At 62.8% G+C, this 57,671-nt stretch carries 51 protein-coding genes (1 of these 51 running past the window's edge); 22 read left to right on the forward strand and 29 right to left on the reverse strand.

All coding sequences use genetic code 11. The features are described 5' to 3' along the window. A partial coding sequence (locus tag PQR54_RS37130; RefSeq protein ID WP_408254786.1) for an MFS transporter occupies positions 1–507 on the reverse strand: 507 nt, incomplete at its 3' end. Between the two features lie 319 nt (positions 508–826). Beyond that, positions 827–1,501: an antibiotic biosynthesis monooxygenase family protein gene (locus tag PQR54_RS37135; RefSeq protein WP_408254789.1), complete on the reverse strand. Its 675-nt coding sequence runs from the start codon at positions 1,499–1,501 to the stop codon at positions 827–829. Positions 1,502–1,736: 235 nt separating this feature from the next. On the opposite strand from PQR54_RS37135, the gene PQR54_RS37140 reads away from it, so the two are divergent. Then, positions 1,737–2,939 (forward strand): LysR family transcriptional regulator, encoded by a 1,203-nt coding sequence (locus PQR54_RS37140; protein WP_408254792.1) that lies wholly within the window; start codon positions 1,737–1,739, stop codon positions 2,937–2,939. A gap of 54 nt (positions 2,940–2,993) precedes the next feature. Here PQR54_RS37140 and mug read toward each other — a convergent pair whose 3' ends face one another. Continuing rightward, a complete protein-coding gene (gene mug / locus PQR54_RS37145) occupies positions 2,994–3,560 on the reverse strand; it encodes a G/U mismatch-specific DNA glycosylase (RefSeq protein ID WP_408254795.1) in 567 nt (188 codons plus the stop codon). 55 nt (positions 3,561–3,615) lie between these two features. After that, positions 3,616–4,644, reverse strand: coding sequence for a GlxA family transcriptional regulator (locus PQR54_RS37150; protein ID WP_408254797.1), 1,029 nt, complete (start codon positions 4,642–4,644; stop codon positions 3,616–3,618). Between the two features lie 544 nt (positions 4,645–5,188). Between PQR54_RS37150 and PQR54_RS37155 the strand changes: the two genes are divergently transcribed. Together PQR54_RS37155 and ilvB are read left to right on the forward strand one after the other, a co-directional pair. Next, the gene (locus PQR54_RS37155) at positions 5,189–8,020 is read left to right on the forward strand and encodes a 2-oxoglutarate dehydrogenase E1 component (protein ID WP_408254800.1); all 2,832 of its coding nucleotides are present in this window, start codon (positions 5,189–5,191) and stop codon (positions 8,018–8,020) included. Positions 8,021–8,334: 314 nt separating this feature from the next. Continuing rightward, on the forward strand, positions 8,335–10,200 hold the full coding sequence (gene ilvB / locus PQR54_RS37160) for a biosynthetic-type acetolactate synthase large subunit (RefSeq protein ID WP_408254803.1): 1,866 nt from the start codon (positions 8,335–8,337) through the stop codon (positions 10,198–10,200). Between the two features lie 40 nt (positions 10,201–10,240). Here the strand turns inward: ilvB and bamA are convergent, their stop codons facing one another. Next, a complete protein-coding gene (gene bamA / locus PQR54_RS37165; protein ID WP_408254805.1) occupies positions 10,241–12,550 on the reverse strand; it encodes an outer membrane protein assembly factor BamA in 2,310 nt (769 codons plus the stop codon). 323 nt (positions 12,551–12,873) lie between these two features. Between bamA and PQR54_RS37170 the strand changes: the two genes are divergently transcribed. The 3 genes from PQR54_RS37170 to PQR54_RS37180 all read left to right on the forward strand — a co-directional run bounded on the left by PQR54_RS37170 (position 12,874) and on the right by PQR54_RS37180 (position 15,930). Further along, positions 12,874–13,065 carry a hypothetical protein gene (locus PQR54_RS37170; RefSeq protein WP_408254807.1) on the forward strand — a complete coding sequence of 64 codons (192 nt, stop codon included), beginning with the start codon at positions 12,874–12,876 and terminating at the stop codon, positions 13,063–13,065. Continuing rightward, positions 13,058–13,462 (forward strand): hypothetical protein, encoded by a 405-nt coding sequence (locus PQR54_RS37175; protein WP_408254810.1) that lies wholly within the window; start codon positions 13,058–13,060, stop codon positions 13,460–13,462. The genes PQR54_RS37170 and PQR54_RS37175 overlap by 8 nt, the downstream gene beginning before the upstream one ends. 182 nt (positions 13,463–13,644) lie before the next feature. Further along, a complete protein-coding gene (locus tag PQR54_RS37180; RefSeq protein ID WP_408254812.1) occupies positions 13,645–15,930 on the forward strand; it encodes an LPS-assembly protein LptD in 2,286 nt (761 codons plus the stop codon). A gap of 42 nt (positions 15,931–15,972) precedes the next feature. Here the strand turns inward: PQR54_RS37180 and PQR54_RS37185 are convergent, their stop codons facing one another. The 3 genes from PQR54_RS37185 to PQR54_RS37195 form a co-directional block, all read right to left on the reverse strand. Further along, complete coding sequence (locus PQR54_RS37185; RefSeq protein WP_408254815.1) at positions 15,973–17,553, reverse strand: PqiB family protein; 1,581 nt, start codon at positions 17,551–17,553, stop codon at positions 15,973–15,975. Positions 17,554–17,716: 163 nt separating this feature from the next. Further along, positions 17,717–18,670 carry a DUF2950 domain-containing protein gene (locus PQR54_RS37190; RefSeq protein WP_408254818.1) on the reverse strand — a complete coding sequence of 318 codons (954 nt, stop codon included), beginning with the start codon at positions 18,668–18,670 and terminating at the stop codon, positions 17,717–17,719. 22 nt (positions 18,671–18,692) lie between these two features. After that, positions 18,693–20,099: a DUF3300 domain-containing protein gene (locus PQR54_RS37195; protein ID WP_408254820.1), complete on the reverse strand. Its 1,407-nt coding sequence runs from the start codon at positions 20,097–20,099 to the stop codon at positions 18,693–18,695. A 773-nt stretch (positions 20,100–20,872) separates the two neighbouring features. On the opposite strand from PQR54_RS37195, the gene PQR54_RS37200 reads away from it, so the two are divergent. After that, positions 20,873–21,007 (forward strand): hypothetical protein, encoded by a 135-nt coding sequence (locus PQR54_RS37200; RefSeq protein ID WP_408254823.1) that lies wholly within the window; start codon positions 20,873–20,875, stop codon positions 21,005–21,007. On the opposite strand, the gene PQR54_RS37205 is transcribed toward PQR54_RS37200, so the two are convergent. Then, positions 21,004–21,495, reverse strand: a complete 492-nt coding sequence (locus PQR54_RS37205; protein WP_408254826.1) for a RidA family protein — start codon at positions 21,493–21,495, stop codon at positions 21,004–21,006. The genes PQR54_RS37200 and PQR54_RS37205 overlap by 4 nt on opposite strands. Before the next feature lie 222 nt (positions 21,496–21,717). Here PQR54_RS37205 and PQR54_RS37210 point away from each other — a divergent pair, with 222 nt between their 5' ends. After that, entirely contained in the window at positions 21,718–22,047 is a 330-nt protein-coding gene (locus tag PQR54_RS37210) for a hypothetical protein (protein ID WP_408254828.1), read from the forward strand. A gap of 15 nt (positions 22,048–22,062) precedes the next feature. Here the strand turns inward: PQR54_RS37210 and PQR54_RS37215 are convergent, their stop codons facing one another. From PQR54_RS37215 to PQR54_RS37230, 4 genes are all read right to left on the reverse strand, one after another. Then, positions 22,063–23,205 (reverse strand): aminoacyl--tRNA ligase-related protein, encoded by a 1,143-nt coding sequence (locus tag PQR54_RS37215; protein WP_408254830.1) that lies wholly within the window; start codon positions 23,203–23,205, stop codon positions 22,063–22,065. Between the two features lie 388 nt (positions 23,206–23,593). Further along, on the reverse strand, positions 23,594–24,364 hold the full coding sequence (locus PQR54_RS37220) for an aldolase (RefSeq protein WP_408254832.1): 771 nt from the start codon (positions 24,362–24,364) through the stop codon (positions 23,594–23,596). A 60-nt stretch (positions 24,365–24,424) separates the two neighbouring features. Further along, positions 24,425–25,588 (reverse strand): M20 aminoacylase family protein, encoded by a 1,164-nt coding sequence (locus PQR54_RS37225; RefSeq protein WP_408254834.1) that lies wholly within the window; start codon positions 25,586–25,588, stop codon positions 24,425–24,427. A 21-nt stretch (positions 25,589–25,609) separates the two neighbouring features. Further along, a complete protein-coding gene (locus tag PQR54_RS37230; RefSeq protein ID WP_408254836.1) occupies positions 25,610–26,875 on the reverse strand; it encodes a diaminopropionate ammonia-lyase in 1,266 nt (421 codons plus the stop codon). A gap of 180 nt (positions 26,876–27,055) precedes the next feature. Here PQR54_RS37230 and PQR54_RS37235 point away from each other — a divergent pair, with 180 nt between their 5' ends. Continuing rightward, positions 27,056–27,532 carry an Lrp/AsnC family transcriptional regulator gene (locus PQR54_RS37235; protein ID WP_408254839.1) on the forward strand — a complete coding sequence of 159 codons (477 nt, stop codon included), beginning with the start codon at positions 27,056–27,058 and terminating at the stop codon, positions 27,530–27,532. A 9-nt stretch (positions 27,533–27,541) separates the two neighbouring features. On the opposite strand, the gene PQR54_RS37240 is transcribed toward PQR54_RS37235, so the two are convergent. After that, positions 27,542–28,651, reverse strand: coding sequence for a branched-chain amino acid ABC transporter substrate-binding protein (locus PQR54_RS37240; protein WP_408254936.1), 1,110 nt, complete (start codon positions 28,649–28,651; stop codon positions 27,542–27,544). Positions 28,652–28,897: 246 nt separating this feature from the next. Beyond that, complete coding sequence (locus tag PQR54_RS37245; protein WP_408254840.1) at positions 28,898–30,232, reverse strand: aminotransferase-like domain-containing protein; 1,335 nt, start codon at positions 30,230–30,232, stop codon at positions 28,898–28,900. Between the two features lie 162 nt (positions 30,233–30,394). Here PQR54_RS37245 and PQR54_RS37250 point away from each other — a divergent pair, with 162 nt between their 5' ends. The 3 genes from PQR54_RS37250 (at position 30,395) to PQR54_RS37260 (ending at position 33,518) form a co-directional block, all read left to right on the forward strand. Continuing rightward, a complete protein-coding gene (locus tag PQR54_RS37250; RefSeq protein WP_408254842.1) occupies positions 30,395–31,012 on the forward strand; it encodes a DJ-1/PfpI family protein in 618 nt (205 codons plus the stop codon). Positions 31,013–31,575: 563 nt separating this feature from the next. Next, complete coding sequence (locus tag PQR54_RS37255; protein ID WP_408254844.1) at positions 31,576–32,691, forward strand: glycosyltransferase family 4 protein; 1,116 nt, start codon at positions 31,576–31,578, stop codon at positions 32,689–32,691. Beyond that, positions 32,688–33,518, forward strand: a complete 831-nt coding sequence (locus PQR54_RS37260) for a polysaccharide deacetylase family protein (RefSeq protein WP_408254847.1) — start codon at positions 32,688–32,690, stop codon at positions 33,516–33,518. The genes PQR54_RS37255 and PQR54_RS37260 overlap by 4 nt, the downstream gene beginning before the upstream one ends. Positions 33,519–33,598: 80 nt before the next feature. Here PQR54_RS37260 and PQR54_RS37265 read toward each other — a convergent pair whose 3' ends face one another. The 7 genes from PQR54_RS37265 to PQR54_RS37295 all read right to left on the reverse strand — a co-directional run bounded on the left by PQR54_RS37265 (position 33,599) and on the right by PQR54_RS37295 (position 41,480). Next, positions 33,599–35,152, reverse strand: coding sequence for a phospholipase D family protein (locus PQR54_RS37265; protein ID WP_408254849.1), 1,554 nt, complete (start codon positions 35,150–35,152; stop codon positions 33,599–33,601). A 113-nt stretch (positions 35,153–35,265) separates the two neighbouring features. Then, positions 35,266–36,213 (reverse strand): TauD/TfdA dioxygenase family protein, encoded by a 948-nt coding sequence (locus PQR54_RS37270; protein WP_408254852.1) that lies wholly within the window; start codon positions 36,211–36,213, stop codon positions 35,266–35,268. A 69-nt stretch (positions 36,214–36,282) separates the two neighbouring features. Continuing rightward, complete coding sequence (locus tag PQR54_RS37275) at positions 36,283–37,656, reverse strand: LLM class flavin-dependent oxidoreductase (RefSeq protein ID WP_408254854.1); 1,374 nt, start codon at positions 37,654–37,656, stop codon at positions 36,283–36,285. 46 nt (positions 37,657–37,702) lie between these two features. Beyond that, on the reverse strand, positions 37,703–38,578 hold the full coding sequence (locus PQR54_RS37280) for an ABC transporter ATP-binding protein (protein WP_408254855.1): 876 nt from the start codon (positions 38,576–38,578) through the stop codon (positions 37,703–37,705). Positions 38,579–38,612: 34 nt separating this feature from the next. Then, positions 38,613–39,488: an ABC transporter permease gene (locus PQR54_RS37285; RefSeq protein WP_408254858.1), complete on the reverse strand. Its 876-nt coding sequence runs from the start codon at positions 39,486–39,488 to the stop codon at positions 38,613–38,615. 45 nt (positions 39,489–39,533) lie between these two features. Further along, on the reverse strand, positions 39,534–40,394 hold the full coding sequence (locus PQR54_RS37290; protein ID WP_408254860.1) for an ABC transporter permease: 861 nt from the start codon (positions 40,392–40,394) through the stop codon (positions 39,534–39,536). Between the two features lie 18 nt (positions 40,395–40,412). Continuing rightward, positions 40,413–41,480 (reverse strand): ABC transporter substrate-binding protein, encoded by a 1,068-nt coding sequence (locus tag PQR54_RS37295; protein ID WP_408254862.1) that lies wholly within the window; start codon positions 41,478–41,480, stop codon positions 40,413–40,415. 305 nt (positions 41,481–41,785) lie between these two features. Between PQR54_RS37295 and PQR54_RS37300 the strand changes: the two genes are divergently transcribed. The 9 genes from PQR54_RS37300 to PQR54_RS37340 all read left to right on the forward strand — a co-directional run bounded on the left by PQR54_RS37300 (position 41,786) and on the right by PQR54_RS37340 (position 51,498). Further along, positions 41,786–43,279, forward strand: a complete 1,494-nt coding sequence (locus PQR54_RS37300) for an MFS transporter (protein WP_408254865.1) — start codon at positions 41,786–41,788, stop codon at positions 43,277–43,279. Continuing rightward, on the forward strand, positions 43,279–44,559 hold the full coding sequence (soxC, locus tag PQR54_RS37305; RefSeq protein ID WP_408254868.1) for a sulfite dehydrogenase: 1,281 nt from the start codon (positions 43,279–43,281) through the stop codon (positions 44,557–44,559). Before PQR54_RS37300 ends, soxC begins: the two co-directional genes overlap by 1 nt. After that, complete coding sequence (locus tag PQR54_RS37310) at positions 44,552–45,130, forward strand: c-type cytochrome (RefSeq protein WP_408254871.1); 579 nt, start codon at positions 44,552–44,554, stop codon at positions 45,128–45,130. Before soxC ends, PQR54_RS37310 begins: the two co-directional genes overlap by 8 nt. 184 nt (positions 45,131–45,314) lie before the next feature. Continuing rightward, the gene (locus tag PQR54_RS37315; protein ID WP_408254874.1) at positions 45,315–46,223 is read left to right on the forward strand and encodes a TauD/TfdA dioxygenase family protein; all 909 of its coding nucleotides are present in this window, start codon (positions 45,315–45,317) and stop codon (positions 46,221–46,223) included. Positions 46,224–46,271: 48 nt separating this feature from the next. After that, positions 46,272–47,324 carry an ABC transporter substrate-binding protein gene (locus PQR54_RS37320; protein WP_408254876.1) on the forward strand — a complete coding sequence of 351 codons (1,053 nt, stop codon included), beginning with the start codon at positions 46,272–46,274 and terminating at the stop codon, positions 47,322–47,324. Between the two features lie 70 nt (positions 47,325–47,394). Continuing rightward, a complete protein-coding gene (locus PQR54_RS37325) occupies positions 47,395–48,225 on the forward strand; it encodes an ABC transporter ATP-binding protein (RefSeq protein WP_408254879.1) in 831 nt (276 codons plus the stop codon). Beyond that, a complete protein-coding gene (locus tag PQR54_RS37330) occupies positions 48,222–49,100 on the forward strand; it encodes an ABC transporter permease (protein ID WP_408254882.1) in 879 nt (292 codons plus the stop codon). Before PQR54_RS37325 ends, PQR54_RS37330 begins: the two co-directional genes overlap by 4 nt. Before the next feature lie 314 nt (positions 49,101–49,414). Then, a complete protein-coding gene (locus PQR54_RS37335; protein ID WP_408254884.1) occupies positions 49,415–50,821 on the forward strand; it encodes a selenium-binding protein SBP56-related protein in 1,407 nt (468 codons plus the stop codon). Continuing rightward, entirely contained in the window at positions 50,818–51,498 is a 681-nt protein-coding gene (locus PQR54_RS37340; RefSeq protein ID WP_408254886.1) for a hypothetical protein, read from the forward strand. Before PQR54_RS37335 ends, PQR54_RS37340 begins: the two co-directional genes overlap by 4 nt. Positions 51,499–51,505: 7 nt before the next feature. Here the strand turns inward: PQR54_RS37340 and PQR54_RS37345 are convergent, their stop codons facing one another. After that, on the reverse strand, positions 51,506–51,886 hold the full coding sequence (locus PQR54_RS37345; RefSeq protein ID WP_408254888.1) for a DUF1090 domain-containing protein: 381 nt from the start codon (positions 51,884–51,886) through the stop codon (positions 51,506–51,508). A gap of 215 nt (positions 51,887–52,101) precedes the next feature. Next, on the reverse strand, positions 52,102–52,551 hold the full coding sequence (locus PQR54_RS37350) for an ester cyclase (protein WP_408254891.1): 450 nt from the start codon (positions 52,549–52,551) through the stop codon (positions 52,102–52,104). A gap of 386 nt (positions 52,552–52,937) precedes the next feature. On the opposite strand from PQR54_RS37350, the gene PQR54_RS37355 reads away from it, so the two are divergent. After that, positions 52,938–53,441 (forward strand): DUF3455 domain-containing protein, encoded by a 504-nt coding sequence (locus tag PQR54_RS37355; protein ID WP_408254894.1) that lies wholly within the window; start codon positions 52,938–52,940, stop codon positions 53,439–53,441. Positions 53,442–53,543: 102 nt separating this feature from the next. Here the strand turns inward: PQR54_RS37355 and PQR54_RS37360 are convergent, their stop codons facing one another. The 5 genes from PQR54_RS37360 to PQR54_RS37380 form a co-directional block, all read right to left on the reverse strand. Further along, positions 53,544–54,905 carry a cytochrome c gene (locus PQR54_RS37360; protein WP_408254897.1) on the reverse strand — a complete coding sequence of 454 codons (1,362 nt, stop codon included), beginning with the start codon at positions 54,903–54,905 and terminating at the stop codon, positions 53,544–53,546. 2 nt (positions 54,906–54,907) lie between these two features. Continuing rightward, positions 54,908–56,680 (reverse strand): GMC family oxidoreductase, encoded by a 1,773-nt coding sequence (locus tag PQR54_RS37365; RefSeq protein ID WP_408254900.1) that lies wholly within the window; start codon positions 56,678–56,680, stop codon positions 54,908–54,910. 78 nt (positions 56,681–56,758) lie between these two features. Beyond that, positions 56,759–57,430, reverse strand: a complete 672-nt coding sequence (locus tag PQR54_RS37370) for a gluconate 2-dehydrogenase subunit 3 family protein (RefSeq protein WP_408254902.1) — start codon at positions 57,428–57,430, stop codon at positions 56,759–56,761. A gap of 46 nt (positions 57,431–57,476) precedes the next feature. Beyond that, complete coding sequence (locus PQR54_RS37375; protein WP_408254904.1) at positions 57,477–57,653, reverse strand: hypothetical protein; 177 nt, start codon at positions 57,651–57,653, stop codon at positions 57,477–57,479. 17 nt (positions 57,654–57,670) lie between these two features. After that, position 57,671, reverse strand: partial view of a hypothetical protein gene (locus PQR54_RS37380; RefSeq protein WP_166799220.1) — a 1-nt sliver only. The gene runs 158 nt beyond the window's last position; just 1 of its 159 coding nucleotides falls inside the window; its start codon lies off the right edge, out of view — the gene reads right to left on this strand; only part of the stop codon is in view: it crosses the right edge, with 1 base visible at position 57,671.

Genomic DNA, 57,671 nt, shown 5'->3' on the forward strand with positions numbered 1-57,671 from the left:
AAGCCCGTATAACTTGACCTTCGGGGGCAGGTAACGCAGCGCCACGATGATGAGCATCGGCGGCAGACATCCGCCTGCGACGCCCTGCAGCGCGCGCAATACATAGAGCGTCAGCAGGTTAGGCGCAAACGGGCAGAGGAATCCAAGGACCATCACGGCCAGCACGGCGCCGATCGTGAAGCGCTTGAGCGTGAACGTCACGCCGAACCACGGCGCGAATACCATCGTGGCCACGTTCGTCGCCTCGAAGAGGGCGGTGAGCCACGTCCCGTCGTCACGTCCGATCGAGAACGCGCCGCGAATATCCGCGAGCGCCACCGCGGTGACCTGTTCGTTCAATATGGCCAGCAGTGACGCCAGCAACATGCCGAGCAGGCCGATTGCGACGCGCAGTGGCAGAGTCGCTTCGGTCGGCGTTTGCTGTACTGGAGCCGCTGAGACCGGCGCCGACGACGGCGCGAGCTTCACTTCTCCTGTTCCAGTTATCGGTGCGTTGACGGTGTTCATAAAGGTCCGGCTACCCGTATTTAATGCGGCATTTCGTGGGGAAATCTCCGTGTCGCGCCCAGCGCTTGCAAAGCATTGCTGTCGCGCATTGGGTAGATGGAATTCTAGGAGTAGGCTCGGCTTTCTAAAAGCCGACACAGGTCGCGTATCAGGCCATTTCGTGCGCAAATCTGGCCAACGTCACTGTCGTTATGAAGACGAGGACAACGCGCTCACCCCAGGCAATGAACCTGCTCTTCAGGCAGAACAGCTTTTCATCAACCTGGGGCGGCGCGAACTCGGCTCATTACGGGGATGCCGATATCGCGCTACAGCCGGCTCACGCCTTGGGCTGCACCTCTGCGAAGTATTGAGGCGCCTCGCGGCGATCGAACATTCCGTACTCCCGGACAATGCGGATGTGCCGCAGGCGCACAGACTTCGGCAGGGTGGTATTGCGCTCGAAGGCTTCAGCAGCCGCGAGGTCTTTCCACGTCGCTACCGCGATGACGTCGCCGGGTGTCAACAAGGCATCGAACGCGTCCCACGCGACGAGGCAGGGGGCCTTCGTATCGAGTCCGAGCACCTCTGCAACCGCCTCCGCACCCGCCTGTTTGACCCAGTCCGGCGCGTATTGCGCGTCGAGTAGCGTGACCGCCTTGCCGAGTCCCGTTTCGGTTGCATCGAGGCGTTGCTCGACCAACGTCTGCCCGGCCGGAACGCGTGTATCCGCGACGGTCTGGCCGATGCGCAGGCGATAGTCGGCAAACACGCGATCGCGCGCCGCCTGCTGCACCTTGTGATGGTTCGTCGTCACTCGCCAGCGTATCAGCGACTTCTCATCGCGCCAGCTCGATAGCGAGAGCAGCCATCCCTGGCGTGTCAAACTCGCGTAGCGGGTATTGTCGACGAAACCGTCGATCGCTTCGAGTTCCGGGCGCAGCATCTTGGCCATGCCGAGATAAGCGTCGAATTGTTCGGATAACGGATTGACTTCGAGCATTGCAGAAAACATGGATTCCTTGGTCTGGTTGGGGACGCCTGGTCAGGTGGCAGGACATGGAATCGCAGCGATGCAGTCGATTCATCAGCATGTGACTGTCGCGCGATGGGTGAACTGATTGTCGGAGATGCAAAGAGCTTCTTGAAGCCTCAGTAGGCCGCGTATTGGGCCATTCCATGCGCGAATTCTGCCAGCCCGGTCACGGATAACCAGCCGCCGCGCCGATCCGGAAAGAGTCATTTTCCGTTTGCTCATCAAAGCCACTGCCACTGAGATCGAATATCGCAAAGACCGTTTCGTTTGCTGGTTTAAGGAGTTAGAAATCGGCCATTTGTGGTCTTCTTCGAGTCAAGCGCGCAATGAGAGCGTCGCCATGCAAGGCATGGCGCTTAATATCGCGGCATCTTCCTGGCGTCCGATGACGCGACGCCCCCGTGACAAGGGCGCAGGTCTACCGGCAAGTTGCAAACACATTGAAGTTGGAATCAAGATGGACAGATTACGCGAGATGGAGGTGTTCGTAGCCATCGTCGACGGAGGCAGTTTCACTAGCGCGTCGGACAAACTGGGCATGTCCGCTCCCGCGGTGTCGCGGGCGCTCACCTCGCTCGAAGCCCGTTTGGGTGCGCAACTGCTTGCGCGAACAACCCGTTCAGTCCGGCCGACCGAGGCGGGTATGTCGTACCTCGATGCCTGCCGTAAGGTGTTGGATGCCGTCACGGACGCCGAAGCCGAGGTCGCGGCGTGTCAGGACAATCCGGTAGGCACGCTGACCATTTCCGCGCCGGTGCTGTTTGGCCAGCGCTTCATCGCGCCGTTAATCGATGCGTATGCCCAGCGTTATCCGGACGTCAGCATTAACGCGGTGTATGTCGATCGCACCACGCGACTTCTCGAGGAGGGCGTGGATGTCGCCATCCGGATCGGCCACCTGGGCGATTCGTCGATCTATGCCATTCCGTTGGGCTTTGTACGGCGTCGAACCTACGCGGCTCCGGCTTATCTCGCGGCGCATGGGGAACCCGCTCATCCGAGGGAGCTTGGCGATCACCACTGCGTGTCCCTCACGGGCGTGACGAATCCTCTCGAATGGACGTTTTATGAAAACGGCTCGCGGCTATCGGTCCGGGTTCAGCCGCGAATGATCGTCAACCTGGCGCCCGCGGCCGTGATGGCCGCCGTCGATCGCGTGGGAATCACACAACTGTTCTCCTACCAGGCGGCCCCCGAGGTGCTCAATGGAACGCTGCTCCCGGTCTTGACGGCATTCGAACCCGAGTCGACGCCTGTCAACTTGCTGCATGTGGAGCGGCGCGGCGCAAGCGGTAAGATTCGGGCCTTCGTGGAGTTCGTGACCGAGACGTTGCGCAGAAACGTGCATCTTCAACAACACATGGAGAGCGCGATGGCTGTGAATGAGACTTCAGGAAATTTGCGTTCGGTGAAATAGAGGGGGCCGAGGGCCCGGGTCTTTTTATGCGAGCTCGTCGATACTTCTAGTCGTTCAGTCGGACCCAGTCGACCCAGCGGGCGCGACGGCAAGACGAAGTTCGCGGTAAGCAGTCACCAGCGCATCGAGGCTGAATGACCGGTTCAGGCCGCTGGGATTGGGCAGCACCCATGCGCGTGCGCCGCCGAATGTGGCGGGTTGCAATCCCCACTGGATATCGCGGCTGCCCGACATTGCACTGAGCGCCATCTTGCCGAGGAAGGCCACGCATTGCGGCGCATAGCCTTCAATCTTCCGCTCGAATTCCGTCGCGGCCGCTTTGAATTCCCATGGGGACAGCTGGTCCGCTCGCGCGGTCGGACGCGACACCACCGTTGTGAGACCACAACCGTGCTGAAGAAGCGTGTAGTCGTCGTTGGGTCCGATCTGTTCGGGAGTAAAACCCGCCAGATGAATGACCCGCCAGAACCGATTGCCTCGGCCTGCAAAATGGCGGCCGGTCGACGCCGCTTGCACGCCCGGATTGATACCGCAAAATACGACGGATAAACCCCGCTCAAGGAGATCAGGAAGAGATTGGGGCAAACCGGCGCGAGTCACGGATGGTGTCAGTGTGTTCATTACATGAAGTACATTCGAGGCGCCGCGTGGCAGCCAATCTGCGCAGATCCGCGATCTAGTCGACCATTTCCAGTTCCGCTGTTTCGACTTGCTCTTCCACTTCGGTCGATGTCCACTGCGGCTTACCCGCCGCACCACGGAATCGCTGGCGATACTGTCTGGGCGTAACGTTGAGCCGCCGGAAGAAAGTGGCTCGCATATGCGTGGCGCTGTGAAAACCACAATTGAACGCCACGGTCTTCAAAGGCGCATCGGTTTCTTCGAGCAATTTCCTTGCGGTGTCGACGCGAACCTGTTCGACGAACGCCGAGGGCGTCACCTTCGCATACTTCGCGAATAAGCGCGAGAAAGTACGGCGGCTGACCGACACGGCGCTCGCAAGCTGTTCGATCGACAGCGCGTCGGTGATGTGTTCGGTCACGTAGCGGAGCACCTTGCCGACGATCGGATCCTGGTCCTTCCGCACACCCACGTAAGGACTGTATTGAGATTGTCCGCCTTCGCGCTGGATGTAGACCACCAGACGTTTCGCAACCCGCACCGCCAGTTCGTGTCCCCAGTCTTCGGCTACGAGCGAAAGACACAGGTCGATGCCGGCCGTCACACCGGCGGAGGTAAAGAGGCGTCCATCACGGATGAAGATCCGGTCGGGCTGCACTAACGCCTGCGGAAACTCGTCGGCGAGGCGGCTTGCATCCGCCCAGTGCGTCGTCACTTCCTTGCCGTCGAGCAGGCCGGCGTGCGCGAGCACGAATGCGCCGTTGCAGACGGAACCGAACCGGCTTGCGCCGCCCGCCTGGTTTTGCAGCCACTTCAGAAACCCGGGCCGCGGCTGAACATTGGGCAAGCGCGGTCCGCCTGCCACCAGCAGCAAGTCGAATGGCGTGTCGAAGTCCATATAGCCATGGGGAACCGTGAGTTGCATCCCGTTGGAGCAGGTCACGGTGCCGGCCTCGTTTCCTACGAGAACGACCTCGTATTTCTGGTGCTCGGGCAAAAACGTGTTTGCTTCCGCGAATACGTCCAGCGGGCCAGCGACATCCAGCGCCTGCACATCATCGAATACAACAATGGCGACTTTCATGGCGTGACCCTCGTTCCTTGTTGCCGGCGTTCAAGCCCGCGTCCCTTAAGCGGGCCGGTCGGCCCACCGTTCGCGATTCCGCGCGCGTCCGGTGGAGCGGTCTGCCCGCCGGTTCGCGACACAGGTGTCTCTTCGCTGCAGTCACTATAGGGGCGAAGCGCCACGGGATAAATGCGCTACCCCGAAAATCACTTATTACACCAGGTGGGGGTATCCAAACCGGGAATGCTGCTAGCGAGGCGCGTGGACACGCTCGTTGGCCGTCGTGCGTAGCGCCACCGGCTACGTGGCCCAAATCTCGCCTCCATTGGCCAGCGAAAGCGCTAACGATGCACACAGTCGCTGCGCCGACTACCTATGCTTGTTTTCATCAATGCGGCTGGGAACGAAAAGCCCGGGCGCACCAGAGAATCTGTCGCCGGCGACATGCACGTCCGTCCCTAGCCCCTGGTTGCGCGCCGGACTGGCCACGATGAGGCTACAGCCGCCTCACATATGTCACGGTCGAAGTTCAGACCTGACGCGAATGGAGGACAGATTCATCATGTTGATGGAAAAAATTCAAAGCTCTTTCCTGTTCGGGGGCAACGCGCCCTACGTCGAGGAGCAATACGAACTCTACCTGGCCGACCCGGCATCGGTCGCGGATGAGTGGCGCGCGTATTTCGATGCGTTGCGCGAAACCCCCGCTATCGACGGCAGCGATCGCGATGACGAGCCGCACGCGCCGGTCGTTTCCACCTTCGTCGATCTGGCCAGGCGCTCGCGCGCCACGCAGATCACGCTCGACGACGGCCTGGCGATCGCCAGAAAACAGGTGGCCGTGCAGTCGCTGATTGCCGCGTATCGCATGATCGGCACCCGCAAGGCGAAACTGGACCCGCTGCTGTGGACGCCGCCGAAGGCTTCGATCGAACTCACGCCAGCGTTCTACGGCCTGTCGGCAGCGGACATGTCCACGCGATTCAGCACCGCCGACACGTTTCTTTTCGACGAAGACGCCACGCTGCAGGATATCGTCGCGGCACTCGAACAGACTTACACGGGCACACTCGGCGCCGAGTTCATGCATCTGACCGATGCCGGCGAACGCCGCTGGTGGCAGATGCAACTCGAGTCGACCCGCGCGAGACCTTCGTTTTCGGTGGCGGAGAAAAACCGCTTTCTCGAACGTCTGACGGCTGCAGAAGGACTGGAGAAGTACCTGCACACGCGCTATGTCGGGCAAAAGCGCTTCTCGCTGGAAGGCGGCGAATCGTTGATCGTGTTGCTGGACGAACTCGTTCGCTATGGCGCATCGAAGAAGGTCGACACGGTAGTGATGGGTATGGCGCACCGTGGGCGTTTGAATGTGCTGGTGAACATTGTCGGCAAGCCTTTGCGCGCGCTCTTCGACGAGTTCGAGGGCAAGAGCGGCGACCCTCTGCCGGCCGGCGACGTCAAGTATCACAAGGGCTACAGCAGCGTCACGCAGACGGACGATGGGCCCGTCGATGTCGTGCTCGCATTCAATCCGTCGCACCTGGAAATCGTCAACCCGGTCGTGCAGGGCATGGCTCGCGCCAAAGGGGACGCCTCGGATGAGGGCGACGGCAGCGACGTGCTGCCTGTCGAAATTCACGGCGATGCGGCAATGTCCGGGCAAGGCGTCGTGATGGAGACGTTGAGCCTGTCGTACACGCGCGGACACGGCACGGGCGGAACCGTCCACGTGGTCGTCAACAATCAGATCGGCTTTACGACTTCGGATCCGCGCGATACGCGCTCGTCGTTCTACACCACCGACATCGCGAAGATGATCGAGGCGCCGGTTCTGCACGTCAATGGCGACGACCCGGAAGCGGTGGCCATGGCGGTGCGCCTTGCGCTCGACTATCGCACAACTTTCAGGCGCAGCGTGGTGATCGATCTCGTCTGTTTCCGCAGGCACGGGCATCAGGAACAGGACACGCCCGCCATCACGCAGCCTCTCATGTACCGTGCGATTGCCAGCCACCCCGGCGTGAGGACCGTGTATGCCCAACAATTGATCAAGGAAGGCGTGGTGACGCCGGATCAGGCCAAGAATTACTTCGAAGCGCAGCGCGAAAGCTTCGAGCACGCGAGAGAGAGCAACGCGGTCGAGGCAGCCGTCCAGCCGGACGAAATACCCGCATGGCCGAAGTTTCTCGAGGACTACGCCGGCCCGGTCCAGTATGGCCCTCCGTTGCCCGAGCAGGTGCGTGCGCTGGCCCAGCAGGTCTCGACTGTTCCGGACGGCTATGAGTTGCATCCGCTGGTCGGCAAGATGATTGCCGCACGCCGCGAGATGGCCGCGGGAAACAAGCCGCTCGATTGGGGCATGGGCGAGCACATGGCATTCGCCTCGTTGCTGGGCGTGGGGATCGATGTCCGCCTGAGCGGGCAGGATAGCGCGCGGGGCACCTTCAATCACCGTCACGCCGTTCTGCACAACCAGACGCGCACGAGCCGGTCGGAGGGCGTCTACGTTCCGCTGGAGCATATCGGCGAGGGGCAAGGCCGGTTTACCGTGACGAACTCCATTCTGTCGGAGGCGGCCGTGCTGGCCTTTGAGTATGGCTACTCGACGGTGAATCGCAATGCGCTCGTCGTGTGGGAAGCGCAGTTCGGGGACTTCGCGAATGGTGCGCAGGTCGTGATCGATCAGTTCATCGCAGCGGGCGCCGCGAAGTGGGGGCAACTCAGCGGCTTGACGCTGTTCCTGCCGCACGGACAGGACGGGCAGGGACCGGAACACGCGTCGGCGAGGCTCGAGCGATATCTGCAACTCTGCGCGCAGGACAACATGCGAGTAGTCCAACCGACCACGCCCGCGCAACTGTTCCACTTGCTGAGGATGCAAGCGGCTGTCTTCGATCGCCGGCCGCTCGTCGTGATGACGCCCAAGTCGCTGTTGCGTCATCCGGAAGCCGTTAGCACGCTCGACGACCTGGCCACGAGTGCGTTCCGAGAGATCCTGGTGGATACGCAGGCCGAGGCGTCGCGGGCGTCGAGTGTGGAGCGCGTGATCGTGTCTTCAGGCAAGGTCTATTTCGATCTGCTGGAACAGCGCCGCACGTCGGGTGTTGCCGACACGCCGCTCATCCGCGTCGAACAGTTGTATCCGTTTCCGTCCCGGCAGCTCGCCGCGGAGTTCGCGCGCTATCCGAACCTGAAAACGGTGGTCTGGTGTCAGGAGGAGTCGCGCAACCAGGGCGCATGGAGCTTCGTCGAACCGCAGTTGCGCGAGATCGTGCCTTCTGCCGCGCAACTGCGGTATGCGGGGCCGGCGGCTTCCGCGTCGACTGCGCCCGGTTATCACGCGGTCCACGCGGCGAGGCAGGCAGCGCTGATTTCGAGCGCATTCGCGGACTGACAACGCATGCATAGTGCGGTGATGCCGGTGCATCACCGCAATGGCTGAAATCCGGCCTATCCTGGCCCGTAAACAAGCTCTTTTACGGGTGTGCGCAGCCTCGATCGTTGTCAGAATGAACAAAGCCGTTTCTCACGATACTTCCAGACGCACATCAAAAAAGTGCTGGATGGGCTGCGCTTTGTACGGAGAACCCGTCGGAGCAATCGCCCATAAGCTGGTAAGGAACATACGCTGTTCTCGAGTTGGAAGGGAAATCGTCCTTAGATTTTGGCCGCTGATGTACTCAGCGCCCGTTTCCATGCGAGCCAGCCATGACCCAAAACCCAAACGTTGCTTTAGACGCTCTTCTGAAACCGCCGGCTGCCGGCGAATTGATGTCGGGCGCCGACATCATCCTGCGCGTGCTCAGCGAACAGGGCGTCGATACCGTATTCGGCTATAGCGGCGGCGCAATTCTGCCGACGTACGACGCCGTGTTTCGCTTCAACGAAATGCACGCGCAAACGCCCGAGCGCCAGATCAAACTCGTCGTGCCCGCCAATGAACAGGCCGCCGGCTTCATGGCCGCCGGTTACGCGCGCGCGAGCGGAAAGGTCGGTGTCTTCATGGTGACGTCGGGCCCCGGCGCGACGAACGCGGTGACGCCGATCGCCGACTGCAACGGTGATTCGATCCCCGTCGTCCTCATATGCGGGCAGGTGCCTCGTGCCATGATCGGCACGGATGCTTTCCAGGAAGCGCCGGTCTTCAACATCATGTCGGCGTGCGCGAAGCAGGTGTTTCTGGTGACCGACCCGGCAAAGCTCGAACAGACGCTGCGGACCGCATTCGAAGTCGCGCGCACCGGCCGCCCAGGTCCGGTCGTCGTGGATGTGCCCAAGGACATCCAGAACTGGACCGGTACTTACCAGGGGCAGGGTACGTTGCAATTCAGAGGCTATTCCGACCGCCTTCGAATGGTGGCAAAAGGCGCTCGTCTCGACGAGGACAAGCGCACCGGCTTCTTCGATCTACTGGCGCAAAGCAAACGGCCGCTGCTGTATGCCGGCGGCGGCATTATCACGGCCGGCGCGACCGCTGAGCTGCGTCAGTTTGCCGAGCGCTTCGGAATCCCCGTGGTGACCACGTTGATGGGTCTCGGCGCGATCTCCGTGAAACATGAACTGGGCCTCGGCATGCTCGGCATGCACGGCGCTGCATGTGCGAACTACGCGGTGGAAGATTGTGACTTCCTGATCGCGGTGGGCGCCCGCTTCGACGACCGGGTCGCCGGTGGCCGCCCTGACGCATTCGCGCCCAGAGCGCGGCATGTCGCGCATATCGACATCGACGAAGCGGAAATCAACAAGGTGAAACGGGCGCGCTGGACGCACGTAGGCGACGCGAAGGATACCTTGCTGTCCCTGATGAAACACGGCCCCGCCGCGCAACCGCCTTTGGACTGGCTCGATCGTATCAAGGAACTGAAGCGGGTCTACGGTATGAACTACGACCGGAATAGTCCGGCAATTCAGCCGCAATTCGTCGTCGAAAAGCTCAGTGACCTGACCGGCGGGCGAGCAATCGTCACCACGGGCGTCGGCCAGCATCAGATGTGGGCTGCGCAATTTTTCGACTTCGTCGAGCCGCGCAGCTTCCTGACTTCGGGCAGCATGGGGACCATGGGTTTCGGGCTGCCCGCGGCTATCGGTGCTCAACTGGCGCGGCCGGACGCGCTTGTGATCGATGTCGATGGCGACGGCAGCATCCGCATGAATATTGGCGACCTGGAGACGGCCACCACTTATGGCGTGCCGGTCAAAGTCCTGCTGCTGAACAATCTCGGCGACGGGATGATCCGGCAATGGCAGCGTCTCTTTTACGAGGGCCGCTTGTGCGTGAGCGACAAGTCGCTGCATCGCAAGGATTTTGTCATGGCGGCACAGGCCGACGGGTTCGAGTTTGCGCGTCGCGTTGCAACCCTGAGCGAACTCGAGGACCAGCTTAAGGCCTTCATCGAATTCGACGGACCGGCTTTTCTCGAAGTGATGGTCGACGAGAACGCCGATGTGTTTCCGATGGTGGGGCCGGGGCAAAGCTACGCGAATATGGTCACCGGGCCGTTCATTCCGTCCCGGGCCGAGCCGGAAGCCGGAGGGAAGGGCACAGAGCGTCAGGCGGCCGCGGATATGTTCTAACGTTGCTTCGCGTGTGATTCTTGCGATCTTCCGCGCCCGCTCAGAACGACGTGCCAATCTGAAACTGGAACTTCTGATACTTGTCAGTCGCATGTTTGACGACTGGAAAGCCGAGCGACAGCTTGAGCGGGCCGATCGGCGAAATCCATTCGAGACCCGCGCCATAGCTGTAACGCAAGCCGTTGGCGCCAGTGCTGTTGCCTTCGTCGCCCCAGACGTTGCCGGCGTCGAGGAAGGTGAATACACGCAGCGTGCGGTCCCAGCCGCTGCCCGGCAGCGGGAACGTCATCTCGACGTTGGCCACCACCATCCGCGAGCCGCCGATCGGGTCGCCGGTCGTCTTGTCGGTCGGCCCGAGCGAGCCGGCCTCGTAGCCGCGCACCGAGCCGATACCGCCCGCGTAGTAGTTCTTGAAGATCGGATAGGCCTTGCCGGCAAAACCATTACCGTAACCGCCTTGCAGATTCAGGCCGAGAATGAAGCCGCGCGCGAACGAATAGTAGTACTGTGCCTGCACGTCCGCCTTGTAGTACTCGGTGCCGCCGGCGGGCGTGCCCACTTCGCCGTTGGTCTGGATAAAGTAGCCGCGGCTCGGCACGAGCGCGCTGTCGCGATTGTCGCGAGCCCAGCCTGTCGTCAGCGGCACGTTGTTCACCACGCGGCCAAATTCGGAGACGTAATCCAGATAGCTTTGCGGTGTGGAGGAATCCGTGTTCAGGCGGTTCTGTTCGAGCCCGACGCCAAAATAAACCGTGTCCGCTTCGGAAAACGGAATGCCGAATTTCAGGTCCGCGCCCATCGTGATGATGCGGAAACTCGTGTCCGTGTAGTTGTAGAGCGGATAGCTGGTGCGGTAGTACACGTCGGTGATCCGCTTGATGCCGTCCACCGTGAAATACGGATCGGTTTGCGTCACCGTCAGCGTGCGATAGGTCTTCGCGGTGTTCACGTTCACGGCGAGGCTCGTGCCCGAACCGAATACGTTGTCCTGCGAGACTCCGGCCGAGAGCACCACTTTGTCCGTCGATGAGAAGCCCGCGCCCAATGTAATCGCACCGGTGGGTTTCTCGCTCACTTTGACGTCCACGTCGACCTGGTCGGGCGAGCCTTCCACCGGCACGGTGCTGACGTCGACGTCGGTGAAATAGCCGAGCCGGTTGACGCGGTCTTTCGAAAGCGTGAGACGGTTCGAATCGAACCACGAACTTTCGAGCTGGCGCATTTCGCGTCGCACCACTTCATCACGTGTGCGCGTGTTGCCGATCACGTTGATATGGCGCACATAGACGCGGCGGCTCGGGTCCACCTGCAGTGTCAGATCCACTCTATGGCGCTGCTGGTCGATCTTCGGCACCGCATTCACGGTGGCGAACGCGTAGCCATATTCACCCAGCTTGTCGACGATGGCCTTGGTGGTGGCCTGCAGTTTCTCGGCGGAGAAACGCTCGCCGGCTTTGATATTCACGAGCTTTTTCAGTTCGGCTTCGCGATCGAGCAGGTTGCCCGCGAGTCCGATCGACGCAATCGTGTACGGCGCGCCTTCATGCAGGGTGACCGTGAGATACATCTCCTTCTTGTCCGGCGTCAGCGATACCTGAGTCGACTCGATACTGAACTCCAGATAGCCGCGATTCAGGTAATACGAGCGCACGTGCTCCAGATCGCCGGTCAGTTTGTCTTTCGCGTACAGGTCGTTCTTGGTGTACCACGAGAACCAGTTCGGCGTGGACAACTGCATCTCGTCGCGCAACGTGTCGGTGCTGAACGCCTGATTGCCGATGAAGTTGATCTGGCGGATCTTCGCGCTCGGACCTTCGGCGACCGAGAACAGCACGGCCACCCGATTGCGGTCGATCGGCGTGATCGTGGTGGTGACTTCGGCGGCGTAGTAGCCGCGCGTCAGGTATTGGCGCTTGAGTTCCTGTTCGGCCTTGTCGACCAGCGCCTTGTCGTAATAGCGGCCTTGCGACAGTCCGACCGAACTGAGCGCCTTGGTCAGGTTTTCCTTATCGAACTCGTGAATGCCCGCGAAATCGATCGTGCCGACCGCCGGACGCTCCTGCACATACACGATGACGGTATCGCCCTCCGTCGAGATCCGTACTTCGTTGAAGAAGCCCGTGGCATAGAGCGCGCGGATCGATTCGGAGGCCTTGTCGTCGCTGAAGGTGCTGCCTTGTTTGATCGGCAGATAGGCGAACAGCGTGCCGGGCTCGACGCGTTTCAATCCCTCGATACGAATGTCCTGCACCACGAAAGGTTGCGCAGCGTGGGCGGATCCGCTGGTCAGCGTGATACCGGCGAGCGAGAGCGCACCGGCTAGACGGCTCGTTAACACTTGAAGGTTCATCTTGGGTTTCCGTCCCGATGCATCGCACGATAGAGTGGAAGAGCGCGATGCATTCGAAACGACGTGCCTTGGCTCTGGAAAGCGCGAAGTATAGGGACGCGCGAGCCGTCGATCGTTACTGAAAACTTTCCGTACATTAGGGTTGCTAACGTGCGCAACGTGCTCGTTGGGCAGGCGTGTGCGGTTTGCGGGCGGTGCGTCGAAATAAAGCGTTACAGAACCCAACGAAGCGTAGGGGGCGTGTAACCCAGCAGCCGGCGTGCGCTGCTATCGTCAACTGGTCGATTCCGCTACCTGCGAAACGCGTCTCTGGAGAAGCGATCATGATTGAATACTTTTCACCCGCAGTTCTGGCGGCGGTCCTGCGTGTCAGCTCGACGCCGGTCTTTTCGATCCATCTGGCGCTGGCCTCGCTGCTCGCTCCGCGCGAGGCGTCCGGCAGCGCGCCGGCCACGACGGACGGCACGGCCGTGAGCCGTGCAACGGCCCGGCGGGAGGGCGCGAGCCGTGTCTGATGCGTCGACCTTCATGCTCAATTCGATTACCGACATGCAATTGACGGCGGACGGCCAGTATCTGCTGATTCACGGTAATCAACCTACGGCGGCGTTGCATCGGTCGGTGCTCAACGACCTGCTGGTCGCGTTGCCCAATGCGATCGAGCACGCCGACCGTGTGATTCATAACGATCAGGAGATGGGTTTCGCGCTGCACTGCCAGGGCTGGGAAGTCGGCCGGCTCAACGGTATGGAGATGGTGGTGATCCGCTTCCGGCTTTCCGGCAGCGCGGGCTTGTCGTTTTCGTTGCCGGCCGGGCAGATTCCTTATCTGCTGCAGGCGCTCGGCGGCGCGGCGGGCGTGAATGCGGCCGGCGCAAGCGAGCCCCACTCGAACGACATGACGCTTCAGTAAAGCCCGCTCGATCCCCTCGGTCCGCTCGATCCACTCGCGCATGACGCGGCTCAAACGGGCGCTTGCCCGGCTTCCTCTTCACTGCGCCGCATTGCTGCGTCCTCTATCCTTTCCGGGCATTACCTGATTTGATACTACGCCGTGTTTTTCAGCGTCTGCGTTTGCGGCCGCTCGTTCCTCTCGTGCTCTGCGCAGCGGGATGCGCGCCCCTTGCCGGTCACGCGCAACTGGCCGGCACCGCGGCAGCGCCCGAATCGCTCGACGGCATCTGGGGGCTGCGCCTCGCGCCGCAATTGAGCGAGCAACCCTTGCGGCCGGGCGACCGACCCGCCACCTTGGCGATGGCCGATTCGATGACCACCACGACCAGCACGGATGTCGCGTTGCAAGGACATGCGCAGTTGCGGCGGCCGGCGTCGGTCGTCGCGGGCGACGCGCTCTATTACGACGTCGACCGCGACAAGGCCGATGCTTATGGCCACGTGCACCTCGTCGACAACGGCAACGTGTTCGACGGCCCGGACGCGCACTTCTACGTGGAAGCGAACGAAGGCTATATCAGCGTACCGAAGTACCGGTTTTATCTCAGCGGCGGATGGGGCAGCGCCGAGCGCGCGGATGTGGTCGATAACGAACGCACCGTCGTTCATCACGGCACGTACAGCACGTGTCAATGCGAGTCGGCGCCGGCGTGGTATCTGAAGGCATCCGAATTCGATATCGACAGCGGCAATGATGAAGGCATCGCCCACAACGGCGTGCTGTTTTTTCAGGGCCTGCCGCTGCTGGCTAGCCCGTGGCTGTCGTTTCCATTGTCGGGTGCCCGCCGCAGCGGTTTCCTGCCGCCGACGTTTTCGGTGAGTTCCACCAACGGCGTCGACGTCGCATTGCCGTACTACTTCAATCTCGCGCCGAACTACGATCTCACGCTCACGCCGCGCATCATGTCGCGCCGAGGCGAGATGCTGACGGCGGATTACCGCTATATCCAGCCGAACAATTCGGGAACGATGTCGCTCGCGTGGCTGCCGCACGATGCGATTACCGGAACGCAACGCTACTCGATTGCGTTGAATCAGAACTGGAACCTCGGTTCAGGCCTGAGCGCCTATGTGAACTACAACCGCGTGTCGGACTCGACGGTATCGACGGATCTGGCCTCGGGCGTGGCGTTTCCGACCGGCTCCACCACGCTGTATCAGCAGGAGGCGGGCCTCAACTATACGAATGGGCCGTGGAGCGTGCTGGCTCGCGAGCAGCGCTGGCAGACTTTCTCGAGCGACTCGACGTATAACCGCGAACCGCAGGTCAACGTGCGATATGCGCGCTATAACGTGGGCGGCTTCGACTTCGGGGCGGAAGCCGACGCGACGCGCTTCACGATCTCGTCTTCGGATATGACGCAAGGCAACCGCTTCGTGTTCAACCCTTACGTCAGCTATCCGATCGAACGCCCAGGCTGGTTCATCACGCCGAAGCTCGCGTGGCATTTCGCCGCCTACGATCTGACTTCGATCGGGACGGACGTGCCCGCCGGCGAGCCGAAATCGTTCAGCGTGAACGTGCCCACCTTCAGCCTCGATTCGGGCATGCGGTTCGAGCGCAGCGTGCGGCTCTTCGGACAATCGTACATACAGACACTCGAACCGCGGCTCTTCTACGTGTACACGCCGTATCGCAACCAGGCGTTCGCGCCGCTGTTCGATACGGCGACGGCCGATTTCGGGCTCACGGAACTGTTCATGCCTAACAGCTTCGTCGGCAACGACCGGGTGTCGGACGCCAATCGCGTCACCGCCGCACTGACCACGCGTTTTATCGATCCTGCCAGTGGCGACGAGCGCGCCCGCTTCATCCTCGCGGAGCAGTACGACTTCCGCACGCCGCGCGTGACCCTGGAAACCGGCGATGCGCTCAGCACGGTCGCTCGCACCGGTGTGATCGCGGGGGCGTCGTACAAGGTAGGCCCGGATTTCACGACCGAACAGGCGGTGGAGTACAGCCAGGCCAACCATTACCTCACGCACGCTGAAGCCGGCTTCGGCTGGGCGCCGGGCGCACGCCAGGTGTTGAACGTCGCGTACCGCTATACACGCGCCAACAGTACGCTCGATTATCAGCCGGTCAATCAGTTCATCGTGTCGGAGCAATGGCCGCTCGCGCACAACGTGGTGAGTGTGGCGCGCGTGAATTACGACATGAGCACGCACCGGTTGATCGCGGGCTTGCTGGGACTTCAGTACGACGCGGATTGCTGGTCATTGGGCGTGGCGTTCGAGAAGTACACCAACGCCACGAGTTCGACCACCTCGCCGAGCACGGGCACGCGTGTGCTGATGCAGCTTCAACTGAAGGGCTTTTCACAGGTGGATAACGGCCTGCTCAACCAGTTTCGCGCGAACGTGCCGGGTTATACGCCGGCTTCGACGGTCAACGAGCCGACCTCGCGATTCAGCGACTATCCGTAAGCGAACTCATGGCTTGTCTCCCGGTTTGCCGCGCACCAGCGACTACGGATGGCGCTCCAGATAATCGGCCAGCGCGTTCAGCGATTGCAGCGTGCGGGTCAACTCCTGCAGCGCCTGATGCACGTCCGACTGCATCGGCGAGTCCTGCTGCAAAGTCGCCTCGGCCGAGCCGAAGGTTTGCCGCGCGGCGGCGAGTGTGTCGCGCGCCTGCGGCACGACTTCGTTGTTCAAACGGTTGAACAGCGCGTCGGCGTTTTTCAGCGATGCGTTCAGATTCGAGCCGATCTGATCGAATGGAATCCGGTCGAGCTTCTTCGCGATGTCGGCCACCTGGGTCTGCAACGCGTCGAGCGTGTTCGGAATGGTCGGCAGCTGGACCGGCTCGCTATTCGCGTCGAACTTGACGGGCGCGGCGTTGGGGAAGATGTCGAGCGCGATGTACAACTGGCCCGTCAGCAGGTTGCCGGTGCGCAATTGCCCACGCAAGCCGCGCTCGACGAGACGCCGCAACAGTTCGTGGCTGGCCGCGGTACCCGCCTCGGGCAGGGCCGCGCCACGGGAGCGCCGGCGCAGCCGGTCCGGGTACAGATCCAGCGTCACCGGCATGACGAAGCTGCGCGCGTCCGGGTCGTATTCGACGCCGATGTCCGTCACCTGGCCCAGCACGATGCCCCGGAAGTCGACCGTCGCGCCCACTGACAGCCCACGCAGGGACTGGCTGAAGATCATCACGGCACGCACCGGTGTGCTGTCCGGCGCGCGCATGGCGTCCACTTCGTCGGCGGCGAGCCGGAAGTCGGTTTTCTCCGCGGCCGGCGTGCCCATCGGCTGGCCTGGCGGCGTCTGGAATGCAACGCCGCCCACCAGAATTGCCGCGAGCGACTGCGTGTTGACGACGAAACCGTTTGAATCGAGCCGCACGTTGACGCCGCTCGCATGCCACCAGCGCGAATTCGAGCCGACGTACTGGTCATACGGCGCGGCGACGAACACCTGCATCGTCACGCCTGTGCCGTCCTTGTCGAGCGAAATGCCGTAGACCTGGCCCACCTGCACGCGCCGGTAGAAAATCGGCGAGCCGATATCGATCGAGCCGAGCGAATCGCCGTGCAGCGTGAAGCGATGGCCTTTCTGGTCGGCGGTGATGGGCGGCGTCTCCAGTCCGACGAACTCGGTTTGCATCTGCGTGGAGCGGCCGACATCCACGCCGATATACGCGCCCGAGAGCAGCGTGCCGATGCCCGACACGCCGGCGGCGCCCACGCGAGGGCGGACCACCCAGAAGCGGGTGTCCTTGGCCGCGAACCTCTCTGCCTGCTTGGTGAGCTGCACGGCAATCTGCACGTGCGTGCGATCTTTCGACAGCGTGATCGACTTCACCGAACCGATTTCGACGTCCTTGTACTTGACCTGGGTCTTGCCGGGTTCGAGGCCTTCGGCGTTGTCGAAGACGATCGTGATTGCCGGGCCGCGCTCCGTGACCGCCTTGACGACCAGCGCGAGACCGATCAACGCCGCGATCAGCGGCACGACCCAGACTAGCGAGGGCAGCCAGCTGCGCCGCGGCGTGATGTCGGGATCGGGCAGATCGGGCGGCAGGGCGGGTCCTTGTGGGCTACTCATGGCGAGGTTCCGAAGCGTGGCTGGGCGCGGCCTGCCTGCGGCTCGCCACGCAGGTCCGGACGCGCGCGAGGATCGAACTGCGGCGCCATGCTCACCGCTAGTCCCGGGGCGCCGTACGCCGGGCGCCCACGCGCGATTGCGGCCGGCGGTGCCGACGCCGCGCTCAGGGGTTCACGGCCTCCCACGACGAGTCCGGATCGAACGATTTGAGCGCAGCCGCGGCCGCCGCCGAATTTGGGCCGAGGTTCTTCTGATAGATCTGTCTGTCCTGATTGACGATGAAGCTCATCACGCCCGTCTTGCCGTATTCGGCGGGCCACGCGACGACGCCGTAACCCTTGGTCATCGCGCCGTTCTCGACGTAGTTCTGACTGCCGCCTTTCGCATGCGGCCCTTGCGCGGTCAGGATGCGGAAGTGATAGCCGTAATAGCCCTCTTTCGAGATGTTCTCGGTATGCGGCATGGCCGCGGCGAGCGGGCCGAGCGGACTCTTTGTCTCATCCGACGTGGTCGGCCAGTACAATCCGTCGTGCTGGCCCGGTGTGCTGAGAATGCGCTGCGCGTAATGCTGGGTCGACGCGTGATAGTCGCCTTGCGCATCGAGAATGGCGAGGGATATCAGCATGGCCGCGTTCTCGTTGCGGCCGATGCGGCGCGTCGCAATCTCGTCGCGGCCGGCCACGGGATCGAAGCGCCAGCCTTTGGACGTCTGCACGAGCGGAATCGGCAACGTCCAGCCACTGGTGCCGACCGACAGATGCTTGCTCGCATGGCCGTTCAGCGGCGCCGGATCGTCGACGATCTGGTGTCCCTTCGACCATGCGCCGAGAAAGTCGTAGATATCCTGTTCACCGATGTTTTGGGTCGGAATGAAGCGGGTGAAGTCCTTGCCGAGCACATGCTGCATGGCGGGATGGTCGCTGCTGGCGAGCGCTTCGACGAACGCGTCGACCGCGGCCTCGGGCGTCGGATACAAGGCTTGAGCATCCGCCGCGGACGCGCCGGTCAACAGCACGGCGAACCCGAGGGCAGTAGCGGCGCGGCGCGGGCCGAGCGCGAGAGCAAAGGCTTCGGCCAGACGTGCGCCGGGAGTGTGGAATAGGCGGATGCGAATCATGAGCGGCTCCTGTGAGATCGGTTCAACGTTGCCGGCCGAAGTGACGCTGGCCACCGCCGCCCGCGCCCAGACCGCCGCCACGCGGCTGGCCACCGCCGCCCGCGCCCAGACCGCCGCCACGCGGCTGACCGCCGCCGCCCGCGCCGAAACCGCCGCCGCGTTGCTGCCCACCGCCGCCCGCGCCGAAGCCGCCGCCAGCGCGCTCGCCACCGCCTCCCGCTCCCAGATTGCCGGCACGTTGCTGAGCGCCGCCGTTCGCGCCGAGACCGCCGCCGCGGTTGCTCGCCTGCGCCTGCCGGCTGGCTTGTCCGCGCTGCACGTCGCGCTGCGCATCGCCGCCGTTGCCCGCGCCACGTAACGCGTTGTCGCGGTTCACGTTCTGCGCGCTGTCGCGAATGCTGCCGGCCGTGTTGCCGCCCTGGTGGATGCCCTGCACGCGCTGGCTGGCGGTTCCGCCCAGATTCTGGCCAGTGCGGTTCTGCAAGGTCTGCTGCGCCTGCGCACGCGAGGCCGCCGCTGCCGACGTATCGCGCCCGCGATACGCGTCGCGTTGCGCGCTGCCCACGTTGGCCGAGGTATTGCGGTTGAAGGTGGAATTCCGTTTCCAGTTGGTCGTGCTGCTATTCACGTCGAGCCGCCGGTTCACATTGATGTTGTTGTACTGATTGACGTTGATGTTGACGCTGTGATTGTTCCAGTTGACGTTGCTCCACAGCGAACTGGTGATCGCGACGCCCACGCCGAACGCGAGACCCGCGGCGAGACCGCTGGCCACGGCATAGCCCGGCGGGGGCGGCACATACACGGGCGGGTAGGCCGGATAGGGCCACGCGCCGTAGACGACCGTGGGGTTGTAGGTGGGCACATAGACGACCTGCGGGTTGACCGGCACGATCTGGATCGTGCTCTGCTCGACCACGACTTTCTGCTGCGGGTTGGTCTGCAGGTTGCCGGCCTTCTGCGCCTGTTTGCGCAGTCGCTGCACGGAATCCATCACGTCGTTCGGCTGCGCGAGAAAAGCGTTGCCGAGTTGCGTGACCCAGTCGGGTTTCGACGCCATGGTGGCCAGCACCTGCGGAAACGCCACCAGCGATTGCACGCTCGGGTCCCACGGTTCCGACGCGACCGCCTTCACGGCGTCGTCGCCCTGGAGTTTCGGATTGGCCTTCGACCATGCCGCCGCCGCCGGCACGTCCTGCGGAAAGGTGGAGGCCATCAGCACCTGCGCGAGGAGCGCGTCGGGGTAGAGCGCGATCGGCGCGGTCAGCGAGTCCAGTTGTTGGTTCGAGATCTTCGCCGGGGTCGGCGCGGCGGTTTGCGCATGAGCGGCCGGCGCCGTGACATCGAGCAATAGCGGCGAGCCGGCCAGTGCGGTCAATGCGGCTAGAAGAATTCGCGATCCTCTCTGGTATGCCCTGGAGCGTTTCACGATCAGCTCTCCCTTGTTGGAAGTTGTTTGTGGCGCAGTGGTGCGGTGCGTGAGACATCGACGCCGTGACCGTGCCCGAAGCGGCCGGTCGCTTGAGACGGGGCTGATCACCGGTGCCGCGCTCGGTGATGCAGGAGCCGCCAGAGTCGGACTTCAAACGAACTTCAAACGGACTCCGAATCGTGTTGCGAGCAACGTGCTTCTGATCATCCGGGCCATGTATTCGTGGCGCGTTCATGACGACGCGGAACCGCGCCGCGTGCGCGGAGCGAGCGATGCGTGCGAGCGGGACACCGTGAATCGCAATGGCACGATCACTAATAAACCTTTCCGCCGACGTGTGCAAACTTTTGCTCAAATAAATTCTGGTTGAATTTCTTTTGTCGATGGATTAACGGCGTGATGCTTGCCGGATTTTTTCGACGGGTAGCGCTTCTGACAGGCTCCTTGCCTGTCGCGCAGAGGTTACGTGCGGTGTCCGAAGCACCATCGAAATAGTCTGCGTGTCAGCCGAAGCGGTCAAGCTGCACATGATTCAGCGTGCGCTTGCAACGTTTTTCGAGGAGTGTTGTATGGCAGCGGTCATCCGCCTTCCTGAACCTGCACTCCGTACGCGGAGCACCGCTATCCATTGGCGTCGCAGCTGGTCCATTGGGGTCGCTGCTGGCGTGATGCATGGATAAAGTCCTGCGCGTAAATTAGTTATGCGTTGGGTCTGAGTGTCGTCGCGCTGGCGTCACCTCCGCCGTTGGGGCCGAACGGAGCGCGCGGCGTTGCGCAGGCTGCACGTCTGCGTGCGCGATCTGGATGCGCTGCCGCTGTTCGCGCGCGAACTGGTCGATATGTTCGCGGCCGAGGCGCACGCCGGAAAAGAGCACACGCTGACGGCCGGCACGTTGACGCCTTAACGAACCTCGAAGATCGCTTCGACCTCGACGGACGCCGCGGCGGGCAGGGTGGCGACGCCGACCGCCGTGCGCGCATGCCGACCGCGTTCGCCGAACACCTCGAAGAAAAGATCGGACGCGCCGTTGATCACTTTCGGCACGTCCGGATAACCAGGTGTCGCATACACGAAGCCGCCGACGCGGTGGCAACAGACCACGCGGTCCAGGTCGCCGTCCAGCGCGAGTTGCAATGCCGCCAGCAGGTTTAGCGCGCAGATCTGCGCGGCTTGCTGTCCTGCCTGTAGGTCGTGCACTTCGCCGACCGGGCCGCTGAATTTCACTTCACCTTCCCATTCGCAGATTTGTCCGGAGAGAAAGACCAATTGGCCTGAGCGTGAAAACGGTTTGAACGCGCCGCGCGGAGCGGGCACGTTCGGCAGGGCGAGGCCGAGCGCGTGCAGACGGGTCAGGGCGGCGCCGGGGGCGTCGTGCGATGTGGACGTGGTCATGTCGGTGTCGAAGGTTTCGAGTGAGGTTAAAGCCGGCGAGCGTTCGGCGCTGCCAAAGCGCGTGGGTCGATGCCCGCCGGTCGGATAGCCCAATCATGACACGGCCGGGCGCAGGTTAAAAACGTGTAATCAGGCTCAACGCTTCTACACGAGGTAACGGCAACGATATATCCATGCACGTGAGCGTATGATTTCGCAACCTCTGCGAAACAGGAGTCGCCCATGCAAACGCGTGTTCACCTTCTCTTCATTACCGTCCTGGCCGGTGCGCTGAGTGCCTGCGCACAGACCGGTCCCGTCGAGTTCTCCGCATCGGGCGCGGACGCGCCGATGCTCAACCGCGCTGACGACATGGACTTCGGTCCGATGGACAGGACGATCGAACAATGCAAAGCGGTGTCGCGCAACGCGGGCCCGGGGCAATGCACGAAAGTCCGTGCGTACGAATCGTGCATGAAGACCAAAGGTTATATCACCGTGCTCGGACCGGAAAATCCCCAGGGCTGCGGCGATCCGGAATGGGAAAAGGATGTACGCAAGTGGCTGCGCTGAAGCAGTTGGCCAGCGCTATCGCGCGCAAAGCGTCACGATCTCCGCCGCCGACGCATCCTGACGCGCAAGAGTCCGCCGGTCCATCCACTCGAAGCGGCCGGATGCGAGTGCTTTGCCGCTGACCACGACGCGTTGCCGGCACGCGATCAACTCGGCATCGGCGAGCTTCTTTCCGGCTTGCGCGAGGCGATCGTCCACCAGCACGCTCAACCCTGCAGCCCGCAGTTCGCGCCGCAGCGTTTCCGCTGCCGCTTGCCGTTCCTGACGCTCCCAGTCGATGACCGTGAGCACGACGTCGAAGGTGTTGAACGACTCGCTACCCCAAAAGCCGAGCTCGTCGCGCTGCCGGCTGAGCAGGAGCATGGCGAGGCGTGAGACGCCCACGCCGAAACAGCCCATTCTGACGAATTCGCCTTTGGCGTTCACCAAGCCCATGGCCTTGGAGTAACGGTCGCCCAGGTCGAAAATGTGCGCGCACTCAAGCGATTTCTGCCCGTCGGTCTCGTCTTCACCGAGTTCGCTGAAGACATGAAACTCCTCCGAACTTTGCCCGCCGATTTCCCCGTTGTCGCTGGACTTCACGATGACGTCCAGCCCCAGTCGCCGGAAGATGCGCAGATAGGCTTCGCGCACGGCCTCGTACGCTGTGCGAGCGCCGTCTTCCGTGGCATTGAAGGAATAGCCGTCTTTCATGATGAACTCTTTGGCGCGCGCGAGGCCGCCGCGCGTCCTCAGTTCGTCGCGGTATTTGTTGCCGAACTGAAAGAGGCCCAGACTCATGTCCGTCCGGTTGTAGTGCGTCCTGACCATCTGCGTGGCTAGTTCTTCGCACGTGGCGCCGAGGCAGAACAGCCGGCCGGAACGGCTCGTGAGCCGCATCAGCTCGTCGCCGTATACATCGAGCCGCCCGGTTTGCCGCCACAGGTCGGCGTCCTGCAGCAGGCTCATCTGGATTTCGCAAAAGCCGGCGCGCTCCATTTCCTCGCGCACGATGCTCTCGACGCGCCGCTGCGCTCTCAGGCCGAGCGACATCCAGGAGTAAAGTCCCGCGGCGTCCTGATGGACGAGGCATGCCTTGCGGGCGAGATCGGTCAGCTCCAGACGGGTGTTGTCCTGCTCGAAGAAACTGTTGGCGAAAAATTGCTGCGAGAATTTCATGATGTGCTCCGGATTCAGAATTCAGCGTAAAAACAGGCCTGAAATGAAAAAACGCCCGCAAGGGGCGTCCGGATCATCGATTCTCATGCAAGGCGCAGGTGCTTAGCCTTTTTCGCGTGCATAGTGAGTTCTCGAGCAGACTCCGGCCGCCATAGCGGGCACCGGAGGTCGTTGCGGGAGAATGCTCAAAAAGTGCATGATGTATTGCTGCTCGTGCTGTGCTTGGTTGTATTCGATAGCGCAACATGCCGCGCCGAAATGATCGAGGCGGATTGCCGGTTGGCTTCGCTTCCTCGTCGTTCATTAATTGCTACTCTGCACGAAACGCAGCGCAGCCGCAACCCCGGTTCAAGCGTGGCGAGTTTTCTGAGCGGGTCGGCATGTGCCGCTATACCGGTTCGTCCAGCGTGCGCCTCAACGCCGCGAAGAACAGTTCCGACTGCGTTCGCTCGCTTTGCACCTGATGTGCGACGCGAGCCGCGAGGGCGGGGTTCACCGGCTTTAGCGCGCGCCCCGTGGAAAGCGCCAGCACCTGGCTTTGGCAAGCCCGCTCCAGATAGTAAAGATCATCGAACGCATAGTCGATGCGCTCGCCGCACACCACCACGCCGTGGTTGCCGAGGAACGCGATGTCGCTGCCATTCATTGCGTGCGCGATGCGTTCGCCCTCCACGGCGTCCAGCGCCAGGCCGTTGTATTCGCGGTCGAGGGCGATCCGGCCGTGAAAGCGCATGGCGTTTTGCGACAGCGTGGTATCGAGGCCGCAGTCCTCCGTCAACGTCAACGCCGTGGCATAGGGCATATGCGTATGCAGCACGCAGTGCTTGCCCGCGATGTCATGGACCGCCGCGTGGATAAACATGGCGGTAGGCTCGACCTCATGCCGGCCGGCGACGCGATTGCCGAGACCATCCACGATGACGATGTCGTCCGCCTGGATTTCATGCCACATCAAGCCGCGCGGATTCAGCAGAAAGAGGCCCTGCTCGCCGGGCAGTGCGATGCTGAAGTGGTTGCATACGCCTTCGCCGAGGCCGTGATGCGCGGCCGCGCGCAGTGCCAGCGCAAGGTCTCGCCGCAAGGCGGCGACTTCCGGGGCGTGAAAGATGGCGTCTTCAACAACCGGGGTAGCTTTCATGGTGGTGTCTGCGTTCGTCATGGTGAGGAAAAGGCCCGTGGCGCCGGCCTCCCGGCAAACGTCAGCGAGGGGACAGCGACCTCAGGCGCGCGGTAACGCAAGCCTCGCTATTTCCGCGAAGTATTGCGCACCGGTCAGCAAAATATCGTCGTTGAAATCATACGTTGCATTATGCAACGGCACGCCGCCGGTCTTGCCCGTATCCCCGTTGCCGATGAAAGCGAAGTTGCCCGGCACGACCTGAAGGAAGGCGCCGAAATCTTCGGAGATCATCATGGGCTGCACGTTGGCCTCGACGTTCTCGGCGCCGACGATATTGCGGGCCGCCGCAACGGCAAGCTCCAGATACTCAGCCGAGTTCACGGTCGGTGCAAACTCGTGCGTGTACTCGAACGAGCACGCCGCCCCGTGCGCATGGCAGATCCCTTCGCTGATTTCGCGCATGCGGGTTTCGAGCATGTGTTGCACGTCAGGCGCATAGCTGCGCGTGTCGCCTTTGATCGTCACATTCGACGGGATCACGTTGCGAATGCCGTCCGTGATGAACTCCGTGCAGGAAATCACGGCCTGCAAGCCCGGATCCAGATTGCGCGACACGATGGTCTGAAGCGCCAGCACGATTTGCGACGCGATCACGATGGGGTCCACGCCCATGTGCGGCCGCGCCGCGTGCGTGCCGCGCGCCTTGATATGGATGACGAAGTTATCTTCGCTCGCCATGATTCCGCCGCTTCGGGTCGCGAATGTTCCGGCCCGCTGTCCGGGCATATTGTGTGCGCCGAAGATCGCGTCGACGGGGAAGCGCTCGAAGAGTCCGTCGCTCATCATCGCTTTGGCGCCGCGGCCGTGTTCTTCCGCTGGCTGGAAGATAAACCGCACCGTGCCGCTGAAGTCCCGCCGCTCAGCAAGCAGACGCGCCGCGCCGAGGATCATCGACATGTGACCGTCGTGACCACACGCGTGCATCTTGCCGCGCGTATCCGACACGTACGAACGCTCAGGCGCGTTTTCCATGATATTGAGCGCATCCATATCGGCGCGCAGTCCGATCGCGCCTTTTCCCGAGCCAACGGTGAGATTGGCCACGAGTCCGGTACCGCCGATTCCCCGGTGAACCTCGAGGCCGAGGGTCTGCAGAATGTTCGCCACGTAGTCGGCGGTCGCGACTTCCTCGAAGCCGGTTTCCGGATGCCGGTGCAAATGCCGACGCCAGCTTTTCAACTGCGATTGCAGGGAGGTTTCCATGATTTCAGATCCTGTTCGAACTCAATCCATGTCGACGCGTTGTGCCGCATCAGCGGGTCGGCGAACGAGCTTGGCGAGCCAGTTTGCCTGCCGTTCCAGCACCGAGGCAGCCGTTTCGCCCACGCATTGCGCGTAGACGGAGGGCGCCGTTGCGCCTTCCGTGCTGATGACGAGCACGCGCGAATCCGCATTCAGGCCGACCGCTTGCGCGAGACTCTCGTCGCACATCAACGCGGCGAGGCCCGCGAAACCCGCTGCGCCCGACTCGCCAACCACCAGCGGCACGTCGCGCGCGGAACCCGTGGCCAGTGTGCGCATGGCAGCGATCGCATCGTCGTCGTGTATGGTCATGAAGTGATCGATGCAAGGCTGCAGGATTTTCCACGCGAGCGGCGATGTCTCGCCGCATGCCAGCCCGGCCATGAGCGAATCGATCGCTCCGCGGGTTCTCGCCGCGCGGCCTTCGAGCGCGCTTTGATACAGGCAATCGGCCTGCTGCGGCTCGACCACGACGAAGCGCGGCCGATCCGCGCCATAGGTCTCCCACAGAAAGCTCGCGATGCCCGCGGCAAGACCGCCCACGCCGCCTTGCAGAAAAACGTGCGTGAACGGCGGAACATCCTGGTCGTTCGCGCTTTGTTCGATGACTTCAGCTGCCACGGTTCCGTATCCCTGCATTACGTCGCGAGGAATCTCCTCATAGCCTTCGTAGGACGTATCCGAAACGACATGCCAGCCGTTTGCCGCCGCCAGCCGCGCTGCCTCTTCGACCGACTCGTCGTAGTTGCCCGCGATGCGGATGATCTTCGCGCCGTAGGCGGCAATCGCCTGCTCGCGTTCGACGCTCACATTGGCATGCAGCACGATCACGCATTCACAGCCGACGGTTTGCGCGGCCGCCGCGAGTGCCTTGCCGTGGTTACCGTCGGTCGCGCTGATTACCGTCAGATGCGTGAGCATGTCCTTGCAGCGTCCTTCGATCACGGCGACCGGGTCGAGATCGTGCATCGGCCAAAGGCGCAGGATCAGCCGCACGAGTGCAATGGGCGCGCCCAGCGCCTTGAAGCTGCCGAGCGGAGAACGCACGGACTCGTCTTTCACGCATAGCTTCGCGATACCCAATCGCGCCGCGCCATCGGGCAATGTCCAGAGCGGCGTTGGCTGCGGATCGAGGTGATCCCAATGCGACAGCCATGCACGGCTTTGCCGGGCCGCCGCCACGTTCAGGATCCGCATCAGGTCATTGGGGTAGCACGTACGCGACGCATGCTGATTGGCGATGAGCATTGCAATTCAACTCCGGAAAGACGGTTGGACAAAGCGATTTACGTCGGCAAGCGGGCAAGAAGCCCAGCCGCGACGCGTCACCTTTCACCAAAATAATATTGCTTGAGTCGCATCGATATGACGCAAAATGCAGGCTGTTTATGAAAAAAAATCTCATTCAACCGGGTTGAAAGCACGACTATGGCCGCGACTCTCGATACCTACGACAGAAAGCTGCTGCGCGAAATACAGCAAGACGCGCAGATCCCGCAGAACGAGCTGGGCTCACGCGTCAGTCTGTCCACTGCCGCGGTGAACCGGCGCTTGCGCCGTCTTGCCGACGAAGGCGTGATCGAACGGTATGCCGCCATCGTTTCACCGGAGAAGGTCGGTTCGCCTCTCACGATCATCACGTCCATCGAGGTCGAGAGCGAACAGATCGACCTGCTCGACGCGATGAAGCGAACGTTCTCACAGTGTCCGCAAGTGCAGCAGTGCTATTACGTCGCCGGCGAATGGGACTTCGTACTCGTCATGACAGTGCGGCACATGGAGCAGTACAACGAGCTGACCCGGCAGTTGTTCTTCGCGAATAACAACGTCAAGCGTTTCAAGACGCTGGTCAGCATGAGCCGCGTGAAGGTCGGCCTGACGGTGCCGGTCGATCTCGACGAATAGCCGCGCTCGCTATCTGACCACGCTGCGATCGTGCCAGTCGCCCTGGCCGAACTGGCGAACGGTGATCGCGCCGTTGCGGATATCGCCATTCGCATCGAACTGGATGGGGCCGGTCACGCCATCTATTTTCAAGGTCTGGAGTTTGGCGAGGTAGACCTTCGGGTCGGTGGAATCGGCGGCCTGCATCGCACCGGCCATGGCCATCACGGCATCGTACGCATAAGGCGCGTAGAGCTGCACGGGCGTGCCGAAGCGTTGCTGGAAACGTTTGAAGAACGCGTCGCCCTGCGGCATCTTCGAAGGCGGCACGCCTGCTAGCGTGCAGTACATGCTGTCCGTCATGGCGGATCCTGCCAGCTTGATGAACTGCGGCGTACAAGCTTCGTCGCCTGCAATCAGCTTCGCCTTCAGGCCGAGTTTCTGCGCCTGTTGCGCGAACGAAGCCGCTTGCGTATCGCCGCCCGTGAACACGATTCCGGTCGGGACGTGACTCTTGATCGTGGTCAGCACGGCCATCCAGTTGGTGGTTTTGTCCGTTCCGTATTCTCGAACCACGACGGTGCCGCCCGCCGCCTTGACGGCCTTCTCGACTTCGTCGGCGAGACCCTGGCCGTATGCCGTGCGGTCGTCGACGATCGCCACTCTCGACGCCTTCAGGTCCTTGACGAGATAAGTGCCGATAACCGTTCCTTGTCGCACGTCGTTGGCAACCATGCGAAACACCGACTTGTAGCCTTGCGCCGTCAGCTTCGGGTTGGTCGCGGACTCGGTGATCATCGGAATCCCTGCGTCGGAATAGATCTTGGACGCCGGAATGGACGTGCCGGAATTCGCATGTCCCACGACGCCCGCCACCCGGTCGTCGATGAGTTTCTGCGCCACGGTCACCGCCGTTTTGGGATCGGCGGCGTCGTCCTGGGAGTCGAGGGCGAACGTCACGGCTTGTCCGCCGATACGCAGTTTCCTGCTGTTCAGATCCTCGATTGCGAGCCGCACGCCGTTCTCGTCGTCCTTGCCGATGTGCGAGAGTTCGCCGGTGAGCGGCGACACCTGGCCGATTTTCACGGTGAGGTCCGCGCGAGCCGACAACGGCGACGTCGCTAATGCCAGGGCGAACATGGCGGTGGTGCACTTCAGTGTTTTCACGATCGGGTACTCGCAGAAATGGAGACGGGGCTAATGCGTCGGAGGCACGACTCGGGGCCTGTTGCTTGTCGCGAAGGCTGAGGTAAATCGTACGGCGCCGACGTGGTAGCCAAAATCGCGTGGAGTCTCGCTCGTGAAATTGCTGATCGAAAACAGCCTGCGGATCGATAAATTTTCTCGACGGCTCGTTTGTCGACGTGACGACGGCCGGTCGCCGCGTCAATAGGTGTAAGAGGCGATCACGCTTTTGATCTTTTCCAGCGACTCCCGGAGTACGGGCAGATCAACGGACCCCAGCGCCACGCGAATCGCGTGGGGTACATGCTCCGAAGTCGAGAAAGGTTCGGCCGTCGAGACAGAGATTCCCTCGCGCACGAGTGCCATCGCCACCACGTCGGCGCGAACCTCTTCGGCGAGAGGAAGCCAGACGAAGTAGGACGCGGGATGGCAAACGCGCCGCACTCCGGCGAGGACCTCGGCGGCCATCGATTGCCGGACCGCCGCATCGCGACGCTTCTCTGTCTCCAGACGTGTGACGGTGCCGTCGTCCAGCCAGCCGCAGGCAATGGCGGTCATTACGGCGGCCGTGTTCCAGGTAGTGGCCCGGATCGCACGCTCGAGCGGCGCGACCCAGCGATCGGGCGCGGCGACGAAGCCGACTCGCAGGCCGGTGGCGATGCTTTTCGACAGACCCGAGACGTACACCGTCGTTTCAGGCGCGAGCGCTGCCAACGGCGGCGGCGGGTCTTCCGCGAGGAAGGCGTACGCGGCGTCCTCGATGATGAGCAGTCCGTGCTTGCGGGCAATCGACACCAACTCGTGCCGAGCATGCGCATTCATCACCCAGCCTAGCGGGTTATGCAGTGTCGGCATCGTGTAGATGGCGCGCACTTTTCTGGTTCGGCACAAGCGGTCGAGCGCCTTGAGGTCGGGGCCCTGGTCGGAAACCGGAATCGGCGCCAGTTCGAGCCGGATCGTTTCGGCTAGCACCTTGAACCCCGGGTAGGTCAATGCGTCGACCGCGACTACATCGCCGGGCTTCAGGAGCGCCAGAACGGTTGCGGTCAAACCATGCTGCGCGCCGTTCACGATCACGACCTGAGCGCCTTCGACGGCTAGTCCTCGAGACGACAGGTGGCGCGCGACGATCTCGCGTTCATGCGTCCGGCCTCCATGGGGCTGATAACGGAGCAGTGCATCCAGATCGCCGGAGGACGCGAGCTGGCGCAAGGCGCTTCTGAGCAGTTCGGCCTGGCCGGGGAGCGACGGATTGTTGAAGTTGAGGTCCGCCAACCCCGCGTCGCCGGCGTGCTGGTCGATGCCCAGACGCGCCGGCAAGGCAATTTCCCGCACGAAAGTGCCGCGGCCGGTTTCGCCGCTGACCAAGCCCATTGCGTCCAGCTCGGCATAGACCCGCGACGCGGTGACGAGCGCGAGTCCCTCCTGCGAGGCGAGCTGGCGGTGAGTCGGCAGGCGCGTGCCGGGCGCGAGGCGTCCGGTGCGAATATCGAGCGCCATTCTGTCGACCAGCAATTTGTAGCGGGGCGTGGGCATGCGCGAATGTATCCATGACAATTATTTGATTGTATTGATTCTCGGCCATACGATGGCACATCGCAACTCTGCTTGCGCAGTCGCGGGACCGGCCGGGAGTCATCGGCGCGGCCTCATGGAGCGACGGCAACAGTCAGCGCCCCTTGGCTCACGGACGACATCATGCACATCGCCATCCTTACCTTCGAAGGCTTCAACGAACTCGACTCGCTTATCGCGCTCAACGTGCTCAATCGCGTCAAGAAACCGGGCTGGCGAGTGTCGATCGCCTGTCCCAGCGCGCGAGTCAAATCGATGAATGGCGTGGTCATCGAAGCACAGGCTTCCTTGCAAGAGGCTTGCGATGCCGATGCGGTGATCGTGGGCAGCGGCCTGCGCACACGTGAGGTCGTCGCCGATAGTGAGTTGATGGCGCAATTGCAACTCGATCCATCGAAACAGCTGCTGGGCGCGCAATGTTCCGGCACGCTGGTTCTTGCCAGGCTGGGGCTGCTCGATGGCGTGTCGGCATGCACCGATCTCACGACCAAACCGTGGGTTCAGGAAGCCGGGATCGATGTATTGAATCAGCCGATTTTCGTCAGCGGAAACATCGCGACAGCCGGAGGGTGTCTGGCCTCGGCGTATCTTGCCGCCTGGATCATTGCCCGTCTGGAAGGGATCGATGCAGCGGCGAGCGCACTGCATTACGTCGCGCCCGTCGGAGAGAAAGAGGACTACGTGTCCCGCGCGATGGGGCATATCACGCCGTTCCTCGAAGCGAACCTGAAGACGGCTTAAGTCATAAAGGAAGCAAATCGCCCGCGCGGTCTCCTGATTATTCCTCGTATGAAATTTGCCGTTTAAATCGCGTTGCATGTTGCGGCGGCCTGGTCCGCCGCAATACCATCCGTCTCGATCGCTCGATCGAAACCGCAGTCGCCACGGCGGCAAAAACGGAAGGCCTCTCAAGCGCCTTCAACCCAGACTAAACGTCATCCTTCAGTCAAGCGCTTTGTGCGTTCTGTGCTTTCTCCCGGCGCTTCGACTGCGCAAAAACCAACACTTATTCCGCGACAACGTTTGCGCCGATTCGATCCGTCCCAATCGGTATGTTTGGCTATTTACAAAACGCGAGCCTACCGAAATACTCCCGCCACAACTTGAAAGTTACGTGTCAACGAGAAGTCATGCCAGTCCGTTTAACACGGACGTCACCCGACGCGGGTCGACGCAACTTCTAATTCGCTTCCCCCCATGAACACAGCGTTTTCCCCAGGTTCGCAGAAGTCCGGGGTCAATATTACCAACGATTACAAACCGGGTCGTCGTTCGCAGGAAGGGTCCGGGAGGTCAGTTCGCGCATGAAAGCATTAAGTGTTCTCCACAGCGAGTCGTCGCGGGGATGGGGAGGCCAGGAAGTTCGCACGCTCAAGGAAATGATCGCGTTGCGGGCGCTGGGTCATAACGTCGAGCTCGTGTGTCCGGAAGACGCGCGCCTCGGGATTCGCGCGCGTGCCGATGGCTTTGCCGTGCATCACGCGCGTATGCGGACGGGCGGCGATCTGCGCTCCATGCTCACCATCCGCTCGCTACTTGCGCGGCGCCGCTTTGATGTGCTGAATACGCACAGCGGCCATGACAGCCTCGTCGCCGGCATGGCGGGGCGGCTCGCGGGGACGCCGTTCATCGTGCGCACACGGCATCTGGCGTTGCCGATTACGTCGCTTGCCACGTACAACTGGATTCCGCATCGCGTGGTCGCGGTCAGCCATCACGTGCGTAACTATCTGATCTCCGCGGGCGTGCAGGAAGACCGCGTGGAGACGATTTACGACGGCATCCTGAAGCCGGAAGCGGCGAGTTGCTCCACGTTGCGCGATGAACTCGGGCTGGACGCCGATGCGATGATCGCCGGCATGGTGGCGATCGTGCGCGAGAAGAAAGGCCACGAGGATCTGATCGCAGCCGTCAGGCCGATGCTGGCCGAGCGCCCCAATCTGCATGTCGTGATGGCGGGCGACGGCGTGTGGTTCGAGAAGATCAAGGCGATTGTCGACGGCATGGGCCTCGCGCATCGCATTCACCTGCTCGGCTTTCGCACGGACATTACCAACGTGCTGCGCGGCTGCGACCTGTTCGTTTTGCCGACGCATCAGGAAGCGCTCGGACAATCGTTTATTGAAGCGATGGCGGAGGGTTTGCCGGTGATCGGCACGCGCGTGGACGGCGTGCCCGAGTTGATCGACGACGGCGTGAATGGCCTGCTCGTGCCGGCGCATGACATCGATTCATTGCGCAGTGCGCTCGCGCGTCTGATCGACGACGCGCCGCTGCGCGCGCGCCTCGCGCTCGCCGCGCGTCTGAAGACCGAGAACCGCTTTACGGTGGATGCCATGGCGAACGAGACCATCGACTGCTACCTGCGCGGCATCTATGCCGGGCGCGCTTACTACCGCGAAAGGCGGGCGGCGGCATGACGAAGTTCGCGCGCGCGGTGCCCGTGCTGATGTATCACCACATCAGCACGTCGCCAGGCATGATCACCGTCTCGCCGGAACACTTTGCCGCGCAAATGGCGTATCTGACCGGCGCGGGTTATACGACCATCGGCAGCGCGCAACTGTCGGCCTATCTGGCGGGCGAGCCCTTGCCGAAAAAGTCCGTCGTGCTGACTTTCGACGACGGCTATCTCGACAACTGGGTGCACGCGCATCCGGTTCTGCAGGCACATGGACTGACCGCGCTGTGCTTTCTGGTGACGAGCTGGATCGGCGAAGGGCCGGTGCGTGCGCACGCGCGTTCGGGCGGCGCGCTGCCTGCGCTGCTCAATCATCGCGAGGGCGAGGTGGCGATCGAAAACGGTGAACCCGACCACGCGATTCTGCGCTGGTCGGAGATCGATGCGATGCGTGAAGCCGGCACGTTCGAATTTCACAGTCATACGCATAGCCACGTGCGGTGGGATCGGGTGTCAGCCAATGCAGCGGAGAAGTGCGCCGGGTTGACGCACGATCTCGCCAGCGCACGCGCCACGCTCGAGCAAAAACTGGGCGCCGTGTCGGATCATCTGTGCTGGCCGCAGGGATACCACGACGAGGACTATCGGCGCATCGCGGCTGAGGCCGGCTTCCGGCACTTCTACACGTGCGAGACGGGTTCGAACTATTCAGGACGCAACGACGGCGCGGCGCGCTCGATCACTCGCCTCGAAGTGCGTGACCGGCCGGCTTCATGGCTGGCCTCGCGGTTGTGGGTGCATACGCGGCCCGCGATCAGCCGCGCGTATCTGAGGATCAAACGGTAACGCGCCGCAGTCCTGCTCTGCGCCGCAGGATTCTTTCTCAAGCTCGCTGTTGTTATGCCGACCCATGCCGGGCCGCTTCCTTACAGTTGCGATTCGATCGGCAACAAACCCAGGAACCAGATGCCGACGCGCTTCATGCTCGACACACCGGGCTCGTCGAGTTCTTTGACCGTGCCATCCGGCGCGGTGTCGATCCATACGATCCTGCTCTTGCCGTTGGCGTCCGTGCGGGTTTCGAGCCGCCACGCGAGCTGATCCAGCTTCGGCTCGACGCCGCCCGCGACTTGCGCGGCGAGCGGGGCGCTTTCGCAGTACACGCCGATTTCCGTATTGAGCGTAATCGACCGAGGGTCGAGATTCATCGAGCCGATGAAGATGCTGCTTCTGTCGAACACATAGGTCTTCGCATGCAGCGAGGCCTTCGACGAACCCAGAATCGATTTCTTCTTCTCGCCGGCGTCCTCGTCCGGCGCAGGCTTCAATTCATACAGATGCACGCCGGCGTCGAGCAGATCCTTGCGATAACGCTGATATCCCGCGTGAACCGCGGCGACGTCCGTGGCGGCGAGCGAATTCGTCAGCACCGTCACGCGCACGCCGCGCTGCGTTTGCGCACGCATCCATTCCACGCCCTTTTTGCCGGGGACGAAATACGGCGAGATGATCAGCACTTCCTTCGCCGGCTCGATACTCAACGCATTGAACTGCGATAGCAGATGTCCCTGCGGGTCGTCGGGCGAGCGGGTGATCTTGGCGGGATCGTCGTAGAGGAGCGTCGCCTTGCCCCAGGAGAAATCGCCGTCGCGCGCTTGCAACGTGTCGCGAAGGCGTGCTCGCGCCTGCGTGACGTACGGCGAATCGTGCTCGGCCGCGACGAACGCCGTGAGCTTCGCGCGATAGGCCGCCAGCGCATCCGGCTCGGCGGCATGTCCGGTCAGGCTGGCGATCGGGTACGCGGCGTCCGAGTTCCAGAACTCGTCGAAGGCATTCGAGACCTTATGCACCACGGGTCCGAAAGTCAGCACGTCGAGATCGCCGAAGTCGACCTCGCTGGAGGCGCCGAAGTATTCATCGCCGATATTGCGGCCGCCGAGAATCGCGGCCTGGTTGTCCGCGATCAGCGCCTTGTTATGCATGCGCCGATTGATCCGGCTGAACTCGAGCGCGGTACCGAGTTTCTTGAAGGTCCGGTTGGCGATCGGATTGAAGAGCCGTATTTCGATGTCGGGGTGTGAGCTTAGGGCGAGTAGAACTTTGTCGTCGGCACCCGTGCCCAGATCGTCCAGCAGAATGCGAACCCTGACGCCGCGATCGGCGGCCTTGAGGACCGCGTCGGCGAGGTGGCGGCCGGTCAGATCGTCGTGCCAGATGTAGTACTGCAGGTCGAGGGTGCGCTCGGTTGTCTCAGCCAGTACGATGCGGGCGAGCAGGGCATCGACGCCGTTGGGCAGCAGATGGAACGCGCTGTTGTCGGGATGCTTGCGCTCCTGCGGGACGAAGGCGGTGCCAAGGCGCGTGTTGTCCGTGTCGGTCAGTGCGTGCGTCGTGGTGCGGCCGGCCTGCGGCGGCAAGCTCGCGCAGGCGGACAGCAGCGTGATCAGCAAGACTGCAACGAGACCGCGGAACGTCGCCATGGTTGTGCCCTTCGAACGTGCGTGTCCGTAAGATAGCCGCAAGCATGGGGCGCGTCGAGTGGGGGGAGCGTGCCGCGCGGACGCGGTGCTTCGACAGAGGTGGTGAGGTCGCCTCAGTTCAACGCGACGGCCGCGGCGGCGCTTACCGGCGAGCCTTCAAGCGCCACCGACTGCGCGCCGTCCGGACCAACGGGCACGTCGCCGACGAGCGTCGTGCGATACAGTTGCCGGTCGAAGTCGAGATCGAAAATATCCGTGGGCGCGAGATGTGCCGTCGCCTGGTTGTCCCAGAACGCGACGCTGCCTGCCTCCCATTTGAAGCGCACGGTAAACTCCGGCCGCGTGACATGTTCCCAGAGCAGTTCGAGCAACACCTGGCTTTCGCGCGGGCTCACGCCGACAATCGACTTCAGGAAACTCGGGCTCACATAGAGCGCCCGCTCGCCTGTTTCCGGATGAACTCTGACCAGCGGATGTTCGGTGACGAGCGTGCGTTGCTCGACGGCTTTGTTGAACGCTTCCGTGCCGCTCGCGCCGGCCGGCGGCGTGAAACGGTGCAACCCGCGCAGCCCGTCGACGAACGCACGCAGCGGCGCGGAAAGCTTCTGATAGGCAGCCACCAGGTTGGTCCACTGCGTGTCGCCGCCATAAGGCGGAATCGTCACGCCGCGCAGGATCGACGCCCACGGCGGATTGAGCGCGGCCGTCACGTCCGTGTGCCAGCCGGTCCACGGGCGTTGCAGCGTTTGTCCCTCGAAACGCGTGGCTTTGCGGTACTTCGAAATCGAGTAGACCTCCGGATGACCGTCCACGTGACCGAACACCGGATGCCCCAAGGTCAGTTCGCCGAACTGCGCCGAGAACGCGACGTGCTGCTCGTGCGTGAGGAACTGCTCGCGAAAGAAAACGACGCGCCACTTCAGCAGCGCGGCGCGAATCTCCGCGATCTGCCGCGCGTCGAGCTTCTGCGTGAGATCGACGCCGTGGATTTCCGCGCCGGTATGCGCGGCAAGCGGCGTGACCTGAATCGACTGTACGTCCTGCACTGCGGCTGCACTCATGAAAGGCTCCTGATGTCCTGATGTCTTTGTGAAAAGATGGTGTCCGGCGGCGTGCATGCCGTCGCCAGATCAGCTTGCTATCGCGGCTACCTGCTGCGTCGCTGACGTATAACGATTCACAGGGCGCGGCAGTCCGAGGTTTTCGCGCAGCGTGCTGCCCTCGTATTCCGTGCGGAACAGTCCGCGCCGTTGCAACTCCGGCACGACCAGTTCAGCGAATTCCGTCAAGCCGCCCGGCAACCAGGGCGACATGATGTTGAAACCATCGGCACCTTCTTCTTCGAACCATTGCTGCAACTGGTCCGCAATGCTCTTTGGCGTGCCGACCACCTGCTGATGCCCACGCGCCCCCGCGATGCGCAGATACAGATCGCGAATCGTCAGGTTCTCGCGCCGCGCGAGGTCGAATAGCAGCCGTTGACGGCTCTTGCCGCCGTTCGTTTCCGGCAATTCAGGCAACGGCCCGTCGACGGGATACTGCGAGAGATCGACACCGCCCGACATATTCGACAGCAGCGAGAGACCGACGGTCGGATGAATCAGGTCCTGCAGCGCGGCGAATTTTTCCTCGGCTTCTTCCTGCGTGCGGCCGACAATCGGGAAAATGCCCGGCATGATCTTCAGATGATCCGGCGCGCGCCCATATTTCGCGAGCCGCCCCTTGACGTCGCGATAGAACGACTGCGCTTCTTCGAGCGTCTGATGCGCGACGAAGATCACCTCCGCGGTTTGCGCGGCGAGCTCGCGCCCGGCTTCGGACGCGCCGGCTTGCACGACGACCGGCCAGCCCTGCGGCGAGCGCGCGACGTTCAGCGGCCCGCGCACCTTGAAGTGCTTGCCCGCATGGCCGAGCACGTGCAGCTTGTCCGGATCGAAGTAGACGCCGCTCTCCTTGTCGCGCAGAAACGCATCGTCTTCCCAGCTGTCCCACAGGCCCGCCACCACGTCGTAGAACTCGCGCGCGCGCTCGTAGCGGACCGCGTGCTCCGGATGGCGCTCGAAACTGAAATTGAGCGCTTCGGATTCCGTGCTCGACGTGACGAGATTCCAGCCCGAACGGCCGCCGCTCAGATGATCGAGCGAAGCGAATTTGCGCGCGAGGTTATAGGGTTCGTTGAATGTCGTGGAGACCGTCGCGATCAGGCCGACGTGTTTCGTCACGACCGAGAGTGCCGACAGCAAGGTCAGCGGTTCGAAATGATCGGCACGCGCGGTGCGGGACAGCGAAGGCAGATGGGTGTCGCGTACGCTCACGCTGTCGGCGAAAAAAATCGCGTCGAATTTGGCGCGCTCGGCGATCTGCGCGAGTTCCGCGTAGTGCGCGAAGTCGAGCCCGCCGCTCGCATGCGCATCGGGATGCCGCCATGCGGCGATGTGATGGCCTGTCTCCATCAGGAAGGCGCCCAATCTGATCTGCCGCTTCGGCTGTTGTTCGCCGCTCATCGTCTGCTCCATGAAGTTTCGTTGTATGTGGGGGAGAGCGCATGCCTCACCATGCGAGCCGCCATTCCGTGATCGGCGGGCTCGCTACTGGAATGCGCGTGCGGTCGTGCGGCTCATCGTCACCGCGACCATCGCGTGATTCACGTCGCGCGCCGTCGTGCTCGGCGAAGTCGGCCAGCACTTCGTCGCGCAAGCGGATGAAGCGTGGGTCGTTGCGCTCGCGCGGACGCGGCAACGCCACATCGACGATCCGTTTGATGCGGCCAGGCCGCGGCGCCATCGTGACGACGCGGTCGCCGAGGTAGAGCGCTTCGTCCACGTCGTGCGTGACGAGGATCATGGTGATGCGTTCGTGTTCCCAGATGCGCTGCAACTCGTTCTGCAAACGGCCACGCGTGAGCGCGTCGAGCGCGCCGAACGGCTCGTCGAGCAGCAGCACGCGCGGACGATTCACGAGGCCGCGCGCAATCGCCACGCGCTGCGCCATGCCGCCGGACAATTGATGCGGGTACGAATTTTCAAAGCCCTTGAGCCCGACCAGTTCAATATGCTCGGCCACGGCTTCGCGTTTCTCGCGTGCGGAAAGCGGCGCGTTACGCAGCGCGGCAAGAATGTTTTGCGACGCCGTGAGCCACGGAAACAGCCGGTGATCCTGGAACACGATGCCGCGTTCGAGCGACGTATCGCGCACCTGGTCGCCCGCGACGACGATCTCGCCGCTGTAGTCGGTGTCGAGTCCCGCGATCAATCGCAGCAGCGTGGATTTGCCGCAACCGCTCGAACCGAGCACGCTGACGAACTCGCCGGCGCGCACGCGCAGGCTGATGTCGTCGAGCACCGCGAGCGGCGTGCCGCCTTGCTGTGCGTAGTGCTTGCTGACGTGAAGGATGTCGATGCTGTCGGAGAGCGTGGAAGAAGTCATGAGCGGTCCGGAGAGTGAAGGTTCATCTACAGGTTCAGCGCGTGGCCGACTGCAACCGGCGCGCAAAGATCGCCCGTTCCACGGCGCGCGCCAGCGCATTCAACGCCCAGCCCGTCACGCCGATCACGATCACGCCGAACAGCACCAGATCCATGCGGAACTGCTCGCTGCCGTCGATCAGCGTGTTGCCGATGCCGCTGCCGGCCACCAGCAGGTATTCAGCGCCGAGCGTGGCGAGCCACGAATAGATCAGGGCGAGATAGATGCCGGTGAAAATCGACGGCAGCGCGGCCGGCAGAATCACGGCGCGGATGAGCTGCCATCGCGAGTAACGAAAGGCGCGCGCGACTTCGATATAGGCGCGCGGCACCGCGTGGATGCCGTCGCAAGTGTGCGCGGTGACGGGCAGAAGCGCGGCGAGAGAGAGGAACACGACCTTCGCCACGTCGCCCAGACCGAACCACACGGAAATCAACGGGATCCACGCAAATAGCGAGATCTGTTTGAAGGTGTCGAAACTCGGTCCGATCATGCGCGTCGCGAGACGCGAGAAACCGAGCGCGCTGCCGAGCAGCAGGCCACCCAGCGTGCCGATCACGAAGCCGCTCGCTTCGCGCGCGAGCGATGCTGAAAGTGCCTTGAAAAGCGCGCCGCTTTCGATCTGCTGCCATGCGGTGGCGAGAACCTGCGCCGGGCTGACGAGCAGTCCGCTTTTGCTCACGTGCGCTGCCGAAACGGCCCACCAGATCGCAATCGCGACGACGGGCAAAACGGCGCCACGCCAGTCGACCCGTGTCAGCAGCGGGCGGCGCGGTTGGGCCGCGCGTCGGAACGAAGCGGGCGCGCTGCAATCGCAGGATGCGTCGGCGGACTGTTCTTCGGGCTGACTGGAACGCTTGAAGAGTGTCATCGTAGTTTCCTCGCGTGTGGCGCCATGTGTGCGTCGTTCATGCGATCACTCGCGAAATGCTGATGGCTGGCCGCGCCGCAGGCGCGCTTCGAGCGCATCGAGCGCGCGATTCACCGCGTAACCGATCGCGCCGACCACGACCACCGACGCCATCACCAGATCGAGTTGGAAGAGTTGCCGTCCGTAGACGATCAGATAGCCGAGTCCTTCGGAAGACGCCACGAGTTCGACGACCACCAGCGCGAGCCAGGCTTTGGTGAACGCGAGCCGCACGCCGGTGGCGAGCGTCGGCACCGCGGCGGGCAGCACCAGATAAACGATCCGTTGCCAGCCGTTGTACTCGAACACGCGCGCGACTTCGTTCAACGCGGCGGGTGTCTGACGGAATCCCTGCAGCGTGCTCAATGTGACCGGCACGAGTGCCGCGTGCGCGATCAGAATGTATTTGAGCGGTTCGCCCACGCCCACGAGCAACAGCAAAAACGGCAGCCACCCGAGCACCGGAATCTGCACCAGCGCATTGAAGCTGGGCAGCACATAAGCTTCGAGCGTGCGTGATAGCCCCAAGGCCGCGCCGAGCGCGAAACCGAGCAGCGTACCCGCGCCGAAACCGAGCAGCACGCGCTGCAGGCTGACCAGCGTATTGCGCGCGAGGTCGCCGCTTCTCGCCAATTCGACCAGCGTCTCGAACACGCGCTCGGGTGGCGGCAGAATCTGCGGGGCGATCCAGCCGCGTTCGCAACCCACGGCCCACAGTGCGAACAGCAGCGCGGGCAACACCCACGGAGCGAGCCGCCACGCGAGCGCGCGCAGGCGCGGCTCGCGAAACAGCGGAACGTGAGACGTTTGCGGCGTACTTGACGACGCGAGCCGTTCGCGTTCGACGTGGATTGCGGTTTCGCTCATCGTGGTCGCTCCGGTGGGTTAGCTGAGCGGTTTGCCGGCGGCGTCGTAACGCGTCCAGTAGTGATCGAGCTTTTGCGTGCGCAGCGCGTTGTCGAGATATTTCGTTTCAAACCAGCCATCGACCTCGACCGGCTGGCGGATCAGTTTCAGGTTCAGCGCATCCGTTGCGACGGCTTTGTAGCGCCCCACGATGAACGGATCGATCAACGGCGAGTTGCGGTCCTTCAACTTCTGATTGGCGAACTCGGCCTGCCACGACGAATAGGGCACGCCGCTTTTGGCCCACAGTTTGAAGAGCGCATCGCGGTTCGCTTCGTCGGAGGACCATTGCGCGCCTTGCACGAACACGTTGACGACGCGCTGCACGATGTCCGGATGCGCATGATCGAAGTCATCGACCACGAGCAGATGCGACTGCCGCGTGAATTGCGGACCGTCGTTCTGCGATTCGTAGACCACCTTCGCGAGGCCTTGATCGCGCAGCTTGTACACGTGGTAATCGTTGACCGACGCGTCGATGCCCTTGGAGGCCAGCGCCGCGAGCGAGCTGGCCGTGTCCAGATTGATCACGCGCAGATCGCGTTCGTTCAACTGATTGGCGGCGAGCGCGTTGTCGGCGACGAGTTGCAGATTGGTGCCGCGAAAGATCGACACGCGCCGGCCTTTCAGGTCCTTGATCGAATGCACATCCGAATCGGTGGGTACCGCCACCTTGATGCCGGTGCGCACGCCCGAGGCGAGTAACAGGTGCGTTTTCAGGCCGTTGGCGCGGGCGAGCACGGCAGGCAGATCGCCCTGGAAGGCGAAGTCGAGCGACTTGTCGGCGATTGCCTCGTTGACCGCCGGACCGGCGCCCTTGAAGAACAGCCACTCGACCATGATGCCGTCGGCGGCGAATTCCTTTTCCAGCGACTGCTGCAATTGCACGGTGGCCGCCGGCGAGCCGCCGAAGGTGGGCGGATCGCCCGTGCCTTGCTGCGCGACGCCGATACGGATCACCGCGGGCTTGTCGGCATAGGCGTGAACCGCGGCAAGCGAGAGGGTCGCCACGGCGACGAAAGACTTCAGCAGACGGAAATAGCGCATGCGCAAATACCAATCGATGAGTGGGAGTGGCTGTAAAAGCTCGGGTTGGCGGATAGCCGGATCGCCTGCCGCAGGTCGCCTGCCGCAGGAACTACACGTTAGATTCGCGTGCGCTCGAATCCAACCAATCATTGCAGATAAGAAAATCTGCAGAAGTGCGAACCGTGCTGCCCATAGCACCGCTACATGGCGCGCTGCGAAGCAAGCGCGGAAATCCCGATTTGCATAGTTAAATTCGTCGTTTTGCCGGCGTGTAGCGGATGGCTACCATGCAACGCTTCAGCCATTCATGCGAAGTCCGGATCATGTCCACTGTTGCCTTTCCGCCGACCACCGTCGACACTCAAACGCCCGCCGACAGCGCGGCGCGGCCCGCCGTCATTCGCAGCGCGCAAGACGTTTCACGCATCGTCAACGCCGGCGCCGCGAAGGGCAGCAATGCGCGCATCGTGATTGCGATCGCGCTAGGCGGCGTCTTTCTGGATGCTTACGATCTGACCTCGCTCGCTTACGGTATCAAGGACATCGCGCGGCAGTTCTCGCTGTCGCCAGTACAGGTGGGTTTCGTTTCATCGGCCATTACTTTTGGGGCGATTCTCGGCGCGCTGTTCGGCGGTTATCTGACGGACCGTATCGGTCGTTATCGCGTGTTCATGGCCGACATGCTGTTCTTCGTGGTCGCGGCGATCGCCGCCGGTCTCGCTCCGAATGCGTGGGTGCTCGGCGGCGCGCGCTTTCTGATGGGTTTCGGCGTCGGTCTCGATCTGCCGGTGGCGATGGCGTTTCTCGCGGAGTTCTCGCGCGTAGCGGGCAAGGGCAACAAGGCAGCCAGCGTCGCCGCGTGGTGCCCCGCCTGGTATGCCGCCACGAGCACCTGCTATCTGCTGATTCTCGGGCTCTATGCAATTCTGCCGGAGCATCAGCTTGGCTGGCTGTGGCGTCTGACGCTCGCGTTCGGCGCCGTGCCCGCCATCGCGATCATTCTGGTGCGCAGCCGCTATATCAGCGAATCGCCGGTTTGGGCAGCGAATCAGGGCAATCTCGACGAGGCCGCGCGCATCCTGAAACGTTCGTACGGCGTGGATGCCGTGGTCGAGAAAAGCGACGCACCGGTTAAAGCGCCGCGTGCCGCTTCATGGCGCAACTACGGCGTGCTCTTCAACGCAACGTATCGCCGCCGCACGATTCTCGCCGCGGTGATCGGCAGCGCCTCTTCGTTCGGCTACAACGCGATCATCTTCGGCTTGCCGGTGATCATCACCAGCTTCTTTCATCAAGGGCCGCTCACGACGATCATCGCCGCGCTGGCGCTGAACCTGGCATTTGCGTTCGTCGGTGGGCTGATCGGCGTGCGTACCGCGCCCACTATCGGCGCATGGAAAATGACGGTGCTCGGACACGCGCTGCAGTTCGCCTCGCTGATCGGCCTCGCGCTGATCGGTAAACCCAGCAGCGGCGCGCTCGTCGTAGTGGCGATCCTCCTGCTCGGCGGCTATCTGTTCGGCCAAGGTTTCGGACCCGGCTCCCATTCGATGACCTATGCGTCGCTGAGCTATCCCACGTCGTTGCGCGGAATCGGTGTGGGTTTCAATCAGACGCTGGTGCGTTCCGCCTCGACGGTCTCGCTGTTTCTCTTTCCGGTGCTGGCCGCCGCGCTCGGTACGAAGGTGTTCTGGCTGATCGCAATCGCGCCGCTGAGTTCGCTGCTCACGTTGCTGGTGATTCGTTGGGAGCCGTCGGGCTACGACATCGACGGCGAAGATTACGACGTCGAGCCGGCGTTGGCGGGAACGCGTTAATGTCCTCGCGTATCGCCCAGCCGGATTCGCCGCCGCCGTCGCGCGCTCGCCGTCGAGTGCTTGGCCGTCTTGCATTCGGCAGCCTCGTTGCCTCGCAGGCCGCGGCGGCAGGTGAATTGCTCAAACCGCTCGAGGTCGCGCCGTCGAGTCGCGTGCCCGGCGCACCGATATTGGAGCATCCGTACGGCGTGCCGTCGACGCATGAGGCGGATGTCGTACGGCGCAGCGCACGCGCGTGGCCGCTGCCCGGCGCGGCTTCGTCGATGACGCCGCTCGCCGAATTGCACGGCACGCTCACGCCCAATGGTCTCGTCTACGAACGTCATCACGGCGGCGTGCCCGATATCGATCCCGATCAGCACAGGCTGGCGATTCACGGACTCGTGCGCACGCCGAAACTCTTCACGATGGACGACCTGCTGCGTCTGCCATCCGAATCGCGCATTCATTTTCTCGAATGCTCCGGCAATACCGGCAATGAATGGAACGGGCCGAGCGGCATGCCGGTGCAACTCACGCATGGTCTGCTGTCGTGCTGCGAATGGACCGGCGTGCGTCTTTCCACCTTGCTCGAAGAAGTGGGCGGCGTATCGGTCTCCGAAAGCGGAATACAGGGCGGCTGGTTGCTGGCGGAGGGCGCCGACGCCGCTGCGATGACGCGCAGTTTGCCGCTCGAACGGATACTCGACCGCGCGCTCGTGGTCTACGCGCAAAACGGTGAACGCTTACGCCCGGAGAATGGTTATCCGTTGCGGCTGATCGTCCCCGGCTTCGAAGGCAATACCAACGTCAAGTGGCTGCGTCGGCTGAAGGTGGTCGACGCGCCGTTGCAAACGCGCGAGGAAACCTCGAAGTACACCAGCCTGCTCGCCAACGGCACCGCGCGTCAGTTCGCGTTCGAGATGGATGCGAAGTCGGTGATCACGCGGCCGTCACCCGGGCATCGCCTCACCACCCACGGTTATTACCCGATCACCGGCCTCGCGTGGTCCGGGCGCGGCACGGTTCGCAAGGTCGAAGTCTCGACCGATGGCGGCACGACGTGGCGCGCTGCGCGTCTGGTCGGCGCGCTTCATGATCGCGCGTTGACGCGCTTCGAGGCGGACTGGCGTTGGGACGGCGGCGCGGCCGCGATCCTCTCGCGCGCCACCGATTCGACCGGCTACGTGCAGCCGACGCGCGCCGAACTCGTCGCTGCGCGCGGTCTCAACTCGCAATATCACTACAACGCGATTCAGCAATGGCGCGTCGAGGCAAGCGGCGAGGTGCGTAATGCGTGAGGCGCTTTTCCGGTGCAAGTCCGTTCGTGTCGCGCTGACCGCGCTGCTGTCGCTGACGGCGCTGACGTCGTGTTCATCGGTGGCGCCGTCGGCGCGCAACGCCGAGGCGAACCACGACATCGGCACGCCGCTTACCGCGCAAGACCTCGCCGCCTGGAACATCGACGTCGCGCCGGATGGCCGCGGCCTGCCGGCGGGCAGCGGCGACGTCGCCACGGGCGCGCACATCTTCGCCGCGAAATGCGCGGCGTGCCACGGCGCGCGGGGTCAGGGCGGGCTCGGCGATCAGCTGATAGGCGGGCAGGGCACGTTGACGAGCGCGAAGCCGAAACGCACCGTGGGCAGTTACTGGCCGTATGCGACCACGCTGTTCGACTACATCCGCCGCGCGATGCCCTACACCGCGCCCGAATCGCTTTCCCCCGACGAGGTGTACGCGCTCAGCGCATACCTGCTCAACCAGAACGGCATCGTGCCGGCGAATACGCGGCTCGACGCGGCTTCGCTGCCGCGCGTGGTCATGCCCAATCGCGACGGTTTCGTCGCCGATCCGCGTCCTGGGCGGCTTTGACGGTGCCTTGCGGGGACACATCAGGAATCGGCTGGCTGCCCGCAACGCGTTAAAGCATCGGGTTTATCACTCCAGCAGATATCAGTATCGGATTTGCTTCGTTGTCGGCGTGCGCGCGCGCCGGTAAATTCGTCTGACTGCGCCCTTGCCGGCGTTTCCGAACAGATTCGACCAAGAGTTTCCTGTGACGACTGCCTTTGCACCCACCGCCGCCAGCGCGACTGGCCACGCTCATCCAGCCCAGCCCATCCAGATTCGCGCTTTCGACGCCCCCGTCGGCGCGGAAGTGCTGGGCCTCGACCTCAGCCAGCCGCTGAACGACGACGATTTCCGCCGCATTCACCGCGCGCATCTGGATCATCACGTGCTGGTGTTTCGCGATCAACGCATCACGCCGGATCAGCAGATCGCCTTCAGCCGCCGCTTCGGTCCGCTGCAGATTCATGTGCTGCATCAGTTCCAGTTGAACGGCTATCCGGAAGTGCTGATCGTCTCCAACATCCTCGAGAACGGCCAGCCGATCGGTCTCGGCGATGCCGGTCACTACTGGCATTCCGACCTGTCGTACAAGGAGAAGCCAAGCCTCGGCTCGCTGCTGCACGCGCAGGAATTGCCTTCGGAAGGCGGCGATACGTTGTTCGCCAACATGCATCTGGCGTACGACACGCTGCCCGCGCATCTGCGTGCCGCCGTGGAAGGACGTTCGGCGGAACACACGTATCTCGCGAAATACGCCGAGCTGCAAAAACGCAGCCCGTGGCGCCCGAACCTCTCCGCCGAGCAGATCGCGCAGGTCAAGCCGGTGGTGCATCCGATCGTGCGCACGCATCCGGAGACCGGACGCAAGGCGCTCTTTGTCGGCGAACATTTCACGACCCGCGTGATCGGTTTGCCGGAAGACGAGAGCAAACAATTACTCGATGAACTCTTCGCGCATAGCGTGCGGCCGGAACATTTGTACCGGCATCAATGGGCCGAACACGACATGGTGTTCTGGGACAACCGCTCGTTGATGCATCTCGCAGCCGGCACGCCGGACCATCTGCGCCGCAAGCTGTATCGCACGACGATTGAAGGCGACGTGCCGTTCTGACGGCAACGCAGCCCGCTTTACTACCATCACACGCTGACCGGAGTTCCGATGCTCGCCATGTTTCGCCCGACCGCTGCGCGGTCGTCTTTTGCTCGCCGTTTGACCGCGACGCTGCTGACTGTATCGACGGCGCTGGCCGGTCTCGGCGCAGCCGTGCCCGCGCGTGCCGAAGGGCAGATTCGCGTGGCCGAGCAGTTCGGCATCGTCTATCTGCTGCTGAACGTGGCGCGCGACCAGCAGTTCGTCGAGAAGGAAGGGCGCAAGCAGGGACTCGATATCAAGGTCGACTGGGTCAAGCTGTCGGGCGGCGGCGCCGTGAACGACGCGCTGCTCTCCGGCGCGGTGGATATCGCCGGCGCGGGCGTCGGCCCCTTGCTGACGATCTGGGATCGCACGCATGGCAAGCAGAATGTGAAGGGCGTGGCCTCGCTCGGCAATCTGCCGTATTACCTGATCAGCAACAACCCCGACGTCAAGACGATTGCCGACTTCACCGAGAAGGACCGCATCGCGGTGCCGGCCGTCAACGTGTCGGTGCAATCGCGCGTGCTGCAATACGCGGCGGCGAAACGTTGGGGCGACAAGGATTACAACCGCCTCGACAAGTTCACGCAGGCGCTGCCGCATCCCGACGCGGCAGCGGCGATCATCGCGGGCGGCACGGAAATCACCGGCCACTTCGGCAATCCGCCGTTTCAGGAGCAGGAGCTGGCGGGCAATCCGAAGGCGCACATCGTGCTGAATTCCTACGATGTGCTGGGCGGCCCGAGTTCGGCGACCGTCCTGTACGCGACGGAAAAATTCCGCGATAACAATCCGAAGACGTATCGCGCATTCGTCGACGCACTGGCCGACGCCGCGCGCTTCATCACGGCGAATCCCGATGCCGCGGCCGATATCTACATCCGCACGAATCAGTCGAAGATCGACCGCAATCTGCTGCTGAAGGTCATCAAGGATCCGCAGGTGCAGTTCAAGGTCGCGCCGCAAAACACCTTCGGGCTCGCGCAGTTCATGCATCGCGTCGGCGTGATCAAGAACGAACCGAAGTCCTGGAAGGATTATTTCTTCGACGACCCGGCGACCGCCACCGGAAGCTGAACATGAAGACATACGCGAGCATCGCCGGATATTTAACGGCCCGAGTGGTCGGCTTACAGGGAGCGATCTGATGGTGGCCAATCCTACTGTGCTGTTTCCGAACCAGGCTGAAGCGGCCGCGCCGGCGACCAGCGAAAAACTGCTCGCGGTCGAAAACGTCAACCTCGAATACCGCACGCGCGAGCGGATCGTGCGCGCGACCCACGACGTGAGTTTCGACGTCTACGGCGGCGACCGTTTCGTGCTGCTGGGACCGTCCGGTTGCGGCAAGTCCACTTTGCTCAAGGCGGTAGCCGGTTTTATCGAGCCGACGTCGGGCAGCATCTTGCTCGACGGCCAGATTGTGCGCGGTCCAGGCGCCGATCGCATTGTCGTGTTCCAGGAGTTCGACCAGTTGCCGCCGTGGAAGACGGTGCTGCAGAACGTGGCCTTTCCGTTGCGTGTCGCGAAGAAGCTCTCACGCGCCGAGGCCAACGAGCGGGCGCTGCATTATCTGGAGAAAGTCGGGCTGGCGTCGTTTGCGAATGCTTATCCGCATACGTTGTCGGGCGGCATGAAGCAGCGCGTCGCGATTGCCCGCGCGCTGGCCATGCAGCCGCGCGTGCTGCTGATGGACGAACCCTTCGCCGCGCTCGACGCGCTGACTCGCCGCAAGATGCAGGAAGAACTGCTGCGTCTGTGGGAGGAAGTGAACTTCACCTTGCTGTTCGTCACGCATTCGATCGAGGAAGCGTTGGTGGTGGGCAATCGCATTCTGTTGCTGTCGCCGCATCCAGGCCGCGTGCGCGCGGAGCTCAATAGCCATCAATATTCGCAGGACAGTTTCGGGCGCAGCGATTTTCAGCGCAGCGTCGCGCGTATTCATCATCTGTTGTTTGAAGAGACGGAGGCTGGGCAATGAATTCTCCCGCCACTTTGCTGCCGCCGGTTCGCGAGGAGTATGAGCGTCCGCTCGAACCGCTCGGCGAACTCGTGCTCGAAGCGCCGCTGCCGCTCGGCAAGCGCATTTTCGCGCAGAGCTGGTTGCGCAAGACGCTGATTGCGCTGGTGTTGATCGGCATCTGGGAAATCGCCGCGCGCGCGATCGACAACGATCTGCTGCTGCCCACCTTCGGCGCGACGTTCAGTGCGTTCGTGCAAGGCGTGTGGTCCGGCGAACTGCTGCAGAAAACCGCCGTGTCGATGTCCGTGCTGCTGCGCGGCTATCTGCTCGGCGCGGCGCTCGCCTTCGTGCTGACGTCGCTCGCGGTGTCGACGCGTCTGGGCCGCGACGTCCTGTCGATGCTGACGGCGATGTTCAACCCGTTGCCCTCGATCGCGCTGTTGCCGCTCGCGTTGCTGTGGTTCGGCCTCGGCACCGGCAGCCTGTTGTTCGTGCTGGTGCATTCGGTGCTCTGGCCGCTCGCGCTGAACACCTATTCCGGTTTTCAATCGGTGCCGGCGACGCTGCGCATGACGGGCCGCAACTACGGGCTCACCGGCATGCGCCACGTGCTGCTGATTCTGGTGCCGGCGGCGTTGCCGGCGATTCTGGCGGGCTTGCGGGTGGGCTGGGCGTTTGCCTGGCGCACCTTGATTGCCGCCGAACTCGTGTTCGGTGCGAGTTCAGGCAGCGGCGGCCTCGGCTGGTACATCTTCCAGAATCGCAATGAGCTGTATACGGACCGCGTTTTCGCGGGCCTCGCCGCGGTGATCGTGATCGGCTTGCTGATTGAACACCTGGTGTTCGATACGCTCGAACGCGTGACCGTGCGACGCTGGGGCGTGCAGCACTAACGGATCTTCAGGGCACTGACCGCGCGCGCCGTTCGGGACGAGCGGCGGCGCATCGCGTTGACGAGTACGATAGTGCGGCAGGGCGCGTGCCTACGACTGACGCTGCGCCGCACAAAAAAAGTTGGCGAAAACTCCCGGTTGCTCTCGCTGCCGCCGTGGACTACAAATCTAAAGCTGCGCCACGGTCCGCCGCGCCAACGGGGGCCGTGCATCTCATTGACACACGATGTTCCGTAACAAGGCGAGCGGCCCGTCCGTGACGGTGAATACGCGAACGCCCTGGTCCCGAACCGGTTAGACAAGGAGAGCTCGCCATGGGTATGCGCCCAGATCCCACGTTCCACGCGTCACCGAAACTCGCGATGGAGGCGCCCGCGGAAGAGTACGCCTACACGGTGCTTCTCAGCCCCGACTTCTCGCAGCCCGACGCGCTCGCCGTGATCGACGTTAAGCCCGGCTCGCCCACCTACAGCCAGGTGGTTCACACCGTGCCGGTGCCGTACAAGGGGGACGAGTTCCATCATTTCGGCTGGAACGCCTGCTCGTCGTCACTCTCGCCGCTGACCGGCCACGCTTTCCTCCAGCGACGCTATCTGATCATTCCGGGCATGCGGTCTTCGCGCATCTATATCGTGGACACCCATCCGCATCCGACGCAGGCAAAAATTCACAAGATCATCGAGCCCGAGGAAATTTTCCGCAAAACCGGCTACTCCCGGCCGCATACCATTCACTGCGGGCCGGAGGGGATTTACGTCAGCACGCTGGGCGGCGCAGGGAAAGATGGCACCGACGGGCCGCCCGGCATCTTTATCATGGATTGCGAAACGTTCGAGGTGCTGGGCCGCTGGGAGATCGATCGCGGGTTGCAGGAGAAGCACTACGATTTCTGGTGGAATCTGCCGCGCGACTATATGGTGTCGAGCGAATGGGCGTTGCCGCCGCAATTCGAGAACGGCATCGTCCCCGAGGATCTGCTGTCGAACAAATACGGGCACCGGATCCACTTCTGGGATCTGCGGGGCCGGCGCAACGTGCAGACGCTCGACCTCGGCGCGAACCATCAGATGGCGCTCGAAGTGCGGCCCGCGCACGATCCGAGCCGCGAATACGGTTTTATCGGCGTGGTGGTCGATACGACGAATCTGGAAGGCTCGATCTGGACATGGTGGCGCGAAGGGGGCGAGTTTCACATCGAGAAGACCGCCACCATTCCGCCCGAGCCGGCAGCCACCGAACAGTTGCCGCCGTTGCTGCAGGGTTTCGGCGCGGTGCCGCCGCTCGTCACGGACATCGATCTCTCCATCGACGACAAATTCCTGTACGTCGCCTGCTGGGGCACCGGCGAGATGCGCCAGTACGACGTGACGGAACCCCGCAAGCCGAAGCTCACGGGCTCGGTTCATATCGGCGGGATCGCACGGCGCACGCCGCATACGAACGGCAAGACCTTCGCGGGCGGCCCGCAGATGGTGGAGATCAGCCGCGACGGCAAGCGCGTCTACTGGACCAACTCGCTCTATTCGACGTGGGACAACCAGTTCTACCCGGACGGCGTGCCGGCGGCGCAGGTCATGGCGCGGGCCGAACCCGGTGGTGGGCTCACGTTGGCCGATGACTACTGGGTGACGTTTCCGGACGGATACCGGGCTCATCAGATCCGGCTGGAAGGCGGAGACTGCTCGACCGATTCGTTCTGTTACCCGTCGGTGGGCGTTTGATCGGGGCAGGCTGGTCGCAGACCGGCCTGTGGCTGGCCATTCTGGCGAGCGGTCTCTATCACGGGATCAACCCGGCGATGGGCTGGCCGCTCGCCGTGTCGAGCGGTCTGATGGAGCGGCGCGCGCGAGCGCTGCTCAGCGCGCTCGTCTATCTCGCGCTCGGGCACGTGCTGGCCGTGTTACTGGTGATGCTGCCGTTCGCCATGCTGACCATCCTGCTCGCCTGGCAGCGCGCGATACAGGTCGGCGCCAGTCTGCTCGTGATCGGCTTCGGCGTGTTTCTGCTGATCCGGCGACGCCATCCGCGTGTCCTTGTGCGAATTCCGCCGTCACGGCTCACGCTGTGGTCGTTCGCGGTTGCCATTGCGCATGGCGCCGGACTGATGCTCGTGCCGATCTATCTCGGGCTGTGTAGCGCTTATGACATGGATCGAGGGCATCGGGCCGCGCAAAGCCTGATCGAAGCCAATCTCGGCATGGCGCTGCTCGTTTCGGGCGTGCATGCCTGCGCGATGATGGTTGCCGGTGGGCTTCTGGCCTGGCTGGTCTATCGTTACCTGGGGTTGAAGTTCGTGTCGCGCAGCTGGTTCAATCTGGACGCGGTGTGGGCGCTGAGTCTTGTTCTGGTTGGCGCGCTCTCGCTGGCGCTCAATGCGGCGGTGGTCGGCGAGGTGTGAGCGGGCATTACTGCGACGCTTGCGTCAGCACTCTTTCAAGCTCCGCGTGGGCCTCGTCGACCTTGCGTTGCCGCTCGGCGATTTTCTTCGCGCTCTTGCCGTTGGCCTTCGCTTCCTGCAAATCGTGCTCGCGTTCGGCGAGTTTCTTTTGCGAAGCGCTCACCTTGCGTTGCGCGTCGCTGCGCAGCACGGCATCCGTGCAGTTCGCGTTCATCTGGGCGAGCGCGGTTTCGAGACCATCGACGCGCTTCGCATTGCCGTGCGTTTGCGCGTAGGCGATTTCTTTCTCTATGGAACTGCGCTTCGCATCGCAGCCGTTGACCTGAGCGGAACACACCGTCGGATAGACAACCATGCCGAGCAGGAATACCTTGAGCGTCGTTTTCATGAGAGACCTCACAGTAGTGGTTTTGTTGTTCGACGTTTCAGCTTGATCAGTGACTTTCGGCCGGCCAGTTTATCCTCGTTGCACGGCTCACGGGTTTTTGCCTCGCGCCGAAGGCAGCATGTAGCTTCCAACACAACGGGCCGGGTGTACCGGCCCGTTGTGTCGTCAGGTGCAGGTGGCGACGTTGAACGATACCAGAAGCACCGCGTCGTCGATCACGCCGGCTTGATGAGGCCGAGTTGCTGCAGGGCGGTGACGCCGTCGTCGAGGCCGATTTCTTCAACGATCATGCCGTCTTTGAGCCGTAACACGGTCGTGCCGGTAAAGCGCATGGTCCGGCCAGTCGCCGCAGGCAACGATCCGACGAGGAAGTCGCGGAACGCCGGGCCCGTGTGTGTGCCGCCACCTTCCCAACGGCCGACGACATAGTCCCCCTCGGCGATGAGATCGGCGGCGCCCCAGAAGTTGAGGTCCGGGAATGCTTCGCGAAAGCCGCTCATGAAAGCCTTGATGTCGTCGCGGCCACGGCGCGGTTCGTGCAGCGAGTATTGAAGAAGCATGTCGGGCGCGGCGAGTTCGTCGACGATGTCGAGATTGCAGGTCTTGCCCCAGAAGTCGGTAAACCAGCGGCCCACGACGGCCTTGTTGTCATCTTCCCTGGACATGGTGAATTCCTCATTGAATGTGGTTGAACGAGGGAAACGCCATCGCTGCCCTCTGCCTGAACAATATGGGCGCAGGCAGTCGGCAGCCTTCCGTTTCTTGCTGCAATACTCGCGTTGAACGCGGTTGCCGACCGGATTGCGACGATGGCCGCGCGAGGAGATTTCAAAGCAGCGTGGAATAGATCGCCATGGTGAAGCGTTGTATCCGCAGCCCGGATGAACCGATCGCCTGCACGACAGCAGGTTCGCCAGCGCGCGGTCCGACCTCGTTGAAACCGGCGCCGCCCGAAACGCCGGGCAATTCGCATCGACGTTACGCCGCGTGTTAGAAGAGGGACGGGCCCGGTTAGAGGCTTTCACCGCATCGCGTCAAAAGGAGCAGCTTCATGATTCGCTTGTCACGCAGAACCCGTCATTCGATCAGCGCCGTATGGCTGTCGGCGGTAGTCGCCACGTCGGCCGGCGCCGCGCCGATCGACCCGCCCGATGGACGCGCGCTCCTGAGCGCGACCGCATCCGGCGTACAGATTTACTCGTGCGAATACGATGCGAATCACGCGCTCGGCTGGGTGTTCCGCAGTCCGCGCGCCACCTTGTTCGATACGGCCGGCAACGCGGTGATCGAGCATTCGGCAGGACCCTCGTGGGAAGCCCGCGACGGCAGCCGGATCGTGGGCCATGTCCTCGCGCAGATGCCGAGCGAAGCGCCGAACGGCGTGCCGCAGCTATTGCTGGAAACACGCTCGACGGGCGCGAAGGGTATGTTGAGCGACGTGCGTTACGTGCAACGCACGATGACCGCAGGCGGCGTTGCGCCGACCGCGCCATGCACCGTCGAACATGCGACGGGCAGTTCGCCCTACATCGCCACTTATACTTTCTTCAAGTAACGCGAGCGGCGGCGGATACCTTGTGCGCGACACACGCTGTGCATGGCGCGAAGTCTATTGCCGCGCCGGCTTGCCACATTGCAACAGCCGGCGCGTGACTTCTTATTTGCTTGCTACACCGATCGCCGACTGCGCACCAAGACTGCTGCGCGCTTTCTTGACATCATCGGCGGAGACGGGCGCCGCTGCATTGCCCCAGCTATTGCGGACATACGTGGACAAAGCGGCGATATCGCTGTCGGTCAGCTTCCAGCTGAAGTTCGGCATGGCCGCACCCGTGGGGTTGCTTTGCGTCACGGCGCCGCGGCTGCCGATCAGGATCGTGCGCAACATGTTGGCCGGATCCGGCGCGCGCACACCCGCGCTATCCGCAAGCGATGAGACCATGCCCGTCACGCCCTGGCCCGACGAGCGGTGGCAAGCCGCACAGTTCGCCATGAACAGCGAGTGGCCGAGCGTCATTGCCGAGTCGCTTGCTGCAAGCGTCGCCGGCGCCTTGCGATCGGATCCCGGCACGCTCTTCAGATACACGCCCACTGCGCGCAGATCGGCCGTGCTCAGGTGCTGGAGCGAGTTGGTCACGGCTTCGGCCATCGGGCCCGACGCAACGCTGCGGTTATTGCCTCCCGTATGCAGGTATTCGACGATATCTTCCGTCGACCAGTTGCCCAACCCTGTGTATGGATTACCCGTGATTTCCGGTGCGTACCATCCCTGCAACGCGCCGCCTTGCAACGCTGCCTTGTCGCCGCCGAGGAAGTTCTTCGCGGTGTGGCACGACGCGCAGTGACCGAGTCCTTCAACCAGATACGCGCCGCGATTCCATTCCACCGATTGCCTGTCGTCGTTTCTGAACGGCGTGTTGTCGAAGAACAGCAGATTCCAGCCGAACATCAGCAAGCGGATGTTGAACGGGAACGGCAGTTGGTTCGCTTCAACCTTGTTGTTCACGGCCGGGACCGTATCCAGATACGCCTTGATATCGCGCAGATCCTGGTCGCTGACTTTGGCGTAGGCCGTGTACGGCATGGCCGGGTACAGAAACTCGCCGTGTTTGCCGCGTCCTTCCTTCACGGCGCGGATGAACTCGGCATCGGTCCAGGTGCCGATGCCGGATTGCTTGTCGGGCGTGATGTTGCTCGCGACGATCTTGCCGAACGGCGTTTCCAGCGGCAGTCCGCCTGCGAACGGTTTGCCGCCTTCGGCCGTGTGGCACGCAATGCAGTCGCCCGCGCGCGCCAGATACAGCCCGCGTTCGACCGCGCCGGCGTCGGCGCCGGCGCTGGTGGACGCGAGCGGGGCGGCTTTTGGAGTAGGCGCATTCAAACCGTGTTGTCCGCCAATGTTGCTCTGCGCATTGGGGTTGTCCTGCGCATGCGCATCGCCCGCATGATTCCACGCAACGAATGCCGCGGTGGCGAGCACCACCGCGCTGAAAGTACCGATGAGTGTCTTGACTCGCACGTTCAGATCCTCACCAGTGGGCCAGGCGACTTCAGGTACTGCGACTTGATGGCTTCCGCGGCCCACAGCGTGGTTGCGCCGACGGTGCCGGTCGGGTTGTAGCCGCCGTTGTTGGCGAACGCGGACGCGCCCACCACGAAGGTGTTGTGCACGTCCCAGCTTTGCAGATAGCGGTTCAGCGCGCTCGTCTTCGGATCGTCGCCGATGATCGCGCCGCCGGTGGTGTGCGAGGACAGATTGTCCATCGGTGAAAACGGTTTGGTGGTCGGCTCGCTGCGCACGACAGTTTTGGCGCCCATCGCGTGGCCGATTTCTTCCGACTTGTCGGCCATGAATTTCGCCGAGCGCTTGTCGTTCTCGATCCAGTCGAAGGTCACGCGCAACAGCGGCCGGCCGAAGCGGTCCTTGTATTCGGGATCGAGATCGAGGTACACGTCGCGATGCGGATAGCTATTGCCCATCACGTAGATGGAGTTGTAGTTCTGATAGGCGTGCTGATACGCCTTCTTCCATTCGCTGCCCCAGCGCGGCGTGCCCGGCGGCACGCCATTGCTCAAGCCGATCGGCCGGCCATTCGTGGAATGCACGAGCGCCACGCCGCCACCGATGAAATCGTGATTCGTGTGGTCGAAATTGTCGCTGTTGAAGTCGTCGATGGCCTGCGCCAATGCGCCCGCGCCGATGAACGGATTGAGCCGTTCGTTCTCGAAGAAGATCGATGCGCCGGAGATGGTCTGGTACGCGTAGTTGCGCCCGACCACGCCTTCGCCGGTATCGCGGTCGTACGGCTTGCCGATGCCCGAGAGCAGCATCAGGCGCACATTGTCCATCTGATACGCCGAGATCACGACGATATCGGCGGGCTGCTCCCACTCGTTGTTGTCGTGGTCGACGAAGGTGACGCCCGTCGCCGTTTTTTTGTCTTCGGCAAGATTCACGCGCAGCACTTCGGATTCGGTGATCACGCTGAAATTCTTGCGCTGCATGAGCGCGGGCATGATGCACGCCTGTGGGCTGCTCTTCGACCAGTTGCCGCAGCCGAAAAACTCGCAGTAACCGCAGTACGTGCAAGGCGCCATGTGCACGCCCAATGGGTTCACATACGCGCCCGAGGTGTTGCCCGCCGGCACCGGAAACGGGTGATAGCCGAGGCCGCGGGTTGCCGTGTCGAAGATTGTGGCGACGCGCGTGCGCTCGAGCGGCGGCAGCGGATAGTCGCGATTGCGCGGACCTTCGAACGGATTGCCGCCTTGCTGGATCTTGCCTTGAATATTGCCGGCGCGGCCCGAAGTCCCGGCGAGACGCTCGAACTTGTCGTAGAACGGTTCGAGATCGGCATACGTCACGCCCCAGTCCTGCACCTGCATGCCTTCGAGAAACTTGCTCTTGCCGTAACGCTCGACGGTGTTCGTGTACGTCTGAAAATCGTTCGGCAGGAAACGCCACGTCATGCCGTTCCAGTGCGTGCCCGCTCCGCCGACCCCGATGCCGAACTGGTACGTGTTCCAGTCCCGCAGGGGCAGGGCGGTTTGATCCGGCGTGTTGCGGAACGTCAGTGTTTCGACGGCGGGCGGCTGCATGAGCGCGCGTCGCGTTGCGAAACGCAGTTCGTCGGTGTCGACCGTGGTGGGGAAGTCGCTGCTGGTGTCGCGCCATGCGCCGCGTTCGATCGCGACCACGTTCAGACCGGCCTGGGTCAGTTCATTCGCCATGAGCGAACCGGCCCAGCCGAGGCCGACGATCACGGCGTCGGCCTTAGCACGTTTGAGTGCCATGTAATTCTCCGCTTGTTGCAGTGGGGTGCAGTAATGCAGTGATGCTGGGGAAACCGCGTGGGAGCGAGCGCGAGCGCGTCAGCTCTTGCGGCTGATGAGGCTGATCGGAATGATCTTCAGGTCTTCGCCCTGACGGCCGATCACATCGCGGAAATCGTATTGCGCGCCGGGAAAGCCGAGCATCTTCCAGCCGGCCATGTCCTTGTTGCCGCCGTAAATCGGATCGGCGAAAAACCCTTCGCGCACATTCTGCAGAATCAGATTGAAGAAGGCTTTCGAATCGACCGTGCCGAGTGCGAGTTCGCCGGCCTCGAGCTGTTTGAGCAGGCCGTCCTGCTGTTCGGGCGAAAGCGCACTGAAGGTTTTGCCGCCGAAGTTTTGCTTGCAGTGCTGGTCGAGCGACTTCAGGCCGGCGCGATAACGTTCGGCGGGCGTGTCCTTGATCTGCGGGCCCTGGCTCGGCGTCCCCGGCTTGAACGTGCCCAACCGGTATTGCGTGGCCGCGCGGCCGTAATCGCCGCTCAACTGGCGATCGATGAAGAGCGCGCAGCCCGCTTCCTTGCCGCCGATGCTCAACGCGTCTGCGGGAATCAGGCGGTCGGCAATCGCTTCGACCGCGGCGACTTCTTCGGCGGTAAAGAACTTCCAGCCGTCGGGCACGACAGGTTCCGGCAGCACCACCGGATCCTTGAACCACGGCATGCCGCCGAAAATCACGCGGGCCTTGGCGACCGCGATACCCGCAGCCATCAGGATCATTGACGAAAGAAATTTACGCCGTAACAAGTCGTTTTCCTCAGGAAATCATGCAGATGCGAACAGAAATGGAAGGCGCGTGGCGCGTTCCCAAGCTCCGTTCTTTTTCATATTCTAACTGGTTAGTACAAAATGCGTCAAAATGTGAGCATTCGGGATGCGAGCGGATCAGTCCGAGCGCGTGCACGACAAGCACCGCATCGGCCAGCCCGATCATGATCGGCTAGCGCGTTTT

The sequence above is a fragment of the Paraburkholderia phytofirmans genome, assembly GCF_046028095.1.
In the GTDB taxonomy this organism is placed as follows: domain Bacteria; phylum Pseudomonadota; class Gammaproteobacteria; order Burkholderiales; family Burkholderiaceae; genus Paraburkholderia; species Paraburkholderia phytofirmans_A.

Bases quoted from the DNA above. Each gene is read 5' to 3' on its own strand.
- PQR54_RS37135 (WP_408254789.1), bottom strand. From the start codon at position 1,501: ATGTTTTCTGCAATGCTCGAAGTCAATCCGTTATCCGAACAATTCGAC.
- mug (WP_408254795.1), bottom strand. From the start codon at position 3,560: ATGAACACACTGACACCATCCGTGACTCGCGCCGGTTTGCCCCAATCT.
- PQR54_RS37150 (WP_408254797.1), bottom strand. From the start codon at position 4,644: ATGAAAGTCGCCATTGTTGTATTCGATGATGTGCAGGCGCTGGATGTC.
- PQR54_RS37155 (WP_408254800.1), top strand. From the start codon at position 5,189: ATGTTGATGGAAAAAATTCAAAGCTCTTTCCTGTTCGGGGGCAACGCG.
- ilvB (WP_408254803.1), top strand. From the start codon at position 8,335: ATGACCCAAAACCCAAACGTTGCTTTAGACGCTCTTCTGAAACCGCCG.
- bamA (WP_408254805.1), bottom strand. From the start codon at position 12,550: ATGAACCTTCAAGTGTTAACGAGCCGTCTAGCCGGTGCGCTCTCGCTC.
- PQR54_RS37170 (WP_408254807.1), top strand. From the start codon at position 12,874: ATGATTGAATACTTTTCACCCGCAGTTCTGGCGGCGGTCCTGCGTGTC.
- PQR54_RS37185 (WP_408254815.1), bottom strand. From the start codon at position 17,553: ATGAGTAGCCCACAAGGACCCGCCCTGCCGCCCGATCTGCCCGATCCC.
- PQR54_RS37190 (WP_408254818.1), bottom strand. From the start codon at position 18,670: ATGATTCGCATCCGCCTATTCCACACTCCCGGCGCACGTCTGGCCGAA.
- PQR54_RS37205 (WP_408254826.1), bottom strand. From the start codon at position 21,495: ATGACCACGTCCACATCGCACGACGCCCCCGGCGCCGCCCTGACCCGT.
- PQR54_RS37210 (WP_408254828.1), top strand. From the start codon at position 21,718: ATGCAAACGCGTGTTCACCTTCTCTTCATTACCGTCCTGGCCGGTGCG.
- PQR54_RS37215 (WP_408254830.1), bottom strand. From the start codon at position 23,205: ATGAAATTCTCGCAGCAATTTTTCGCCAACAGTTTCTTCGAGCAGGAC.
- PQR54_RS37220 (WP_408254832.1), bottom strand. From the start codon at position 24,364: ATGACGAACGCAGACACCACCATGAAAGCTACCCCGGTTGTTGAAGAC.
- PQR54_RS37225 (WP_408254834.1), bottom strand. From the start codon at position 25,588: ATGGAAACCTCCCTGCAATCGCAGTTGAAAAGCTGGCGTCGGCATTTG.
- PQR54_RS37230 (WP_408254836.1), bottom strand. From the start codon at position 26,875: ATGCTCATCGCCAATCAGCATGCGTCGCGTACGTGCTACCCCAATGAC.
- PQR54_RS37235 (WP_408254839.1), top strand. From the start codon at position 27,056: ATGGCCGCGACTCTCGATACCTACGACAGAAAGCTGCTGCGCGAAATA.
- PQR54_RS37240 (WP_408254936.1), bottom strand. From the start codon at position 28,651: ATGTTCGCCCTGGCATTAGCGACGTCGCCGTTGTCGGCTCGCGCGGAC.
- PQR54_RS37245 (WP_408254840.1), bottom strand. From the start codon at position 30,232: ATGCCCACGCCCCGCTACAAATTGCTGGTCGACAGAATGGCGCTCGAT.
- PQR54_RS37250 (WP_408254842.1), top strand. From the start codon at position 30,395: ATGCACATCGCCATCCTTACCTTCGAAGGCTTCAACGAACTCGACTCG.
- PQR54_RS37255 (WP_408254844.1), top strand. From the start codon at position 31,576: ATGAAAGCATTAAGTGTTCTCCACAGCGAGTCGTCGCGGGGATGGGGA.
- PQR54_RS37260 (WP_408254847.1), top strand. From the start codon at position 32,688: ATGACGAAGTTCGCGCGCGCGGTGCCCGTGCTGATGTATCACCACATC.
- PQR54_RS37265 (WP_408254849.1), bottom strand. From the start codon at position 35,152: ATGGCGACGTTCCGCGGTCTCGTTGCAGTCTTGCTGATCACGCTGCTG.
- PQR54_RS37270 (WP_408254852.1), bottom strand. From the start codon at position 36,213: ATGAGTGCAGCCGCAGTGCAGGACGTACAGTCGATTCAGGTCACGCCG.
- PQR54_RS37275 (WP_408254854.1), bottom strand. From the start codon at position 37,656: ATGAGCGGCGAACAACAGCCGAAGCGGCAGATCAGATTGGGCGCCTTC.
- PQR54_RS37280 (WP_408254855.1), bottom strand. From the start codon at position 38,578: ATGACTTCTTCCACGCTCTCCGACAGCATCGACATCCTTCACGTCAGC.
- PQR54_RS37285 (WP_408254858.1), bottom strand. From the start codon at position 39,488: ATGACACTCTTCAAGCGTTCCAGTCAGCCCGAAGAACAGTCCGCCGAC.
- PQR54_RS37290 (WP_408254860.1), bottom strand. From the start codon at position 40,394: ATGAGCGAAACCGCAATCCACGTCGAACGCGAACGGCTCGCGTCGTCA.
- PQR54_RS37295 (WP_408254862.1), bottom strand. From the start codon at position 41,480: ATGCGCTATTTCCGTCTGCTGAAGTCTTTCGTCGCCGTGGCGACCCTC.
- PQR54_RS37300 (WP_408254865.1), top strand. From the start codon at position 41,786: ATGTCCACTGTTGCCTTTCCGCCGACCACCGTCGACACTCAAACGCCC.
- soxC (WP_408254868.1), top strand. From the start codon at position 43,279: ATGTCCTCGCGTATCGCCCAGCCGGATTCGCCGCCGCCGTCGCGCGCT.
- PQR54_RS37310 (WP_408254871.1), top strand. From the start codon at position 44,552: ATGCGTGAGGCGCTTTTCCGGTGCAAGTCCGTTCGTGTCGCGCTGACC.
- PQR54_RS37320 (WP_408254876.1), top strand. From the start codon at position 46,272: ATGCTCGCCATGTTTCGCCCGACCGCTGCGCGGTCGTCTTTTGCTCGC.
- PQR54_RS37325 (WP_408254879.1), top strand. From the start codon at position 47,395: ATGGTGGCCAATCCTACTGTGCTGTTTCCGAACCAGGCTGAAGCGGCC.
- PQR54_RS37330 (WP_408254882.1), top strand. From the start codon at position 48,222: ATGAATTCTCCCGCCACTTTGCTGCCGCCGGTTCGCGAGGAGTATGAG.
- PQR54_RS37335 (WP_408254884.1), top strand. From the start codon at position 49,415: ATGGGTATGCGCCCAGATCCCACGTTCCACGCGTCACCGAAACTCGCG.
- PQR54_RS37345 (WP_408254888.1), bottom strand. From the start codon at position 51,886: ATGAAAACGACGCTCAAGGTATTCCTGCTCGGCATGGTTGTCTATCCG.
- PQR54_RS37350 (WP_408254891.1), bottom strand. From the start codon at position 52,551: ATGTCCAGGGAAGATGACAACAAGGCCGTCGTGGGCCGCTGGTTTACC.
- PQR54_RS37355 (WP_408254894.1), top strand. From the start codon at position 52,938: ATGATTCGCTTGTCACGCAGAACCCGTCATTCGATCAGCGCCGTATGG.
- PQR54_RS37365 (WP_408254900.1), bottom strand. From the start codon at position 56,680: ATGGCACTCAAACGTGCTAAGGCCGACGCCGTGATCGTCGGCCTCGGC.
- PQR54_RS37370 (WP_408254902.1), bottom strand. From the start codon at position 57,430: ATGGCTGCGGGTATCGCGGTCGCCAAGGCCCGCGTGATTTTCGGCGGC.
- PQR54_RS37375 (WP_408254904.1), bottom strand. From the start codon at position 57,653: ATGATCGGGCTGGCCGATGCGGTGCTTGTCGTGCACGCGCTCGGACTG.